At 50.2% G+C, this 57,671-nt stretch carries 39 protein-coding genes and 1 CRISPR repeat array (2 of these 40 cut by a window edge); of the genes, 22 read left to right on the top strand and 17 right to left on the bottom strand.

Annotation, left to right across the window (positions count from 1 at the left end):
• A CRISPR array of direct repeats spans positions 1–501; the repeat unit is 36 nt; unit sequence CCCTACTGATTGGGTTAAATCAGATTAGTTGGAAAC; it begins 271 nt to the left of the window's first position.
• Between the two features lie 30 nt (positions 502–531).
• The 8 genes from AC2215_RS12060 to AC2215_RS12095 all read right to left on the bottom strand — a co-directional run bounded on the left by AC2215_RS12060 (position 532) and on the right by AC2215_RS12095 (position 10,304).
• Positions 532–1,458, bottom strand: a complete 927-nt coding sequence (locus tag AC2215_RS12060; RefSeq protein WP_486810248.1) for a homogentisate phytyltransferase — start codon at positions 1,456–1,458, stop codon at positions 532–534.
• Between the two features lie 378 nt (positions 1,459–1,836).
• Entirely contained in the window at positions 1,837–3,402 is a 1,566-nt protein-coding gene (locus AC2215_RS12065; protein WP_486810249.1) for a choice-of-anchor K domain-containing protein, read from the bottom strand.
• Between the two features lie 1,024 nt (positions 3,403–4,426).
• Positions 4,427–4,999: an anti-sigma factor family protein gene (locus tag AC2215_RS12070; RefSeq protein WP_486810250.1), complete on the bottom strand. Its 573-nt coding sequence runs from the start codon at positions 4,997–4,999 to the stop codon at positions 4,427–4,429.
• 262 nt (positions 5,000–5,261) lie between these two features.
• Entirely contained in the window at positions 5,262–5,918 is a 657-nt protein-coding gene (locus AC2215_RS12075) for a sigma-70 family RNA polymerase sigma factor (RefSeq protein ID WP_486810251.1), read from the bottom strand.
• Positions 5,919–6,176: 258 nt separating this feature from the next.
• Positions 6,177–6,821, bottom strand: coding sequence for a Maf family protein (locus AC2215_RS12080; protein WP_486810252.1), 645 nt, complete (start codon positions 6,819–6,821; stop codon positions 6,177–6,179).
• Between the two features lie 116 nt (positions 6,822–6,937).
• The gene (gene psbP / locus AC2215_RS12085; RefSeq protein ID WP_486810253.1) at positions 6,938–7,489 is read right to left on the bottom strand and encodes a photosystem II reaction center PsbP; all 552 of its coding nucleotides are present in this window, start codon (positions 7,487–7,489) and stop codon (positions 6,938–6,940) included.
• A 151-nt stretch (positions 7,490–7,640) separates the two neighbouring features.
• The gene (ilvB, locus tag AC2215_RS12090; protein ID WP_486810254.1) at positions 7,641–9,476 is read right to left on the bottom strand and encodes a biosynthetic-type acetolactate synthase large subunit; all 1,836 of its coding nucleotides are present in this window, start codon (positions 9,474–9,476) and stop codon (positions 7,641–7,643) included.
• A 666-nt stretch (positions 9,477–10,142) separates the two neighbouring features.
• Positions 10,143–10,304: a hypothetical protein gene (locus AC2215_RS12095; RefSeq protein ID WP_486810255.1), complete on the bottom strand. Its 162-nt coding sequence runs from the start codon at positions 10,302–10,304 to the stop codon at positions 10,143–10,145.
• Positions 10,305–10,427: 123 nt separating this feature from the next.
• Between AC2215_RS12095 and AC2215_RS12100 the strand changes: the two genes are divergently transcribed.
• From AC2215_RS12100 to pgmB, 13 genes are all read left to right on the top strand, one after another.
• Positions 10,428–11,399 (top strand): hypothetical protein, encoded by a 972-nt coding sequence (locus tag AC2215_RS12100; RefSeq protein WP_486810256.1) that lies wholly within the window; start codon positions 10,428–10,430, stop codon positions 11,397–11,399.
• Positions 11,389–11,562 (top strand): hypothetical protein, encoded by a 174-nt coding sequence (locus AC2215_RS12105; RefSeq protein ID WP_486810257.1) that lies wholly within the window; start codon positions 11,389–11,391, stop codon positions 11,560–11,562. The genes AC2215_RS12100 and AC2215_RS12105 overlap by 11 nt, the downstream gene beginning before the upstream one ends.
• Positions 11,563–12,174: 612 nt before the next feature.
• Positions 12,175–15,048 (top strand): two-partner secretion domain-containing protein, encoded by a 2,874-nt coding sequence (locus tag AC2215_RS12110; protein WP_486810258.1) that lies wholly within the window; start codon positions 12,175–12,177, stop codon positions 15,046–15,048.
• A gap of 347 nt (positions 15,049–15,395) precedes the next feature.
• Positions 15,396–18,095: a CHAT domain-containing protein gene (locus tag AC2215_RS12115; RefSeq protein ID WP_486810259.1), complete on the top strand. Its 2,700-nt coding sequence runs from the start codon at positions 15,396–15,398 to the stop codon at positions 18,093–18,095.
• A gap of 67 nt (positions 18,096–18,162) precedes the next feature.
• Positions 18,163–18,630, top strand: coding sequence for a hypothetical protein (locus AC2215_RS12120; RefSeq protein WP_486810260.1), 468 nt, complete (start codon positions 18,163–18,165; stop codon positions 18,628–18,630).
• Positions 18,605–19,093: a hypothetical protein gene (locus AC2215_RS12125; protein WP_486810261.1), complete on the top strand. Its 489-nt coding sequence runs from the start codon at positions 18,605–18,607 to the stop codon at positions 19,091–19,093. The genes AC2215_RS12120 and AC2215_RS12125 overlap by 26 nt, the downstream gene beginning before the upstream one ends.
• A 64-nt stretch (positions 19,094–19,157) precedes the next feature.
• Positions 19,158–19,640, top strand: coding sequence for a hypothetical protein (locus tag AC2215_RS12130; protein WP_486810262.1), 483 nt, complete (start codon positions 19,158–19,160; stop codon positions 19,638–19,640).
• Positions 19,641–19,702: 62 nt separating this feature from the next.
• On the top strand, positions 19,703–20,800 hold the full coding sequence (locus AC2215_RS12135) for a DUF928 domain-containing protein (protein ID WP_486810263.1): 1,098 nt from the start codon (positions 19,703–19,705) through the stop codon (positions 20,798–20,800).
• Positions 20,801–21,379: 579 nt separating this feature from the next.
• The gene (locus AC2215_RS12140; protein WP_486810264.1) at positions 21,380–24,334 is read left to right on the top strand and encodes a CHASE2 domain-containing protein; all 2,955 of its coding nucleotides are present in this window, start codon (positions 21,380–21,382) and stop codon (positions 24,332–24,334) included.
• Between the two features lie 15 nt (positions 24,335–24,349).
• Positions 24,350–24,745: a response regulator gene (locus AC2215_RS12145; protein WP_486810265.1), complete on the top strand. Its 396-nt coding sequence runs from the start codon at positions 24,350–24,352 to the stop codon at positions 24,743–24,745.
• Between the two features lie 50 nt (positions 24,746–24,795).
• Complete coding sequence (locus AC2215_RS12150) at positions 24,796–26,157, top strand: adenylate/guanylate cyclase domain-containing protein (RefSeq protein WP_486810266.1); 1,362 nt, start codon at positions 24,796–24,798, stop codon at positions 26,155–26,157.
• 396 nt (positions 26,158–26,553) lie between these two features.
• Entirely contained in the window at positions 26,554–29,004 is a 2,451-nt protein-coding gene (locus AC2215_RS12155; RefSeq protein ID WP_486810267.1) for a CHASE2 domain-containing protein, read from the top strand.
• Positions 29,005–29,100: 96 nt separating this feature from the next.
• Positions 29,101–29,856 (top strand): beta-phosphoglucomutase, encoded by a 756-nt coding sequence (gene pgmB, locus AC2215_RS12160; RefSeq protein WP_486810268.1) that lies wholly within the window; start codon positions 29,101–29,103, stop codon positions 29,854–29,856.
• A gap of 151 nt (positions 29,857–30,007) precedes the next feature.
• Here the strand turns inward: pgmB and surE are convergent, their stop codons facing one another.
• Both surE and AC2215_RS12170 read right to left on the bottom strand, forming a co-directional pair.
• Positions 30,008–30,697, bottom strand: coding sequence for a 5'/3'-nucleotidase SurE (surE, locus tag AC2215_RS12165; RefSeq protein ID WP_486810269.1), 690 nt, complete (start codon positions 30,695–30,697; stop codon positions 30,008–30,010).
• Between the two features lie 303 nt (positions 30,698–31,000).
• Entirely contained in the window at positions 31,001–32,470 is a 1,470-nt protein-coding gene (locus AC2215_RS12170) for a hypothetical protein (protein ID WP_486810270.1), read from the bottom strand.
• A gap of 691 nt (positions 32,471–33,161) precedes the next feature.
• Here AC2215_RS12170 and AC2215_RS12175 point away from each other — a divergent pair.
• The 3 genes from AC2215_RS12175 (at position 33,162) to AC2215_RS12185 (ending at position 37,134) form a co-directional block, all read left to right on the top strand.
• Entirely contained in the window at positions 33,162–35,123 is a 1,962-nt protein-coding gene (locus AC2215_RS12175; RefSeq protein WP_486810271.1) for a response regulator, read from the top strand.
• 353 nt (positions 35,124–35,476) lie between these two features.
• The gene (locus tag AC2215_RS12180) at positions 35,477–36,550 is read left to right on the top strand and encodes an adenylate/guanylate cyclase domain-containing protein (protein ID WP_486810272.1); all 1,074 of its coding nucleotides are present in this window, start codon (positions 35,477–35,479) and stop codon (positions 36,548–36,550) included.
• Positions 36,551–36,663: 113 nt separating this feature from the next.
• Positions 36,664–37,134 (top strand): M67 family metallopeptidase, encoded by a 471-nt coding sequence (locus AC2215_RS12185; protein ID WP_486810273.1) that lies wholly within the window; start codon positions 36,664–36,666, stop codon positions 37,132–37,134.
• A gap of 204 nt (positions 37,135–37,338) precedes the next feature.
• Here the strand turns inward: AC2215_RS12185 and AC2215_RS12190 are convergent, their stop codons facing one another.
• On the bottom strand, positions 37,339–37,905 hold the full coding sequence (locus tag AC2215_RS12190; protein ID WP_486810274.1) for a sugar O-acetyltransferase: 567 nt from the start codon (positions 37,903–37,905) through the stop codon (positions 37,339–37,341).
• Between the two features lie 305 nt (positions 37,906–38,210).
• Between AC2215_RS12190 and speA the strand changes: the two genes are divergently transcribed.
• The 3 genes from speA to AC2215_RS12205 all read left to right on the top strand — a co-directional run bounded on the left by speA (position 38,211) and on the right by AC2215_RS12205 (position 45,309).
• A complete protein-coding gene (gene speA, locus AC2215_RS12195; protein WP_486810275.1) occupies positions 38,211–40,211 on the top strand; it encodes a biosynthetic arginine decarboxylase in 2,001 nt (666 codons plus the stop codon).
• A 509-nt stretch (positions 40,212–40,720) separates the two neighbouring features.
• Positions 40,721–41,650, top strand: coding sequence for a phosphate/phosphite/phosphonate ABC transporter substrate-binding protein (locus AC2215_RS12200; RefSeq protein ID WP_486810276.1), 930 nt, complete (start codon positions 40,721–40,723; stop codon positions 41,648–41,650).
• Complete coding sequence (locus AC2215_RS12205; RefSeq protein WP_486810277.1) at positions 41,647–45,309, top strand: hybrid sensor histidine kinase/response regulator; 3,663 nt, start codon at positions 41,647–41,649, stop codon at positions 45,307–45,309. The genes AC2215_RS12200 and AC2215_RS12205 overlap by 4 nt, the downstream gene beginning before the upstream one ends.
• Positions 45,310–45,330: 21 nt before the next feature.
• On the opposite strand, the gene AC2215_RS12210 is transcribed toward AC2215_RS12205, so the two are convergent.
• The 3 genes from AC2215_RS12210 to AC2215_RS12220 all read right to left on the bottom strand — a co-directional run bounded on the left by AC2215_RS12210 (position 45,331) and on the right by AC2215_RS12220 (position 48,943).
• Positions 45,331–46,245 carry a thioesterase domain-containing protein gene (locus AC2215_RS12210; RefSeq protein WP_486810278.1) on the bottom strand — a complete coding sequence of 305 codons (915 nt, stop codon included), beginning with the start codon at positions 46,243–46,245 and terminating at the stop codon, positions 45,331–45,333.
• 754 nt (positions 46,246–46,999) lie between these two features.
• The gene (locus AC2215_RS12215) at positions 47,000–48,223 is read right to left on the bottom strand and encodes a 5-(carboxyamino)imidazole ribonucleotide synthase (protein ID WP_486810279.1); all 1,224 of its coding nucleotides are present in this window, start codon (positions 48,221–48,223) and stop codon (positions 47,000–47,002) included.
• Between the two features lie 246 nt (positions 48,224–48,469).
• The gene (locus AC2215_RS12220) at positions 48,470–48,943 is read right to left on the bottom strand and encodes a pentapeptide repeat-containing protein (RefSeq protein WP_486810280.1); all 474 of its coding nucleotides are present in this window, start codon (positions 48,941–48,943) and stop codon (positions 48,470–48,472) included.
• 145 nt (positions 48,944–49,088) lie between these two features.
• On the opposite strand from AC2215_RS12220, the gene AC2215_RS12225 reads away from it, so the two are divergent.
• Together AC2215_RS12225 and tyrA are read left to right on the top strand one after the other, a co-directional pair.
• Entirely contained in the window at positions 49,089–49,445 is a 357-nt protein-coding gene (locus AC2215_RS12225) for a phage holin family protein (protein ID WP_486810281.1), read from the top strand.
• Between the two features lie 58 nt (positions 49,446–49,503).
• A complete protein-coding gene (gene tyrA / locus AC2215_RS12230; RefSeq protein WP_486810282.1) occupies positions 49,504–50,622 on the top strand; it encodes a bifunctional chorismate mutase/prephenate dehydrogenase in 1,119 nt (372 codons plus the stop codon).
• 156 nt (positions 50,623–50,778) lie between these two features.
• Here tyrA and AC2215_RS12235 read toward each other — a convergent pair whose 3' ends face one another.
• Positions 50,779–51,693 carry a hypothetical protein gene (locus tag AC2215_RS12235; RefSeq protein WP_486810283.1) on the bottom strand — a complete coding sequence of 305 codons (915 nt, stop codon included), beginning with the start codon at positions 51,691–51,693 and terminating at the stop codon, positions 50,779–50,781.
• A gap of 61 nt (positions 51,694–51,754) precedes the next feature.
• Positions 51,755–52,858 carry a saccharopine dehydrogenase family protein gene (locus AC2215_RS12240; RefSeq protein ID WP_486810284.1) on the bottom strand — a complete coding sequence of 368 codons (1,104 nt, stop codon included), beginning with the start codon at positions 52,856–52,858 and terminating at the stop codon, positions 51,755–51,757.
• A 575-nt stretch (positions 52,859–53,433) separates the two neighbouring features.
• Here AC2215_RS12240 and AC2215_RS12245 point away from each other — a divergent pair.
• Entirely contained in the window at positions 53,434–54,738 is a 1,305-nt protein-coding gene (locus AC2215_RS12245; protein WP_486810285.1) for a glutamate-5-semialdehyde dehydrogenase, read from the top strand.
• A gap of 603 nt (positions 54,739–55,341) precedes the next feature.
• On the opposite strand, the gene AC2215_RS12250 is transcribed toward AC2215_RS12245, so the two are convergent.
• Positions 55,342–57,671, bottom strand: the 3' portion of a protein-coding gene (locus tag AC2215_RS12250; RefSeq protein WP_486810286.1) for a calcium-binding protein. 166 nt of this gene lie beyond the right edge of the window; 2,330 of the gene's 2,496 nt are visible here — the last part of the coding sequence; the start codon falls outside the window, past its right edge; it ends in the stop codon at positions 55,342–55,344.

The following is a 57,671-nucleotide window of genomic DNA, read 5'->3' on the forward strand; positions in this document are numbered from 1 at the left end:
TTCTTGTGCAACTTCAGATGCCCCCTACTGATTGGGTTAAATCAGATTAGTTGGAAACTTCAGTATTGACTTCTAGAGAGCGGCCAGTTGCACCCCCTACTGATTGGGTTAAATCAGATTAGTTGGAAACTAATCGTACCTCCATATAATATGGTTATGAGCAGAAAAGCCCTACTGATTGGGTTAAATCAGATTAGTTGGAAACCACTGTTGCTACGTTAATCGGCATATTGGTAGGCCCTACTGATTGGGTTAAATCAGATTAGTTGGAAACTGACTGCTGCTCCCTGAAACCAATCGCTTCCGGTGATGGACCCTACTGATTGGGTTAAATCAGATTAGTTGGAAACAAAACTAATCGGTAGCTAATGTAGCTATACAAAAATGAACCCCTACTGATTGGGTTAAATCAGATTAGTTGGAAACATTCGCTTTTTGGTCGATCAACTCGCTAGCCAGGTCGACCCCTACTGATTGGGTTAAATTAGATTAGTTGGAAATCGGAAAGTTATTCCGTCACGATCGACTTTTTTAAAACCAACAACTTGCCGGAAATAGCAAGTATTCCAAGAAAAATAATTTCCAAATAAACTGATAGCAACTAGCAATTTCACTCTTTTGTGCGAGATCGACATTTTGCGATCGCCACCAAAATAAACCCAGTATTCCGAAATGTGTTACGCCAAGAAAAATGGGGTTAATTTGGGGTAGAAAGAATAGTCCGCCGATTGCCATTCCTAAATAGCATCCCGTCAGCACCCATCGTGCTAGCTCAAAAACCGATTGTTTACCTAAGCGAACGGTGAGGGTGGTAATATTATATTGTCGATCGCCCTCGATATCGGGAATATCTTTAAAAATGGCGATCGCGAAGGTAAACACTAACACAAATAAAGTCAGTGCCCAAACTTCAGGAATGACCGGCAAGCCGCGATTAAAGTGCAAAAAAATTCCTAAATTAATCACCACCCCACGCACGGTAAAAATACAAAACGAAGCCCAAAAGGGAAATCGTTTTAAGCGAATGGGGGGTAAAGAATATGCCGTCCCCATCAACAAACTTGTTCCCACCGTTGCCAGCAGCCATATATCTTGAAAACTGGCAACAATCAGAGCAAAAATTCCAGTAATCGCAACAATCGAACGTCCTTCTGTTATCGAAAAATCTCCCGCTGCCAGGGGTAAATGAGGTTTATTGATTTTATCGATGTCGATATCTTCGAGTTGGTTGAGTCCGACGATATAGATATTCCCGCAGATGCAGGCAATCCAGGTGAAGAGAATATCGAGGGCGATCGAAAAACTCGTTGAGGCTTCAAGATTTTGTCCCCGACTGAAGGCGATCGCAAACAATCCGAAAACACTTAAACTCGTGCCGATAATTGTATGGGGACGAGAGAATTTCCACAGGGAATACAGCCAAGGGGTAGGAGACGGACTCGAAGCAGTTTGACTCATAAGAGCGATGCACTTTAAATCAATACGTTGCGATCGAATATAAATTTTTTGTTGTAATTGTAAATTTTACAGACCAACAAAAAAGAGGACGTTTCATATTACGAACGTCCTCAAGAATTTTACCAAAGAAACGATTACAAACTCATGCTTTTAAACAAATTAAAACAAAACTAAAGAGATTCGGATCGTTGAGATTTAAATCTGTCACATTCTTAACGATCGCAATTCGTTCGCTGCCATTGAAGAATTCACTGGCTGAAGTCACAGCAATAGGGTGGGCAGTGTTTTGGGTTGGATTTCACTCGATCTCCTTGCCCAACTGCCCACCAAATCTTTCGTTAGAGTAAGATTGGATTCTCAGGTTATCCAAATCTGGTGCTAGTTAAAAGCAAAATCACCTTCGGGTGCCACAAACATTGACTGCTGAACCTCCGCAACGTTGGTTGTATTGAGGACAACCCCAACCAATAACCCGCTACCCTCGAGCTGAATTCCCACGTCATCGGTACCGTCGGCATTGAAATCCTTGACTTCAAAGGTGACGAGCGTTTCCTTCGCCAGGGCGATTCGATCTTCCCCAAACTGGAAGTCCACAATGAAATCCGTGCTGAAGGATGCCATCACCGTTGTATCAACATCAACATTCAAAACAAATGTATCGCGACCGCCTCCACCTGTAATTACATCCACACCAATATCGCCAAATAAGGCATCGTCGCCGTCGCCACCCATGACGTGGTCGTTGCCTTTACCACCGTGAAGAAGATCGTCGCCATCTTCTCCCATAATCATGTCGTTTCCTTGATTTCCATTGACTATGTCGATGCCAACGCCTCCCGAAACTATATCATCGCCATTGCCGCAGAGAACCACGTCGTTACCGCTATCGGCATCCACCATGTCATTCCCATCGCCACAGCTAATGGCATCGTTGGTTACCGATCCTTCCACCGTATCGTCCCCATCGGAGAAAATCGCGGCAGAGATTCCCAGTGCCGATAAGCTTACCGTCGTCGAACTCGTGGTTGTCAGTTCAAAGGTGGAAGAACTCGTAAAGCTGCGAGATGCGGAAGCGAGGGTACTCCAGACAATGCCGAGTTGCGTCCCGTCGTCGATAATGGCCGAACCGGCAACCGCACCGTTCGTACCGCCAATAAAAACACCACCGGCGACTTGGATGGACGTTACCGTCGTCACGGAGAGGGAAGAATAGAAGCTGAAGGAAACCGAACTGCCTCCAGAACCACTGCCAGAACCACCGCCACCATCGTCGTCGTCATCATCATCTCCATCGGAGACTTGAATCAGGCGGCCGTATAAATTGGCGATATCAAATCCTTCCTCGGGGGAATCGAACCCATTGGCAAAGGTTTGTCCGCCATCCTGGGAAAAGCCGAGCAATTCCAGGGTGAAGGTATCGCCATCGAGTTCAAAGGTTTGTGGGGTCAGACCGCTGCTGGAAAAACGAAGGATGTCGGCATCCTGCACCGGATCGCCGGTGGTATTTTCGGTGTTGAGAATGTCGAACAAGTAAACGAACGGATCGGGATCGTCCTCGACGCCATCGATATCTAACTCGACGCTGAAGGCAAATTCGCCATCAAATCCGGTATCGCTGACAATCGTGCCGTTACGATAAAAAATTTGACCGAGTTTGAAGGGTTGTTCGGGTTTTGCACCGAAGAAGTCGCCACCATCAAATTGAAGCAGGCTGGTAAAGCTATCTTCAACAGCGGTTCCCCATTCAAAGCGATTATTGGTATCTCCGTTGACGCTGGTAATCTCAATAACGGAGTCGGCGGTGATGTCGGCGGGTTGGAAAAACTCTCCGGTGGAAATGCCAATAATGGTATTGTTGGGGTCGCTTCCGGAGTCGTCATCGGTTGCCATATTCTGGGCGGCAATGTCGTCCGAGGAGGTGTCCGTCGGAGGGATCTGCATCATTTCGTCTTCCATAACGGAATCCTTATTGTTTGGATATACAGCCCGAGTTTGGATTAACTGTCTGGTTCGAGTCTTCTCGATCGCTCTAAGATTAAGTCAGCGATTGAATTAGTTGGCGAGCCAATACCAGCGATTGATTGAGTGGGTTGTCATCCCCAATTTTTGGCAACCCATTCGATTTATCGGATTTGGAGTGATTCAAAATAGAGCGAGAGTTTGACTTTAGCGAGTTCTACTCGATCGAGGATCGCAAAATTTACTTTTTGTTTATATTTCCAAACGATTTATTTTTGGAACCTTTGGAATTAAACGAGTTCGATCGAGGTGATAATTTTTGGTCTGTAACAAGAGGTTTGACGACGGTTTTTAAAGATAGTTCCAGGTCGATCTAAACTTTGCGATCGATCGCAAATTTGCGGTTTTATTGAGCAATATTTCAGTCATCCAAAATTATCGATCTCGCTTGAAATTGATTGTAAAAGCAAAAAGTTATATAGTGTTGGTTGAATAAACGAGGTAAAGACAATCCCCCTAATTTCACTTTCAAAAGGGGGACTTGAGATTCAAGCTCGTATCGGACTGACTTGAGAACTGCTGTATCGTGTTTTATTGGAAAACCAGATAACGATCCCGCCCAACCTATTCTATTCTGAGTCACGGTTCGGCATGAGTTTATCAAAGAAAAGCCTTGGCTTGCAAATATTTAGCTATCAGCTATCAGCTATAACAACAAGCGACAAAGATCGAACAAATGACCGGGCACCGCGATATAATTCGTATTTGCTGATGAATAAGCCGATCGCTGAGCGCTAACTTTTATCGCCCAAAAACTTAGATTTTTGCGTTAAAGTCAATTCAATTTTTGACTCCAGAGAAATCGATCGCGTAGCGGTCAATATTTCGATTTCCTAGAGCAATTGACGAGCTCACAATACTAGAATACCGTTAAAAAATCGGAAAATACTCCCTCCAACGAGACCCTGAAACCACAATTCCCAGACCCTCGAACAACCTAGGCATCTCACTATTCCACGAATAAAGCTTTGGATAGTAAAGGAGATTCCGAATCGACTAATGAGGCACCTGGGGTTTGAGCATCCATTCCATCGGGCGAAATCGTCGCCTGAGTATTTGTCGGCTCGATGGAAACTTGTGCGAGTTGAGTATTGTAGGATTGGGTGGAAAATGCAAATCCCGACACGACGGCGAGGAAAAGAGCAGCCACCGCACCGCCACCCCATCGCCATTGTCGCTGGGTTTGGCGATCGATTTGGGCAAAAACGCGATCGACCGTCGGTTCGGCAGGGCGATCGGTTTCCGGAACGGGTAAGGCGCGCAGACCTTGACGCAATGTCAGCATTCGATCGTACAACTGCCGCATTTTCGGATCGCTCGCGAGCAATGCTTCCACTTGGCGGCATTCTTGCGAGTTGGCTTCACCGTCGAGATAAGTACTAATGAGAACGAAACGCTCTTCGGTTTCTTCGTCTAGATCTTCTGAGAATAAGAAATCGTCTTCAAACTGGGATTCGTCACGATCGAGCTTATGAGCAGAAGATGAGTTGGAGTTGAAAAAGTTATGAAATTGAGAGGTCATTTTTCAGAGATCGCTGATGGTGTGAGACTAGGGAAAGCACCCGAAAAGTACGGGTCTAAACCAAATTGCATTTCGGCGAACTTCTCGTTCCTTGGGAATTGCCCGAAGGTTCTGTCATCTGAGGGCAGAGTTTAAGGGGTTTCCTTAAACGTTTTAGCATTAAACGGTATGAAAGTCGCAATTTGGTGTTGGTAGATTTATAGACCGATTCAATCGGTAAAAAGTTCTCCTAGAACCCACAACTCATAAAAAAATTGAGATGTTATTCTTCTAAATAGCCTTGTAATTGTACTTGGAGACGATAGCGCGCGCGGGCGATTCTCGATTTAACCGTTCCCAAAGAGACCTGAGTAATTTCAGCAATCTCTTCATAAGCCATACCTTCGATTTCCCGAAGGACGATCGTCGTGCGGAAGACTTCAGGCAGTTCGGCGATCGCACCTCGGAGGCGATCGTAAAACTCGCGAGTTGCCAGTTCTTCTTGGGGACCGGGTTTGTCCGCTGCAATCTCCCACTCTCGTTCCCCATCTTCGAGGGTATATGAAGCGTCTAGAGAGAGAGGAGGACGGACTCGCTTGCGCTTGCGCAGTTCGTCGTAGAAGAGGTTGGTAGCAATTCGACTGAGCCAACCTTTAAACTTGACGGGTTCGTGAAGCTTTTTGATATTGCGATAAACCCGAATCCAAACTTCTTGAGCCAGATCGGTTCGATCTTGCCAATCAGGAGCGAGATGGTACAAAACCTTCTCGACGTAGGACTGATACCGACGCAACAGCTCTGTAAACGCCGCACGTTCGGGGGTTCGTCCGTCTTGACACCGTAAAACCAAGTCGTAATTAGACAGTTTTTCTGGGGACAGAGCAGTTTGAGAGACGGGGGTCTCAACTGTTGACCAAGAAAAAGGAATCGATTGAGTCATGAGCAAAATCTGAGGATCGGACAAGCCTAGATATTTTAGACGCTACTCCGATTCTAATCGTTCCCATTCTGGGCGATTTCGAGCCTGAGACATTTCGATCGACTGTCACACGGGACCGTCAATGTGTCACACGGGACCGTCAATGGACAATGGACAATTGATAACAAATACTGGGCAAGTGTTCTTCTGCTCATTCCCCCATCGCTGGACTGGGGAGTCTCTTGCCATCAGATTTCGAAGATCGAACAAACTAGAAGTCTAATTCGTCCAAAACTCGCTGGGGTCGTATCCCAAATCCCCCAACATCCGACGAAAAAGGGGCAAACTCAAGCCAATGACGTTCGTGTGGCAACCCTCTATTTTTTCGATAAATAAGCCGCCTTTACCGTCGATGGCAAAGCAACCCGCACAGCGGAGGGGTTCCCCCGTGGCGACATAGCTTTCGATTTGGGCATCGCTGACTTGGGCAAAATACACCCGAGTGACCTGGGCATTCACCAAGGTAATATTTTGCACGGTGTCGATGAGAGCGTGACCGGTATAGAGATCGCCGAACTGACCGCTCATGGTGCGCCACCGGGCGATCGCCTCGGCGTCGTTCTTGGGTTTGCCCATAATTTCCGATCCCACTTGCAACACCGAATCGCAGGCGAGAATCAACATCGATTCATCGGATGGGCGAATATCGGTCGCCCTCGATGAAAAGCTGCCCTGTCGCACCCGTTCGGCAATGCTTTCAGCTTTAAGTTGTGCCAGAGTTTGGACGAGGGCCACTGCATTGGTGAGCTGCACTTGGGATTCGTCTAAATCGCTCGGACACACGATCGGCTCAATGCCTGCACTTTGCAGTAGTTGGCGGCGAGCGGGAGAAGCAGAGGCGAGAATTAACACGGGTACGCTCATCGGCACTCAGGGGCTAAAGTTACCAGACAGTTACCAGGTAGAAGCGAGAATTCCTCTCGATGGGTCGCCGGCTCTCGCTCAAAGGAGTCGATGCCGACGCACTCTGTTGCACCCGATTAATAGACGTGGAAAGAGTTGACCACGGTTTGAAGTTTGTCTTTGGTTTTCTCCCAGCGTTGTTCGGTGGTGGAGATATTAAAGGTAAAGAGTTGACCCCGGCTGACGGAGACGCTGGCGAGATTGTGTCGATCTCGATCGGCTAAATGAACGCTGTATTCGAGGGTATAGTAGGTTTTATCTTTATACTCGTATTGCTCGGCGCTGACGAGTTCGGCGGTACGGTTGGAATCAGGCGGGGCGATCGCGTTTTTCGATAAGGCGTATCCAACTTCTGTTGGCGTACCCAGGTCGGCAAGGGTTTGCTGAGATTCCTCGGGAATGGGACTGATAATCACGCTGACGTTTTCGGTGCGCTCGATTAAATCGCGAAACGCCACATCCGGCTTGATATTTCGGGTGTCAATTTCCACCCAACCGTTCGGATAGAGGAATTCATAGCCGTCGTAGCTGTCTACAAAGCTTTTGAGTCCGCTGGTGGGTAAGTTGGCACAACTGGTGAGGGTGAGTGTTACCAAAACCAGGAGTAGCGCCGAAATTTTTTTGAGCATGATATCTATGGGTTCGTCCGATCGATATATTACCCCGTTGGGGGACGCTCCAGAGGTGGAAATGGAAGAATTGGGGGAAACGGGAGCATCGGGAGAAATGGGAAAATTTAGCTCCCCAGGTCCCCGAAACCTCCCCGACCCTCTTAAACCGTTAGAGTTTCGTACCGCACTCGGGACAGAAGGTGTGAGTGGCGGGATTTTTGGCCCCGCAATTGGGACAGTAGACCAGTTCGGTGGCTTTTTCGAGGGTTTTGCGATCGGGCAAACCGATCATCTGAGCGTTACTCTTACCCGGTGCCACCATCGGATAGCAGTTTTCGTTGCGGGTGACTTGGATATCGAGCACCATCGGCTTATCGGTTGCGAGCATGGTAGCGATCGCCTCTTTCAGGTCTTCCCGACGGGTGACTTTCATGCCTTCGAGTCCGTAGGATTTACACAGCAACTCGATATCGGGCATTCCCACTTCCATATTTGAGGAGGAATAGCGCTCGCCGTAGAAGGCTTCCTGCCACTGGCGAACCATTCCCTGCCAGCCGTTGTTGAGAATAACGGTTTTGACATTAATACCGAACTGGGCGAGGGTTCCCAACTCTTGCAAGTTCATTTGGAAACTACCATCACCGCTGATACAGATGGTTTGGCAATCGGGCAGTGCCACTTTCACCCCCAACGCGGCGGGTAAACCATACCCCATGGTTCCCAAACCGGCGCTGGAAATCCACTGCCTCGGACCGTTGCGCAGAAACTGAGCCGCCCACATTTGGTGTTGACCCACATCGGTGGTGTAGAAGGCATCGGGGGCTTGACGGGCGAGTTCCACGATCGCCTCTTGGGGCGAAATACTATCCTCGGGTTGGGGTACGACGAGGGGGTAATCTTCCCGCCAGCGATCGATCCGATGTCGCCACGCTTCCGTATTCTCTTCGTCGGTGGGAACGGTTGTTTCCTTGAGGCGGTGCAACAGTTGCCCGAGCACCTGGTTCACATCACCCACGATCGGCACGTCCGGGGCGCGGTTTTTGCCCACCTCCGCCGGATCGATATCGATGTGGATCGCCTTGGCGCGGGCCGCAAATTCATCCAGTTTTCCGGTGACTCGATCGTCGAATCGCGCGCCGATGGCCACGAGCAAATCGCACTCGCTCACGGCAAAGTTGGCATAGGCCGTGCCGTGCATCCCCAGCATGCCCACCGATAGGGGGTGATTTTCATCGAAGGATCCTTTTCCCATCAAGGTGGTGGTGACGGGGATTTGGAAGTATTCGGCCAGTTCTCGAATCCGATCGTGGGCGTTCGCAGCGATCGCCCCACCCCCAACGTACATCAACGGTTGCCGCGCTTGGGTCAATAGCTCGATGGCCAGATCGATTTGGCGGGGGTTGCCCTTCACCGTCGGACGATATCCCGGCATCTCGATATCCCCAGGTTCCACGGGGATGTAGTCGAATTCTTCGAGTCCCACATCTTTGGGCACGTCGATCAGCACCGGTCCCGGTCGTCCCGTTGCCGCCAAATGAAAGGCGCGGGCGACGATTTGCGCCATATCTTCGGGCTCGCGGACGACGTAAGAGTGTTTGACGATGGGCAGGGTAATGCCGAAAATATCGGTTTCCTGAAACGCATCAGTCCCAATTGCCGGGCGCGGAACTTGCCCGGTGACCACCACCATCGGAATCGAATCCATGTGCGCCGTGGCAATTCCGGTGACTAAATTCGTCGCTCCGGGTCCCGAGGTTCCGAAGCACACACCCACCTGACCCGTGGCGCGAGCGTAGCCGTCAGCAGCATGAGAGGCTCCCTGTTCGTGGCGGACGAGAATGTGCTGGAGGTCGCCCCGAGCTTCTGCCCGATACAATTCGTCGTAGATGGGAAGTATTGCGCCGCCGGGATAGCCAAAAATATGCCGGACACCGTGACGCTTTAAACTATCGATCAGGGCAAATGCGCCGGTTGCACGCTTTGCCGCCACTCTTTGCAGTTGCACGGCTGGGAACCTCTTGGGAATTAAAGTCAAGCTTTAAGTGAATCGTATTTAAGATTATAGGTCAAGCCGGATCCCTCAATGCAATTGAGTTCTTAACATTTTGGAAAATTTTGTCGCCATTTCAACCGATCCCGAATCCGTACTCACGCGGTGTGCGATCTTTTGGCTCGGCCAACGCCAGTTCGGGTTAAGGATTGTCCCGAGGTGGGGCGGTAATGTGGATTCGCCTCATGTATGGAACGGGATCTCTCCAGATTGTGGAAAATTGGTCAACGGAGGCAGTTCGATGAGATTCCATTCCTCCTACACCCCACACCCCTCGATCGATAGCGCATCAGCTGAATCGGTCACTCATGGGCATTAGGATTACATTCCGCAGCACAGAACCAAGGGGCGATCGGCGAATACTTAATATTTTGTTCCAATTTTGGCGGTTCTGACTCTGGCAAGATCGGAGTCGATTGCCAATCCGCGAATCCTTCTCCCCGATCCGCCCGAGAGCACCTCTTCTTAAACCAGTTGTGAAAGTGTCCTATTTGAGTTTCAACTCAGTTCAAAAAATGCGGTATCGGATTTTTTCGGGTGGGTGACCGGCTCGGAGCTTTTAAAATTTAAATCTATATTCTATTGACAATTTTCTTTCAATACTGTACATATCTTCTAGGATTATTTGAGTTTGGCTTCTCGTACGGCAATCCAAATCTTTTTGGAAGCCGAAATTGATAATGCTTTGAGACCGATATCGATCGCGAGCAGATAAAAGTCGATCGAGACGTGGAGAATATTAGCAAGTATCGTTTTTTTCGTCAAAAATGCCAAGATTCTCATAAGTATGAATTATCAATTTTCAATCCGTTCAAACAACTGAGGATCGCTAAAAATTTGACTTCCACGCTGAAATAAAATAACGTTTGGATTGAAAGGAATAGGGTGTATGGGTACTGGGTTTTGATGTTTGTTTCAAATCAGATTTCAAAGATTGTGATTCCCACGGCCATTATTGCCATTTTGGCAGCATTGACTCAATGGCTGGGTGGAGAGGCACAGAATTTGTCCTCCCGAGTTGAGCGAAAACCTCACGAACGAGCGACTTCTCCAGTCGAAGCGAGAGCTTCAACGCGAAAAACCGATCGCAGCTTGCTGCACGAATTTACATCGGAAAGAGATTGGGAAGCGGCTTCTCGCTGGGCGATCGCCGGGATGGCAGAGCATTTTTATACGTCAGCCGCCCTCGGGGGAACCTCCCGCTCGAGATCGAATCGCAACAATGGAGAAATCTCCATCGATCTGAGAAATTGGAGTCAGTGGGTGGGTCTCGAAAATGAGAGTCAACTCGATCGAGCTTTGTCTCCAGCATTGTTTTACTCCGAGACAAATGAGTCTGACGATAGTTGGCTGAAACTATTTGCCTCCCCAGACTCTGCCGGTTCCGTTGCCATTGGCGTTGCCGAAGGGACTCGCACCTCAGATGGGGGAACCACCAAACGATACGCAGGGCATCTCGACCCCGGTAACGGTGCGTTGAATTTGGGAACCTTCAGCTACCAGCACGGGGCTAAAAATGCCAGACAAGCAGATGTGCGACAGCTAGCCCGCTTGAAAAGACAGATGACGCAAGTGAAGCGTAAAGCGCGCGAGCGCGGGGTCGAACTTTCTATCTTGGATATCGTCGTGGCAGCCGATTTACTCAATCAATCTCCCGAAGCGGGGTATGATTTCCCGGAGAACTTGAAGAAAGCCAGAGAGAACGGTCTCGATGGACTTGATGCGCTGCTGAACGCCAGAATGTACAGTTACGTCAATCCCGAAACCCGAAGTTTGGAAGCTGCAGGTTTTGGCAACAGTTGGGCCAAGCTCAAACACGACCAAAAGCGACGTATCGAAGCCATTCAATATACCTTGAGATCGCAAGGTGCGCTTTAAGGTACTCTCGCCCGTGGCTCGATCGAGTTTTGAGTTGGCCTCGAACGGTCGCCTCTGCGTCGGGCGAGTTGCGATCGCAACTGCCAGGGCGGGCGCGGACAACACCGGACAATTGTGTAATTTGGTCGAGTCCCCCGATCGCCCACAGTCAATTGTGACCTAACCGATATGGCAACTGCTATAGTTTTGACGGTTACCATCGCAGCACGATCGTCAAAATTATTTCCTCGTTTTTATTGAGTTTTTATTGAATAAATCTGGTATTTTTTTCAGGAATCACCCAATTTTTTTGGATTCAATCGACGAAATTCACCCTGAAAAAGGCTCGGAACCACAACAGAAAAGCGACGGGTTCTAAGCCCGTTCGATCGTGCCATGGGATTGGACGATTTACGTAATATTGCTGATGACACTCAGGTGAAGAAGTTGGTATACCTTCAACAGCTTCCGCTCGATCTTGCATCTACCGCTTCACTCAAAAAATTCAAGTCAGTATTTTCTCGATTTCTAGTTTGAATTGATGCTTGGGACGGTGTTCAGTGGTGTAAGCGATCGATCGAATTCATCGGAACCAATGTTTGGGCGATCGTCGTGTCGATGAAATCAATTGCGATTCCATCTTCGGATTCACGATCGAACTTCACGTTCGACACGAACCCACAAAATAAATTTATCAACTTCCTTCGATCGGTTAATTTCTCTGAACTTGACCCACTTTATGAACCTTCTCCTTTGCATTCATCAGTCAACACCACTTGAGATTGGCAACGCATTATTGCCAGTTTCTCTGCTAGCTTCCCTAGTGGGGTTCTGTGCAAACGCCACAGCCCAAATCGTTCCCGACAGCACTCTACCCAACAACTCCACCGTCACTATCGAAGATACCCTGCAACGGATTTCTGGCGGTACGGAAGCAGGCGGCAATCTCTTCCACAGTTTCGAGGAATTTAACGTTTCGACGGTTGGAACCGCTTATTTCGACAATGCCCTCGCCATCGACAACATTATTACTCGGGTGACTGGCGGGAATTTATCCAACATTGATGGGTTAATTCGCGCCAACGGCACGGCGAATCTGTTTTTAATTAACCCAGCCGGAATTGCGTTTGGGGAAAACGCGCAACTCGATATTGGCGGTTCGTTTTTCGGCAGTACGGCAGAGAGTTTGATGTTTGACGATGGCAGTTTTTACAGTGCCAGGGAATCCAATGCATCGCCGTTATTAAGTATTAACGTTCCCATCGGCTTGCAGTTTGGGGAAAACCCCGGCAGTATCACCAATCGATCGAGATCTCCATCAGCTTTCAACTCCCCCGTCCCCGAACTCCCCTTTCCCCTGCCGCCCAATCTCAATTTTGCCCAGGTGGGACTCGAAGTTCGTCCCGGACAGACTTTAGCTTTGATGGGTGGAGAGATTCAGCTCGCGGGAGGCAATTTAACTGCCAGTAGCGGACAAATCTATCTCGGTAGCGTGGCAGGTGAAAGTGCGGTGAGTTTTGCCCCGACTCTCTTGGGATGGCGTTTTGAGGAAAGTAATATCGCCAATGCGGGCAACATCACCTTATCCGATGGCAGCCTCGTGAGTACCAGTGGGGTGGGGGGCGGTCGAGTGGAGATTGCTGGGGGTAACGTGACCCTAAGCAATGGGCGAATTTTTGCCCTCACCCTGGGGAATCTCGACGGCAGAGGGATCGATGTGCGCGCCCGACAGTTACAGGCTGGGGAAGGGTCGCAAATTTCTACCCTGACACTGGGGGAAGGTCGAGGTGGCGATATCCATTTTCAAACGACGGATGGGGTAGAACTCAACGGACTCGGACTTGAGGGCTATCGTCGATTTGTCGGAACCTATCTGACGACGGGAACCCTAAACCCCTTCGACGAGCAAATCGTTTTGAGTACGGGCACCGCAGGAATGGGAGATGCGGGAAATATTTCCATTGAGACGGGAACCCTGCGGCTGGGGAATGGAGCCATCGGGGGTAGTGCCACGGCAGGAGAGGGGAATGCTGGTAATCTGACGGTTCGTGCCAACACCGTCGAACTGGTCGGTTCTTCCATCAACAACGGCACAACTCGGGACAGCACTGGAACTGGAGGAAATATCATCATTGAGACCGAACGGTTAATTCTTGATGATGAAGCGGTTCTGGCGAGCGTTACCCCCAGTAATGGGGATGGGGGAGATATCACCATCACGGCCACGGAGTCTGTTGAACTGTTCGGCTCCTCGCCCGGTGCTGTAATTCACACGGTAATTAGTACGAACGCCTTGGATCTCAATGGCAATGCGGGAAACATTACCATCGAGACCCAACGATTGAGCCTCTCTGGAGGAGCGGAAATCACCTCGGGCAATGGTGTGCTTCTTGGCAACTTGCTACTATCCGATACCGGAGGAGCAGGTGGCGACATTACCATTCGGGCATCGGAGTCGGTGGAAATCGCGGGAATTTCGGAAGAGTTCGTTTTTGGAGGTCGAACTTCCAGTTCGATTACTGCGAATACCCTGAACTCATCGTCGGGAGGAAATATCCGCATTTCCACTCCCATCCTCACGGTACTTGATGGGGGGAATATCTCGACTGCATCTTTGAATGATGGAGATGCGAGAAACATTACCATTGATGCAAATCGCGTTGAAGTGGGTGGCAGTGGGGGAAACGGTCAGATCCCCAGTACGATTGAGGTGTCTGTTGGGACTCTGGGCTTCTCAAGCAATGCCAATGCCACCGGGAATGCCGGGGAGTTGAATCTAGATGCCGATCGATTGGTCGTTCGAGATGGGGCAACGGTGACGGGTCTGGCACTCGGAACCGGAAGTGCGGGCAATCTCAATCTTCGGGCTGGGGAAATGGTTCTGGAGAATCAAGGCAGCATCGACGCTTCCACGAGTTCCGGTTTGGGTGGCAACCTCAATCTCCAAGCACAAGACATCCAATTGCGACAACACAGCCGCATCGAAACCAATGCCGGTAACGCCACGGGGGGAAATATCTCCATCGATACCGAAACTCTCGCCGCATTGGAAAATAGCGACATCTCTGCCAACTCAACCGGGTCTCGGGGTGGGAATATTACCGTAGATGCCATCGGGATTTTCGGGACGGACTTTCGATTGTTTCCGACTCCCGAAAGCGACATCACCGCCACGGGAATAACCCAGCAGGATGCGGGTACGGTGGCGCTCAATACCCCCGATGTGGATACGGCCGCCGGACTGGTGAATTTATCCACGAGCGTCACCGACACGAGCGCTCTTGTCACCAGCAGCTGCGCCGCTTACGCCGGTTCTCAGTTTACCGTTACCGGGCGGGGGGGTTTGACCGAAGAACCGATGTCGATAATTCGCGGGCAAACTCTCTGGGAAGACTGGCGAAATTTTGGGGAAACCTCGGCAACCTTCACCAGCAACGATCCCGTTTCTGTCGCCGTCGAACCCCCGGTCGCCCCACTGGTGGAAACCACCGGTTGGATCACCCATGAAGACGGTCAGGTCGAACTCGTCGCCCACCATTCTCCCAATTTCTCTTTGGAGTCTCCCGAGTGTCGCGATTTGAATTCGGAATTGGGGGTTCGGAGTTTGGAAAGGGGAACTGGGGAACTGGGGAAGACGCGGGGAGGTGGGGATGCACATTTGAGCGATTAATTATGGGTAAAACGAAACTTAAAAATCCAAATGCTATAGCCTACGGCATAGCTAACGCTAACGCCCTCTTTGGGGAGGAGGAGAATAACGACTCACCAATAACGCCATGTGCAACTTATTTATCCAAAACCCGACAGCACGGGGGGAAGGGGGAAGGGGAAAAGGGGGATAAGTCTGCTCGCTCACGATATGGCGAGCGCTGAAAGTTGCACGCCGCGTCAATAGACATCTGGTCATCAAAATAAAATCAATTTTTATCTCGAAATCATAAATTATTTCCCCATTCCCCATTCCCTCCAGATGTCCGTAACTCTCAAAACGTTCAATAAAAGACCCGCATAAATCTGATGAAAAAGTCCCGTTGGCAGCAAATCCTAAAAACACTCAATCTTCGCCGTCGATGGCTGTTGGCCTTCCGAGATGGGAGACTTAGACGATCGCGCCGACTCTGTTCTGGAAAACTTGGTATCGGACGCACGATCGCCCTGGCAGTCGTCACCTTCTGTTGGGTGACGGTAGGAATTCCGGCGATCGCCCAGTTATCCGGGAGTGTCTCCAATCGCCCTAACAGCCCCTTGGAGAGGGGGGAAGTCCTTTTGGGGGTTGCACCCTCCGAGGTGACATTGGAGCCGTTGGGGGGGTCGTTAGGGCGGGGAAAACAGCTCTATCGCGAGGGACGGCTGACGGAAGCCGCCACGCTATGGCAACAAGCCGCTCGGCAGTTCCAAGGGCAAGGGGATATTTTCAACCAAGCCCAAGCCCTCAATTACCTGAGCCTGGTGTCTCAAGATTTGGGGGAATGGGACGATGCCGGTGAGGTCCTCGAGCAAAGCATCGCCCTCTTGCAAAGCCAAGGGGAACTCGATACCCGAGGGGCGGCGATTCTCGCCCAAGCCTATAACAATCGCGGCAGCCTGGAGTTGGCAACGGGACAAACGGAAGCGGCGATCGAAACTTGGATGCAAGCGAGCCAAATGTACGATCGCGCCGGGAACCAAACGGGAGCCATCGGCAGCCAAATCAACCAAGCCACTGCCCTGCAAGCCCTGGGACAGTACCGACGTGCCCGAGGCCTTCTCGAAGCGGTGGGGGAACAATTGCAATCGCAACCGGATTCTCAACTCAAAGCCGACGGCTTGCGCAATTTGGGACGCGCCCTACAAACGGTGGGGGATTTGCTCGACGCTAAAGCCATTTTGGAGCAAAGTTGGGCCATCAGCGAACGGTTGGGGGAGGCTGGTGAAAAAGGGGCAACGCTGCTCGCCATCGGCAATATCGCCCGCGACTTGCGGCAAAACGACGTGGCGCTGGAATACTATCGAGAAGCGGCACGCATTGCCAACACCCCCATCGCCCGCATCCAAGCCCAACTCAACGAACTGAACCTGCTAACGGTCGCGGCCCGATGGGAAGAAGCGATCGCCCTGATTCCCCAGGTTCGACCGGTTTTGAGTGATTTGCCCCCCAGCCGCACCACCCTCTACGCCCAAGTGAATCTGGCGGAAAGTTTGACGAAGCTGCCAGATTTCGAAGCAGAGGAGATTGCCCGATTGCTGGCAACGACAATTGATGGCGCTCGCCAAATCGGAGACGCTCGCGCCGGGGCCTACGCTCTGTCACAATTGGGGAACCTATACGCCGGGCGAGAACAATGGCAAGAGGCCAAACAGCTCAACGAGCAAGCCTTGCAAATCGCCCAACGCCTCAACGCTCAAGAGTTGAGTGCCCGAGCGTCCTGGCAGTTGGGGCGCATCCTCAAACAACAAGGAGACACCTCAGGGGCGATCGCCGCTTACAAAAATGCCTTCGACACCCTACAATCCTTGCGAGGGGACTTGGTGGCGATTTCCTCCGACGTGCAGTACGGTTTTAAAGACAGCATCGAACCGGTGTACCGGGAGTTCGTCAGCTTGCTGTTACAGCCCCAAGCCACTCAAGACCAGCTCGAACAGGCGCGGGACGTGATGGAAGCCCTGCAACTGGCCGAACTCGACAACTTCTTCAACGAAGCCTGTTTAGAAACCCGCCCGGTGCAAATCGACCAAATCGACCCCCACGCCGCTGTTTTGCACCCGGTTATCCTGAGCGATCGCTTTGAGGTCATCCTCTCTCTACCGGACGGAACCTTACGCCACTACAGCACCCCCAAACCCATCCAGGAGGTCGATCGCGTCCTCACGAGCTTGTATTCGGCCCTCTATTTAGGATATTCTGGCGATCGGCGGCTCCAGTATTCAGGACAAATTTACGACTGGTTAATTCGCCCCGTCGAGGCCGAACTAACCCGTTACGACATCGATACCCTTGTTTTCGTACTCGATGGGTTTTTGAGAAGTTTGCCCATGGGTGCGCTCTACGATGGCGAGCGATATTTGCTCGAAAAGTACAGTATCGCTCTGAGTCCGGGCTTACAGCTCTTTCCCGAAGAGCTAGAACGGAGCGAACTGCAAGCTTTAACGGCGGGATTAACGGCAGCTCGTCAGGGCTTCTCGGCACTGCCGGGAGTTGAAGTTGAAGTGGAGCAAATTTCGACCGAGGTAGATTCCCAAGTCTTAATCGATGGGGAATTTACTCGCGAAGCGTTCGGGGAGAAACTCGAAGCCCGAGATTTTGGGGTGGTTCACCTGGCAACTCACGGTCAGTTTAGCTCCAACCCCGAAGAAACATTTTTGTTGACCTGGGATGACAAAATCAAGGTTAACGATTTCGATCGCCTTCTCCAAGGCAAAAGTAGCGGTGCCAACCCAGTTGAATTACTTGTTTTGAGTGCCTGTCAAACGGCATCGGGCGATCGGCGCGCCGCGCTCGGTTTAGCCGGATTTGCATTAAGATCTGGAGCAAGGAGTACCGTGGCGACTCTGTGGTCCGTCAGCGATCGTTCGACGGCCGAACTGATGAGCCAATTTTACAACCGGCTTACCGCCCCCAATGCGACCATCACCAAGGCGGAAGCCCTTCGCCAAGCGCAACTGACGCTTTTAAAAGATCCCCGATATAACCATCCCTACTTCTGGGCACCCTTCGTGCTGGTGGGGAACTGGTTGTGATATCTAGACATGTCTAAATCTTGAAACATTAATTTCAAGCTAACAATTTTAACTGGGAGACTTTGTGATGATGACTCAATTCAAGCAGGCAACGTTCAAGGGGCTGCGATCGATGTTTTTGCTCGGGGCGGTAGCCGGTACGGTTGGATTTGCGGGATTTGCCCGCGCCCAAGTTCAATTTGAAGCACCCGATAGTTCTATCCCCACCAGTTCGATTGGGGGGGGAACCCGAGGGAACTCGGACGATAACAATGCTGTGGCTGGGGCAGATGTCGCCTGCGGGATGGAATTTGAAAGTCCCGAAGAATTTGCCTTCAACCCAACCACCCAAGAAGATGGAAGTGTGGAACTGAGTTTCCTCAACCCAGAGGAAATCTCCAGCGCACTGACACCTGGAACTCCTGATATCGATAACTCTGAGGCGCATACACTAGAAGAAGCACCATCTGACGAGCTGGTTGGTGACCTGGAGCATTTACCTGAAACATGCAAGCAACAAGAGGTGACCGATGATGTCGATAATGCCGAAGAATAATCCGATATCCCGAATGACGATCGCCCTGAGTGTGGCAATCGTGGCGACGATCGCGCCGGGGATCTCCAGCGCGGCCCGAGGGCAGATCGAATTTAACAATCCCGACGATCCCATTCCAGTGGATACCCTCGGGGGGATCGCGAATGAGGCGAGTTTCCAGTTGCCAGAAGACATCGGCGCACCCGACGAAAGTGTGGGTGGCGGCGTTCGAGGCGATATTGAGTTCCAGACTCCAGGAGAGTCAGCACCCGATGAAACGGTCGCTGGCGGCGTTCGGGGTGACGAAGACCGGTTATCGAGTACTGTGGAAGCCGGGATTCTGGGCGACAGCGAACACTTACCAACGCTGGACTTGACCTCACCCGAAACCACCGAAGTGTGGGAAGAGGTTCAATTCTTCACGCCCAATGCCTTGGCTCCTGAAAATTCGCCCGTGGATCGTGCGGACGAATCGAGGGAGTAACGGGTGCGTTGAGTTGTGGGTGCAGCTCTTGAGATGCCTGCAAATCTTAACCAACTCAAGACATATGTTTTTGACTCAATTTAATCGAAGCGTTTTCCGGGGGACGATCGCCATTTTTCTAGGGACTGTGATGGCGATCGGCTCGAACCTCTCGAACCCCGTTCGAGCCGGGATCGAATTTAACGATCCCGAGGAGATTCCCGCCGATACCGTCGGAGACCTCACCAACGAGGCAGATTTTCAGCCCCCAGAGGATGTGGGCGCACCCGACGACACCGTTGCCGGTGGCACTCGGAGCGATATCGAAATCGAGTTGCTAGAAAACGGGACACCCGACGAGCGCTCGTTCGGTGGCGTTCTCGGCAACAACGAGGATGGCTCGGTACGGGACTTAGCCGCACCGGATACCACCCAAATTTTTGACGAGATCGAATTTTCCCTTCCGGATTCTCTAGCTCCGGAAAACCGGTTTGTCGAGAGTACGCAAGAGAGGAATATCAGCCCGGAGAATGCCCATGAGGAGAATGCAGACGAGTCGATGGAATAACCATTGCTTCGAGAGAATCGGTGCATCAGGTGATACTCGAACCGTCAGGAAAGGAGGTCTGTATGGCAACTCAATTTAAATACTTAATATCTCGAAAATCCAGTATTATCTCCGGGGCGATCGCGATGGCGATCGTTGCCGGTTTTTCTAACTCGGCGATCGCCCGCATCCAATTTAACCCACCGGACGATCCGGCACCCACAGATACCACGGGGGGTGGCGTGCGCGGCAGCGTGCGATTTCAAGCTCCGGGCGATTCTGCACCCACAGATACTACCGGTGGGGGCGTGCGCGGTGATGTAGCTTTCCAAGCTCCGGGTGATTCTGCACCCACAGATACTACCGGGGGTGGAGTCCGGGGTGACGTAGCTTTCCAAGCCCCTGGAGAAGCCTCTCCCGAGGATACTACCGGTGGTGGCGTGCGCGGTGACGTTGGCTTCCAAGCCCCTGGAGAAGCCTCTCCCGAGGATACTACCGGTGGTGGCGTGCGTGGTGACGTTGGCTTCCAAGCCCCTGGAGAAGCCTCTCCCGAGGATACTACTGGCGGTGGCGTGCGTGGTGACGTTGGCTTCCAAGCCCCTGGAGAAGCCTCTCCCGAGGATACTACCGGTGGTGGCGTGCGCGGTGACGAACTCGATCGGGTGATTCCGTTGCTGCCGACGACAAAATACGGACGGACTGTAGCCGCTCGTCCGACGATTCTAGTGTACGTGCCACCGACATCTGTCGGACAGCAAGTCTTTTTCAGCTTGCAGGACGAACGGCGAAACCACCATTATCAAACCATGCTCGAACTCCCCGGCCACGGGGGAATCGTCAGCGTTACCCTTCCAGAAGATGCGCCGGAACTGGAATTAGGCAAAACCTACCTCTGGTTTTTCGCCCCCATTCAATCCGGTAGCGTTTTGCAACCAGATAACTATGGCGTTGTGGGCTGGGTGAAGCGAGTGGAATCGTCTGTAGTCATCGATCGCACGGCCAATCCGATTGAAACAGCCATCGAACTGGCTCAATCGGGCATTTGGTACGATACGCTCTCTGTTGTCGCTCAGGCGAAAAACACTCAGCCAGAGAATGCCACCTATAACAGCGAATGGCACGACTTATTAGAACAGGTGGGATTGAACGCTTTGGCAAGTCAACCCATCGGTCATCTGTAGTTCAACCCGAAGAGCCAACCAGAGCTTCGGGTTGTATCCTATCGCTTCTCGAAGGAAAACGAGATCGTTCCTCGAATTGGAGGATATTGTCGAAAAATGTTCGACAGCATTCTCGAGTTCGAGGTTTTTCATCACAGGATGTTTTTCGCGTTCTGAGCCTAGAGCCTTCCCGACAGAAGGACGATTTAGAGCGTCTTTAAATCGGTTATTTCAAATTTAACGAGTGCTATTTTTCGGTTAAAAAAAATGTATATTCAAAAAAAATATGTTTATTTTAAAAAAAATAAAATTAAACGATTATTTGATTTTCGATTTTTGTGTTGTGAGATTTCCATCGAGGAGTTATTTTTCTTCCATTCACAAGATTTATCAATGATTATTTTTGGAGTTATGAGGGGGTAAATATAAAAGTCAATATGATTTCATTATAGTATGATCTGAAATCCTGAAAGCTTCCGGAAATCTTTAAAATCGAGCGAATAATTCATTAGCAAAAAGTTAGCAGTCGTCTCCCCAAGAGTCTTTCGATCGAGATATAGATTTCAAGTTTCATACAAGTAATCTCTCAGACTCAGTGCAATGTGGCAAAAACTCAAACAACGAATTGGCAAATGGCGCGCCGTTGCGATCGTCGCCTCTGTTGTAGCCACTTCAGTGGCCATCGGGACAGAAACGGGAGTCTTGCAATTACTCGAATGGGCGACCCTCGACCAACTTTTTGCCTTGCGTCCGACCGAACCCCGCGACGATCGAATTGCAATTGTCACCGTCGATGAAGCGGATATCACCTATATCGGTCAGTGGCCGATGCCCGACGGCGTGATGGCCCAGTTACTCGATAAGATTCGAGCGCAGCAACCGGCAGCCATCGGTTTGGATATCTATCGCGATTTACCCTTAGAACCGGGTCACCAAAGACTCGTCGAAGTCTTCGAGTCTACGCCGAACCTGATCGGCATTCAAAAAATTGCCGGAGATGCTGTCGCCCCACCGCCAGCTTTAGCTGCCGACGATCGAGTAGCCGCCTCCGATAACGTCACCGATGCCGATGGTAAAGTGCGTCGGGGGGTCGTGGCCATTGGCGACGAAAATCTAGAGGGATTGGGGACTCGGCTAGCTTTAGATTACCTCAAACAGCAGGGCATCGAACTCGAAGTTGCCGACGCGCAAAAAAGTATCTTTCAACTGGGCAAGGCTCAATTTCATCCCGTCCTCGCAACCCATCGCGGTTATGTCGGTCCCAAAGCCGATACGGGTGGCTTTCAAATTCTTCTCAACTATCGGGGGGAAATCGATCGCTTCGACACCATTTCCTTAAAAGATGTCCTCGAAGATCGCATCCCTCCGGGTCTGATGGGCGATCGACTCGTCCTGATCGGTGCGATTACCCCCAGCCTCAAAGACATTTTTCAAACCCCCTACAATAACGTCCTCTGGGGCAACGCCAAGTCAATGCCCGGAATCGTCATCCACGCCAATCTCGCCAGCCAAATTTTGAGCGCGGCCGAGGGTACTCGCCCCATGTTGCGGGCTTGGGGGCGATCGGCGAATTGGGTTTGGATCCTCACCTGGTCTTTTGTCGGGGCGGCTGGGGGTTGGTCTGCGCTGCAAACGCGCCTCTTCAAAAAGAACTTATTCCTCATCGGAACCCTCTGCGTTATTGCCATTGCCGGTAGCCTACTGGTGGTGGGTAGTTATGTGGCTTTTTTAGGGGGTTGGGTGATTCCCGTGGCTTCTCCGCTATTAGCACTGGGTGCTTCGGCGATTTGGATCGCCAACTACCACGACCAATGGCAACTCAGGAGGGCCAATCAAAAACTCGAGGCCACCAACGGACAACTCGCCGTCGCCAACGCCCAACTCGAAGACTATTCCCATACCCTAGAAGCTCGGGTCGAAGAGCGCACCCAAGAACTGCGCCAAGAGGCGATCGAGCGCCGGCGCGCCGAAGAAGAAGCCCGATTGCTCCTCGATATCAGTACGGTCATTAGTGCCGCCCCCAATTTTGAAACGGCCTTGGAACTGGCCCTGCGTCAGGTTTGCCAAACCACCGGCTGGACTTACGGGGAAATTTGGGTACCCAATGCCGATCGAACCCTGCTCGAATGTTTGCCCATTTGGTACGGTCGACCCGATATAGAGGGCGATCGTCACCGCGCCTTGGAGGCGTTTCGCCAACAGACCCAACAGATGACCTTTGCCTTGGGGCAGTGCCTGCCGGGACGGGTTTGGCAGACCAAACAGCCCGAATGGATTCCCACCTTACCCGCCAAATCGAGCGAAATCTTTCTCCGAGCGACCATCGCCCGTATTTGGGGACAGCAAAGTGCATTTGCCGTTCCCATTCTCAGTTCCCCCGAAGAAGACGGAGAGTCGATTCGCGTCCTGGCCATCTTCCTCTTCTTAATTCCCGAATCGCGAACGGAAGATAAGCGGTTGCTAGAGTTGATTGGGGCCGTCGCCGCCCAATCGGGAACCGTCGTTCAACAAAAGCAAGCAGAAGTTGCCCTCAAACAGAAAAATATCGAACTCGCCAATACCCTGCAACAGCTACAAGCCACTCAGCAAGAACTGATTCAATCGGAAAAAATGGCAGCCTTGGGTCAACTGGTGGCTGGGGTCGCCCACGAGGTGAATACACCCTTGGGGGCGATTAACTCTTCAGTGCGCAACATTGCCAACTTCTGGCAGGAGAACTTGCATCAACTCCCGGATTTTTTCGGAAAGCTCTCCCCCGAACGGCAGTCGGACTTCTTGAAGCTACTCGAAAAATCCAGAAGACAAGAAACCTCTCTCTCTACCCGAGAACAGCGTAAAATAAAGCGCAGTTTAACCAGCGAACTCAAAGAAAAATCCATCGAGAATGCCACCTCCATTGCCAATTTATTAGTGGGAATTGGCGCGTACGAAAATCTTGAGAATTATCTGGATTTGTTGCAAGATCCCGACAGTCAAATTATTCTCAAAACAGCGTACCAACTTGCCAACGTCCAAACCAGTACCCGAACCATTGCCACGGCAGCGGAACGAGCGGCAAAAGTCGTTTTTGCTCTTAAAACCTACGCCCGTTACGACCAAACTGGAACCAAAGCCCAAGCGCAAATTCCCGAGAGTATCGAGACCGTTCTCACTCTCTATCAAAATCAACTCAAACACGGTGTAGATGTGATTGAAAATTTCGATCGCACCCTGCCACCGATTTTGTGTTATCCCGACGAACTCAATCAAGTTTGGACGAACTTAATTCACAATGCGTTGCAGGCAATGGATAATAAAGGGTTGCTAAAAATCGATGTCCGACAGCAAGACGAGAAAATTAGAGTGGATATTACCGATAGTGGTAAAGGCATTTCAGAAGAGATTCTTCCCAAGATATTTCAGCCATTTTTCACCACCAAGCCGCCAGGAGAAGGTAGCGGTTTAGGTTTGGATATCGTCCGGAAAATAATTGAGAAGCATCAAGGTACAATTAAAGTCGAGTCTAGACCGGGAGAAACCACCTTTACGGTCTTTCTTCCCCTCGAACTCGCTTAAATTAGGAGTGTAGTTATGTCTGAAGCGGCCATTCTCTGTGTCGATGATGAAGTCACCATCTTGAAAAGTTTAGAAATTGAATTACAAGATGCTTTTGGAGATGATTATCTATATGAATTTGCCGAAAGTGCCGATGAAGCTCTAGAAATTATTGAAGAGTTTGGAGAAGATGAAATTCAAATTCTAATTATTGTCTCCGATTGGTTAATGCCGGGAATGAAAGGCGATGAATTTTTAATTCAGGTTCATGCAATTCGACCGGAAATTATTAAAGTAATGCTCACGGGACAAGCCGATGAAGATGCTGTAGAGCGAGCTAAAGCTCATGCAAATTTATATCGATATCTGCAAAAACCGTGGAAAAACGAAGAGCTAATCAATACCATTCGCTCTGCCTTGTCAACTGTTTAAGGTTCTCGAATTTAAGTTCGAGATGAGATCGCCTAATACTACTCTAACCTATGAGCAAAACTGCCATTTTATGCGTGGATGATGAAGTGACAATTGTGGAAAGCTTGAAAATCGAGCTAGAATCTACATTAGGCGATGAATACCTGATAGAAATTGCACAAGATAGCGAAGAAGCATTAGAAGTTTTAGAAGAGTTAATGGAGGATAACTACGAACTTGCATTAGTCATTTCTGATTGTATTATGCCGGGAATGAAAGGAGATGAATTATTGGTTCGAATCCATGAAATATCTCCAAAAACTATCAAGGTTATGCTAACAGGTCAAGCCGATCTAGAAGCAGTAAAAACGGCAATTAATCATGCAAAGCTATACCGTTATATAGCTAAACCTTGGCAAAGAGATGACTTAAAGCTCACAATCAAAGAAGCAATAAGTTCGTATTCAAAAGATAAAAAACTAACAGAAAAAAATCTTGAACTTACTCAACTTAATGCAGAATTAGAAGCGTTAAATAAAAAACAAGCCATTCTGATTCAGCAACTCAGTGACAAAGAACGAGAATTGGAACAAATCAATAAAGCTTACGAACGATTTGTCCCTCATCAATTCATAAATAAACTAGATAAAGATAGCATTGTTGATGTTCATATAGGAGACCAGGTTCAGCAAGACATGTCCGTTTTATTTTCGGACATTCGCGATTTTACGACCTTGTCTGAAAAAATGAATCCTGAAGATAACTTTAGGTTCATAAATGCATATTTATCTCGCATGGAACCGGCCATTCTCGAACATCATGGTTTTATCGATAAATATATAGGCGATGCAATTATGGCGCTATTTAGCGGTAGTGCGGATGAAGCGGTCAAAGCGGGAATTTCGATGCTGAAAACCCTAGCTCAGTATAATCTCAGTCGAGAGACGGATCGTCGTCCTAAGCTGAGTATTGGAATTGGGATCAATACCGGTTCTTTAATCCTCGGAACTGTGGGTGGAAAATTTCGGATGGATAGTACTGTCATTAGCAATACCGTTAATCTATCCTCTCGTTTGGAAAGTTTAACGAAACAGTACTGCGTCTCTTTTTTGATTGCTCGCGATACATTTTTATCCTTGAAAAATCCCTTTGACTATAATATTCGCTTTATCGATCGTATTCGTCTGGATGAAAAATCGGAATGGGTGACAGTCTTTGAAGTTTTCGATGCCGATCCTCCCGAGGTTCTTGAAGGCAAGAGAAAAACTAAAACCCGATTTGAAAAAGCCTTATGCTTGCGGTATAAGGGAAAGCTTCGAGAAGCCGCTCAACTTTTTATCCAGTGCTGGCAACAAAACCCAGGAGATCGAGCGGCGCAAATTCATGCCAAAATTTGCCACAAAAATTATCAAAATCTTTCGACTGCACACTAGTGCAACACGGCAGAAATCACTGACTCGATCGCAATCGGCAAAGGCGATGTAGACTCGGAATGCTTCATTTTTCCGGCGCGCATTTTTAATGACCCATAACGGCACTCGGATCTTTCGAGATGATGGGAATTTGTCAGCATAAAATGAAAATCATCGGGTTGGGAAAATCTAGCTCAAAAAGTGAAATTTAAATTTTCCCGTTTAAAATAGTTAAAAAAGTTTGATGGTGTCGCTGGATCGATCTTAGAGAATGTTGGGTGGATTGCTTATTCACCCAACATATTTAACTGCTGCAAACATTGCAACCGATCGATCGCCCAAAATCATAATTGCACTCAAACGATCGCACTTGGGGTACATCTTCGACCGTCTGACATCCCAAACGATACGATATCCATGACCCACCCGATCTGGAACAGTCTCAAAAAACGAATCGGTCACTGGCGCGGGGTTTTGACAATTGCCCCAGCGGTGGCAGGACTCGTGGCTTTCGGCGCTCAGGCTGGAACGTTTGCACTACTGGAATGGGCTACCCTCGATCGCTTTTTTCAACTGCGTCCGGCAGAACCCAACGACTCCCGAATCACCATCGTCACCATTAGCGAAGAAGATATTGGCAATCTCGGACAATGGCCGATGAGCGATCGGGTGATGGCCACATTACTTAAGAATATTAAAGCTCGAGAACCGGTGGCCATCGGTGTCGATATTTACCGAGATTTGATTGTCGAACCCGGTCATCAGGAACTGGTGCAGGTTTTCGAGTCGACTCCCACCCTCATCGGCATCGAAAAGGTGGGTGGAGAAAGGGTTCCCCCAGCCCCAAAGTTAGCGGAGTTAGGACAGGTGGGTGCATCGGATCTGGTGCAGGATGCCGATGGAAAAGTGCGTCGGGGATTAGTGTGGGTTGAAGGAGAAGATGGCAACGTCCGAGAGGGTCTCGGTGCTAGGCTGGCGTGGATTTATCTCGATTCTCTGGACCAAGAGGATCTCGAATTCACCAATCCCCGTCCTAACGAGTATCGGGTGGGACAACTGGTACTGAGACAATTACAGGGGAACGAAGGAGGGTATGTCGGCAAGGAGAAGGGCGGATACCAGATTTTACTCAATTTTCGCGGCGGTATCGATCGCTTCGATACCATTTCAATGACCGACGTTCTCGCCAACCGCATCCCCTCGGATTTGATGCGCGATCGTATTGTCTTTGTCGGTGCAACGGCCGATAGCCTCAAAGATATTTTCCTCACACCCTACAATCAAACCCTACTGACCCCCGAACGGGTTCCCGGTGTCGCGATTCACGCCAATTTAACCAGCCAGCTTTTGAGTGCTGCCATCGACGGTCGCCCGATGCTCAAAGTCTGGGGGGCACCGGTTAACTGGTTTTGGATCGGCGTTTGGTCTTTCGTCGGCGCGGCGGGGAGTTGGCGCTTGCTGCAAATGCGCTGGCGAAATCCTTATTTGGCGGGTACGATCGTCCTCATTTTCATCTCTGGCTGCAGTCTGGGAACTGGTAGCTATTTGGCTTTTCTCATGGGTTGGATGATTCCCGTCTTTTCACCTCTACTGGCTTTGAGCACCTCGGCGATTTTGACCGCCAACTATCACGATCGATGGAAACTCAAACAGGCAAATCAGCAGTTAGAGAAAACCAACCAGAAGCTGGAGATTGCCAACGATCGGTTAGAAGAAACCAACGAACAACTCGCAGACGCCAACTTACAGTTAGAGGAATATTCTCAAAACTTAGAAACGAAAGTTGCCCAGCGCACCCAAGAACTCCAAAATACTCTCGAGAGTCTTCAAGAAACACAAGACGAACTCATTCAATCGGAAAAAATGGCAGCTCTCGGACAGCTAATTTCTGGGGTTGCTCATGAGGTGAATACACCTTTAGGCGCGATTCGTGCTTCTGTAGATAATATTAACATTTTCCTGAACCAAAGTCTAGAAAAGTTACCTCATTTTTTTAACGGTCTTCCGTTAGAGTATCAATCTATTTTTATCAAATTATTGCACTATTCTAATGCTGATATCGATAATGTATCGAGTCGAGAACGACGCAAAATTAAACGTGCTTTAACAAAAAAAATTAGAGACTATAATCTGAACTCTGCTGAAACCATCGCAGATATTCTCGTAGATTTAGGCATTTATGAAGAAGAAAAAGTAAACGTGTTTTTACCGCTAATCGAAGACTCGAGAAGTCACAATATATTAAATACTGCTTATAAGTTTGTCGTTTTAAAAAAAAGTACGAGCACCATCATGAATGCGACCGATCGGGCAGCTAAAGTCGTGTTTGCTCTCAAAAGTTATACCCGTTACGAATCTAGCGGCGAAAAAATTAAAGTCCGCATTACCGACGGCATCGAAACCGTTCTGAATTTGTATCAAAATAAACTCCAAAATGGTGTTGAAGTCGTTCGCAACTACCCATCACATATTCCTTTAATTTTCGGGTATCCCGACGAACTCAATCAAATTTGGATGAATCTGGTTCACAATGCCTTGCAAGCGATGGATAATCGAGGAACCCTGAGCCTGGATGTGGCTTGTCAAGAAAACAGCATCCAGGTCGATCTGACCGATAGCGGTCGGGGAATTCCACTAGAAATACAATCGAAAATATTCGATCCGTTTTTTACCACCCAACCCCCAGGAGAAGGCAGTGGTTTGGGCCTCGATATCGTGCGGAAAATTCTCGATCGCCATCAAGGTCAAATTGAATTTGCTAGCATTCCCGGAAAAACAACGTTTACGGTTTATTTACCCATTCCTCATCAAAAGTTAGCCCGAAAAGACCGGAAAAATCGGAAGGAAGAAGCCAGCACAAAGGAATGACCTCACTTCGATCGCGATCGGCGAGGGTACGTCACCGCATCTACCACCACTCTCCACACCTAAACATCAAACTTCCGCATTTTTTTGGTAGGTTAATTGAGTTCCATTCGAGCTGAAGTCGATCGCACCACTGCTATGCCCGCATCCCCATTTCCCATCCCCAATTCCGAACCGATCGTCATTCGGGGGGTTGTCTTTGATATGGACGGGGTGTTAACCGATACGATCGAATTTCACTACCAAACCTGGCAGCGACTCGCCGACGAGGAAGGCATTCCTTTCGATCGCCAAGCTAACGAAGCTTTACGGGGTCTGTCTCGTCGAGACTCGCTGATGGCGATTCTGGGCGATCGCACTTTGGATGAGGCGATCGTTGAAGAAATGCTCGATCGCAAAAATCGCTACTTTCTCGAATTTATCCAAACCATGACCCAAGACCATCTCCTTCCCGGAGTCTTGGATTTGTTGCAAGAACTGCGATCGAACGACATACGGATCGCGATTGCCTCTGCCAGTCGCAATGTCGAACTCGTCACCCGGCAACTTGGTATAACGGACTGGATCGATGCCATTACCAACGTCTACAACGTTCCCAATCCTAAACCCGCTCCCGATGTCTTTCTCTATGCCGCCCAACAAATTGCCTTACCTCCAAACCAATGCATCGCCATCGAAGATGCTCGAGCGGGGGTGAAGGCTGCCCTGGATGCCCGAATGTGGGTCGTCGGACTCGGGCCCTACCAGCGAGTGGGGGCCGCTCACGTCATCTTACCGGATTTAGAGGGAGTGCGCTGGAGCGACATACTCGATAACATTAAATCGGGTCGAGCTCGCACCCATGGAAACCGCTAGAGACATCAATCCCCGCCCTTTGAGCGATTTCGAAGGGCGCTCGGGTCGTTTCTAGGAACGAACCCCTTGCCGGATGGGTATGGTATCCCGTTGCTCGCTCGATCGTCTGCACTACGAAACCTGGAAGTGAGACACCCCACGATTGCTAGACTCAACACAACCGAATTTTCGTGACGGCGATATTGCCCGAAAAACAAACATCAACATCAGTTTCAGGAGTGCGTTCGCGCTGTTGGTAATCCCCAACGTAGTGAAAGCTCTCCCCCTCCATGCGATAGTTGAGCGGCAAGGGTTCGTTACTCGGAGCGCAAAAAACCACCTCCGGTTCCGGTTGCTCCCCATCCAGGTGGGGTAAATTTACGTTCCAAAAGCTGTAAGGTTCGGGTGGATTCTGCATCAATTTGGGGAGAAGATCCGCCGTCCACCGCGCCGCTAACTGCCAGTCGATGGGTTTCGAGCGGTTGCGGTAGTGGGAAATTGCGATGCCGGGAATACCGTGAAAGGAAGCTTCTCGAACGGCGGCGATCGTTCCGGAGATATAACGATCGACCCCCATATTTCCCCCGGCGTTGATACCCGAGAGCACCCACGTCACCTCCGGGCAAAGATGGTACAGTGCCAGTCGGGTACAATCGGCTGGCATGCCGCCAACGGCATACTCGGTGGGCGATCGCTTTTCCACGGGAATGGGATGGTGCGTCGTCACCTGATGCCCGCATCCTGAAAGGGGCGTTTGCGGGGCGACGACGATCGCTTTTTGGGGCAGGGCGCGCACCGCTTCTCGCAGGGCGGCAATTCCCGGCGCGTTGATGCTGTCATCGTTGGTTAAAATCAGGGTCATACTCGGGTTGTAGAGTGGCTGTGAGTGGCTCGATGGCGAACGGTAAAGGGATGGGGAAATATTGGCTTATTATGATGCTTGTTTGGTCTTGGTTCGGGGGATTTAACGATGTTATCTAAATCGGAGATCGGGGTTTGAGATCGAGTTGGGAGGATTCGTGAGAATTGGACGCGCTAACCCGTTCTCCAAGGCTCTTTCCCAGCGACCCTCACGGCAGACTGTCGGTATTGAACCGAACTGGCTCTAAGACCGTCAAATTTCAATCCCCAGGTATCTTATCAAATTCAGTCGATCGCCAACCTCTCAGACCTGTGCGTTCTGAGTCGAGGAATAGTTTTGGAAATCCCCTCGCATATTGACTTGAGAAATCAGTTGCGTTTTGGAAAAAGATTGCAGGGTCGAGTAGCAGCGATTCATCGCATTTTTTTGGGCGTCAAACATCGATGAGATTGCCTTGACGATGGTTTCGATCGTGCCCAGATCGAATTCCCCGAGAAATTCTTTGGCGGAAAGTTTGCGATCGAAAAAGCCTTTAGCTCGCTCGCTCTGATAGCGAATTTCACTAAACCCGAGGGATCTCACCAAAAACGTCGCCAAAGGCGAGTTATCGAGATCGTAATCTTCGTTTTTCCCCCGTCCTTTGCGTCCCTTTTCTAAAAAGTTGAGTACCTGCCATTCAAGCTTGGTGGTTGGGTTATAAGTTTGCCTCGATTGAGGAATGAAGTTTTCCAAGCGAATGCCTCGCGTCCCGAGATTCGGATGGATGCCCATAATCGTGGCCAGGGGAACGTTCAAGCCCAAGGCATAAGAGAGTGATTCGATGGTGGCAATCGTCACGAGCTTGCTGACTAAGTAGAGTTTGGCTACTTCGAGATTTTGTCGTGCTTTCTCTTGAAGAAACTGATATTTTTGCGAGTTGGGTTCTCCCTGAAATTGATTGAAAATTCCTTCGGGTTTGAGATGACTGATGAAGGCTTCCATCCTCTGCAAGGCCGTTCGATAGTCGCGCACGGTATAGGCACTCGATCCCATCAGATTGTGGTTGGTTTCGGGCAGTAAATTCCAGGTATTGGCCAAAAAATGAGCGGTCGAATCGGCAAACCCGAGGACATCGCGATTGCTGACGCGAACTGCTTTTTTAGTGGCTTCGACGAGATCTCGCCCCGTCAAATCCAACTCGAAACGCTTGTTGAGGGCAATTAAGCGCTGGTGCAGGCGCTCGGCAGGGGTTTGATTCTTCGCAGATAATCCGCGAAAGGGAATCGTTAGTTCGATACAGGCGGCGATGCGAACCAGTTGTTCGAAACTTAAAAACGCTTCTAGGGCTTTAGTGGCGACGATCGCACTCAAAAACTCATTTTGACCGCTAAATGTCTCTAAAATTTGACCGGGTTTAAAATCAAATATCCCCAGGAGGACTTCAAAGAGGCGATCGTCTGGGAGTTCGGCGGCTTCGCGAATGGCTAGCTTTTCCCCGACTTCGCGGACGAATGGGGTGAGATAGGCGCTGAGATTGAAGGGAATGCACAAATCGACTTGAACGTAGACGATATCGTGAAATAATGCGGCGAGGATTTCGATCGGATCGTCCTCGCCACCTACTTCAAAAATATGTTGCGGCGTGTGAAAAAATCGCCACTGTCCCGTCATCGGTTGGACGATGAGCATTGTCAGTTGATGCAGTTGAGGAGTCTCAATGGAAATCTCCATACGATTCATTGCCCAGCGGAGTTTTTCCAGGCATTGTTGGCAAATAGTAGATAGACCTTGCATAAAAAACCTTTCGATCGAACAAATGATCTCTTCTTGATGTTTGCTTCGGACTTCAACCCAAGTGATTCGGATTCGAGACGGACCTGCCGATTGGCAAGTCTATCTCGAGTTGAGGTTCTGGTAATATCGAGCCAGAAATGTTTTTTCTCATAGGAACTGGTTATTTCACGTTTTTACTGGATTTTTAAAAAACCTCAATCCCCATTCTTTTGATTTCTCGCTCGATCGAGCTGAATTGATATTCAAAATTTGTATTCAGAGGGATTACAGTTTTTCCCGCGAACGAACCCACTTTGGAATACAGTCTCTCGGCTCGAAATTCGATCGGTCTGTCTACAGCCAGAAAGTATAAATAGCCGACTCATTCGATCGGCGATTCGCAACTTCTACCATTTAAGAATTGTGTCAACTTTGTGGATATTTAAAAATTTGCTTGCTTGGATCTCGGAGTTAAGATCCTGTTAAGTTGACATTAGTTAATAATTAAATATAATAGAAGCTTTAGGAAAAAGTCAACGTATCATTTGTAACGTCGATCGTCTCCGTTATAATAATAGGCTAATATCGATCGATAACATCAGTACAAATACTGAAGGATTGGCAATCTCTGAGGAGACCGACCTTCGAGTCAGCGTGGCGCATCTACGACTTAGCCTATAAAAACCTGTAACTCGATAAGTCCAACCCGATCGTGAACCAACTTTCTCATTTGACTCTGCACTCTACCCTGGCAGATTTGCCCGCCTCCGACTTTAAAGTCGACGAAAACACCTTTGGAGAGGAAATCGAAACCGCCTTTCACCAAAATCCCGATTTACCCGGCGTAATGGTAACGGCACGCGATCGCATCATCGGAATTTTACCCAGAGGACGATTTTTTGAATGGATCGGTCGTCGTTATGGTATCGAGTTATACCTAAAACGTCCGATTCGAGTATTACTTGATGCCACGATTCAAGAGTTAAACGATCGTTTGGAATTGGATGTTTATCCCACTCGCTGCTTGTTATTAAGCCATCAAAGCTCCATCGAACAAGCAGTGGAAATTGCCCTGAGTCGGCCGACGTTTTTGGCTTACGAACCAATTGTGGTGGCCGGGGTCGATCGAGAGTGGCGATTGCTGGATATGTACGTCCTCCTGCGGGCACAATCTCGACTGTTTGAGTTAGCTAAAGATGCGGCTGATGCGGCAAATTTGGCCAAAAGCGATTTCCTGGCGAGCATGAGTCACGAATTGCGCACGCCGCTCAATTCCATCCTCGGTTTTACCCAAATCATGAGTCGCGATACCGCACTCCCTGGGAAGCACCAACAACATCTGGGGATTATTTCTCGGGCGGGGGAACATCTGCTCGACTTAATCGGCGATGTTCTGGATATGTCGAAAATCGAATCCGGGCGAACCACGTTGAACCTGACGAATTACGATTTGTACCGCTTGCTCGACAATCTCCACGAAATGCTCCAACTCAAAGCCGTCACCAAAGGCTTACAACTCATTTTTGAGTGCGGGGAGAAGCTTCCTCAACACGCACGCATCGATGCGGGGAAATTGCGCCAGGTTTTAATCAATCTTCTCGGTAATGCGATTAAGTTTACCGAAACCGGTTGCGTCACCCTGCGAGTCCGGAGGGTGGACGATCTGCTACCCCAAACCCCCACAAGTCGGCTTCATTTTGAGGTGGAAGACACTGGAGCCGGGATTGCCCCCGAAGAAATCGGTCGCTTGTTTACCCCCTTCGGACAAACGGAAACCGGTCGCAATTCCGGGACTGGGACGGGTCTGGGTTTGGCGATCGCGCAAAATTTTGTCGGGTTGATGGGGGGAGAAATTCGCGCCACCAGCACCGTGGGAGAAGGGACGAAATTTACCTTTGATATTGCCATCGAGTCGGTTCCGCCATCGGCCGTTTCCACTCCCCCCCAAATGCGAAGAGCGCTCGCCTTAGCACCGGATCTGCCCCAATACCGGATTTTGGTGGTAGACGATTGCCCGGAAGCTCGTTTGGTGTTGGTGGAATTACTCACGAGTTTGGGGTTTTTGGTGCGCGAAGCCCGAAACGGTCGAGAAGCGGTGGAACTCCATTCGAGTTACAAACCCGATCTCATCATCATGGATATGCAGATGCCGGTGATGGATGGATACGAGGCCACCCAACGGATTAAAGATCGGTCTCAAGAACCGGCGACGGCGATCGTTGCTCTGACTGCCAGTAGCTTCGATGACGAGCGACAAGCCATCCTCGCGGCAGGGTGCGATGATTGTCTCAACAAGCCGTTTCGGGAAGGGGTGCTTTTAGAAACCATCGCCCGACATTTGGGGGTGCGTTATCTCTACGAAGAGGAAACTGAGAAGGGATGCCCCAGCCGGGTCAATTCCCCTGTAATCGAGAGCGATCGCGCCCTACAGACCTCGATGGCTAAAATGCCGCTGGATTGGGTAGAAAAACTGCATCGCGCAGCGCTCAAATGTCGAGACGATCTCATCGTCCAACTTGCGGAGGCCATTCCCGACTCCGATGCCAAATTAGCCGATGGTTTGGTGGATTGGGCGAATAACTTTTTGTTCGATCGCATTATCGAGTTGATACAACCCGAGACTCGACTCGGGGTGCGAAAGATACGATCTTCATCAGCGATCGGGAATAAGTAATAAGTAATAAGTCATCAGTCATCAGTGTGACCTCTAGTTAAGCTAAGATCGTTCTTGCGATGAAAGTTTATTTTGACTTTTTTCCAAGAAAGAGAGTTGAAAAATTTTTCGAGCGATATGCTCTCGAACTGATTAGCGATCGGCGATCGCTGATTACTAATGACTGATTCGCGATCGCTGATTACTGCTGATGACTTACCTCTGAAGGGTATTGGTCATTTTTCAGCGATCGTTCAATTGAGATACGATTTATGGGTGCGGGTGCGAAAGACAAATTGCCCCATAAAACGGAGGCAATCGGATAGGTCTTGAGGTCGATCTTCTGTACGCCACCTCATTCTCATTAATTTTTCATGCCAGCCATTCAAGCCCACGCATTACCGGGGAATATTCTCATCGTGGACGATCTTCCCGATAATTTGCGCTTGCTCTCCACTATTTTGACCGATCGCGGTTACGAAGTTGGTAAAGCCCGCACGGGAGCCATGGCTCTCAATGCCGTTCGCGCTGAGTTACCGGATCTGATATTACTAGATATCAATATGCCGCATATGGACGGCTACGAAGTTTGCCAGCAGCTCAAATCTAATTCTACAACTCAAGAAATTCCCGTTATTTTTATTAGTGCACTCGATGAAGTTTGGGATAAAGTTAAAGCATTCAATGTGGGGGGGATTGATTATATTACTAAACCCTTTCAGGGAGAGGAAGTTTTAGCTCGAGTTGCTAATCAATTACAAATAAAAGCCTTGCAAAAAGCCTTAAAAAACGAGCAAGAAAAATCAGAAAATTTACTGTTAAATATTTTACCCCCGACGATTGTCGAAGAGTTGAAGCAAACACAAAGGGCGACTCCCATGGAGTTTGAAGAAGCTTCCTTTCTCTTTGCCGATATTGTGGGGTTTACTCCCGCCTCGAAAATGATGCCGCCCGATCGGGTTGTCAGTTTGTTAAACGGTGTATTTTCCACCTTCGATCGCCTCACTCAGGAACACGGGGTCGAGAAAATTCGGACGATCGGCGATGCTTATTTTGTGGCCAGTGGGGTTCCCGTCCCCCGTCAAGATCATGCCGAAGCGATCGCCAATATGGCACTGGATATGCACCGAGAAATTCAACACTTTGTTTGGCCGAGTGGAGAACCCCTCCAACTGCGCATCGGCATCAATAGCGGCGGCCCCATCGTCGGTGCGGTCATCGGCACTCAGAAATTCGCTTACGATGTTTGGGGACACGATGTCAATCTCGCCTCGCGGATGCAATCTCAGGGAAAACCGGGACGGATTCAAGTCACTCAGGCAACTTACGATCGTCTAGGCGATCGATATACCGTGGAAAAACGCGGCGACATCGAAGTCAAAGGTAAAGGAGTAATGACGACTTATTGGTTACTTGGGGTTAATGGAGAATTGACAATGGAAAATTGACCATTGACAATGGGGCTTCGGGGGCAGGGGGAGAGTGTAACGGACAATAGACAATTGACAGTGTCAGTTTCGACGCTCTTCTCCCACACCCTACACCCCATCCCCCAATTCCGATGACGATCGACCTCCAAGCGCACCATCTCCAAGCCATTCGCACCCATGCAGAACGGGTTTATCCCAACGAGTGCTGTGGTTTGCTCTTGGGTTGTTTGGGGGAAACGCAAAAAGAGTGCGTCGAGGTGTGGGAAACGCAGAATGCTTGGGAAGTGGATGCCCCCCAAACGCGGGAGTTCGATCGAACTGCAGAGAATCCGGTTACCCAAGAACGTCGGTATACCATCGCCCCAGAAGACATGCTCGCGGCTCAACGTTACTGTCGCGATCGCGATCTAACGCTGATCGGCATTTATCACTCCCATCCCAACCACCCCGCGATTCCTTCAGAGTGCGATCGTCAGTTGGCGTGGCCGGAGTATTCTTACATTATCGTTTCCGCGACCGGTGGGAGTGCCGGCGACTTACGAAGCTGGCAACTCGATGAGGAAGGACAGTTTCAACCCGAAGAGATTCGGTGCGATCGATGATGAGTCAAAACTCGAGTCGTCCACCCTCTAGCAATCAAGAGACCGGTGCCAACGCAATCATCATTTTGACGCTCGACACTCGCTGATATATTGCACTACGCAAATTAGTTAGGACATTTATAAATCCTGAAACTATCTGAGAGTCTACTGTTCCCCGTTCCCCGTTCCCTGTTCCCGCTTCGCGTAGCGCTATACTTTGAGATTTCAACTAGATTTCTCCACTTCACGCAGAACGCGACAGGGATTCCCCACGGCAACGACTCCTTCGGGAATATCTTTCGTCACCACGCTACCGGCACCAATGACCGATCGCGCGCCAATTCGCACTCCCGGACAAACGATCGCACCGCCACCGATCCAAACCTCATCGCCAATGTCGATCGCATTTCCAAGTTCCAAACCCAAACGGCGCACGGAGGCTTGCAAGGGATGGGTGGCGGCATAAATCTGGACGGCCGGACCGAGTAACACCCCCGATCCGATGGTAACCGGTGCCACATCGAGAATCACGCAGTTGAAATTGCAGAAAACCTTATCCCCGAGAACGATGTTGTAGCCGTAGTCGCAATAAAACGGGGGTTCGATCCACACTTCTCGTCCCATGGCGGGAATTAATTCTTTCAGGAGGCGATTTCGCTTGTCGGTTTCGTCATCGCGGGTTTGATTGATTTGTTGCAATAACAGCCGCGCACATCGGCGTTCGGCACTCAGTTGGGGGTCGAGGGGGTCGTACAACTCACCTGCCAACATCTTGTCTTTTTCGCTGTTCATTAAGTCACACTCCACACCCATTGGTGACTGGTTTTGGAAATTGCCGGTTTGTTAAGCTCCATGTGTAGGGGTCAACGGCCGTTGACTAATTTTCGTGCCGGGTAGAGTGTTTGAGATCGTAAACCGACACTCCATGTCCTACACCTGAAACTATTCCCCCTTCCCCTACACCCTACACCCTACACCCCTCGACGTTTTTAGGCGTGGCCGCCGGATCGCTCAACTTTACGATCGAGTCAGATAAGATACACTGTCTAACGAATGCGCGTCCAGCCGAGGCGCGAGCGTGAGGAGTATTCGAGGACATGACCTTAGAACCGACAGCAGCCCAAATCGAAACCCCAACTTTCGCCGAAAACGGTCGTTCCCCAGAAACGACGCCGGAAACAACGAGAAACTGGACGATCGAAGATAGCGAAGAACTGTATCGGATTCGCGGTTGGGGGGAACCTTATTTTTCCATTAACGCCGCCGGTAACATCACCGTCTCTCCCCAGGGCGATCGCGGCGGGTCGTTGGACTTGTACGAACTCGTCAAAGCCCTGAAAAAACGCAACCTGGAACTGCCCCTGCTGCTTCGGTTCCCCGATATTTTAGCCGATCGCATCGAACGGTTGAACTCCTCCTTTGCCAAGGCGATCGCCCGCTATAACTACGAGGGCAGCTATCGCGGCGTTTTCCCAGTCAAATGCAACCAGCAGCGCCACTTAATCGAAGATTTGGTTAAATTCGGTCAACCGTATAAGTTCGGTCTAGAAGCGGGTTCTAAGCCGGAATTAACCATCGCCCTCGCCTGCCTCACCACCCCCGGTGCGCTGCTGATTTGCAACGGTTACAAAGACCGCGAGTATATCGAAATGGCGATGCTGGCCTCTCGGTTGGGACACACGACGATTATCGTCATCGAACAGCCTGAAGAAGTGGATGTGGCGATCGCCGCTAGTCAAAAACTCGGCATTTCTCCGGTCTTGGGGGTGCGGGCGAAACTGAGCTGCCAGGGATGCGGCCGCTGGGGACATTCGAGCGGCGAAGGGGCAAAATTCGGCTTGAGCGTGCCGGAAATCGTCGAAGCCGTCGATCGCCTCGAAGCCGCCGGGATGCTCGATTCCTTGCAACTCCTGCACTTCCACATCGGTTCCCAAATCTCCTCCATTAGCACCATCAAAGATGCCATCCGCGAAGCCGCGCAAACCTACGTGGAGTTGGCAAAGTTGGGGGCAAATATGCAGTATCTCGATGTGGGTGGCGGATTGGCCGTGGATTACGACGGTTCCAAAACCAACTTCCACGCCTCGAAAAACTACAATATGCAAAACTACGCCAACGACATTGTGGCGGAAGTCAAAGAAGCCTGCGAGGAGAAAGACCAACCGGTTCCCATCTTAATTTCCGAAAGCGGTCGGGCAATTTCCGCCCATCAATCGGTACTCATATGCGACGTTCTCGGGACCAGCGAAACCCCAACGACAGCTCCCGAACCCAGTACGGGCAAAGAACACCGGGTTTTGAAGGACTTCTACGAAACCTATCGCTCTATGAGTCCGGAAAACTATCAAGAAGCCTATCACGACGCGATTCAATTTAAAGAAGAGGCAATCAGCTTGTTCAACTTCGGCTACGTCAGCATTCGGGAACGCGCCAAAGCCGAACAGTTGTATTGGGCCTGCTGTCGGAAAGTTCTCGCCATCGCCCGCCAGCAAGAGGACGTACCCCCCGAGTTTACGGAATTGGAGAATACCTTAGCCTCAATTTACTATATCAATCTGTCGATTTTTCAATCCGTTCCCGATAGTTGGGCGATCGAGCAGCTTTTTCCCATCGCCCCCCTGCACCGACTCAACGAAGAACCCACCCAACGGGGAACCTTTGCAGATTTAACCTGCGATAGCGACGGCCGGATCGATCGATTTATCGATCGCTTGGAGGTCAAATCTGCGATCGAACTTCATCCCTTGCGTCCCGACGAACAGTCCAATGCTGGCGGTTGCCAACCCTACTATTTAGGAATGTTCCTCGTCGGGGCCTATCAAGAAATTTTGGGCAGTTTGCACAACCTCTTCGGCGATACCAACGCCGTGCATATCAAACTCACGCCGACGGGATACGAAATCGAACACGTTGTCAAAGGGGATACGATGACCGAAGTTCTCGGTTACGTGCAGTACAACTGGGAAGACTTACTCGAAAGTTTGCGCAAACAAAGCGAACGGGCTTTGAGTGCGGGGCAAATTGACTTTGCCGATTCCCAACTGTTACTCGGGAACTACGAACGCAGCCTCCGCAGCTATACCTATTTGAGCGATTGATTGGGTCGCTTTTCCTCGACCCAGAAACTTGACCCCAATCCTGCCGATTTTTGTCAAAGTCCCACGAATGGGTCGGGCGACGGCTATAGCCGTCGCCACTCCAGTTAGGACACTCCTGCATTTTCTTCGGGGTCTTTCTCCCCCAGCTCCCCCCGCTTCCCCAGCTTCCCCAGCTCACCCTCACGATGTCCTAATTGGAAGGCGCGGTTGCTATAGATCTGGGACTCGATCGAGGGGGTCCCTCGCTGATGGCTGAAAATTGCCCGATGTTTTCCCTCAAGCCGTTAAGACCTTGGCGAAAACTTGAAGTGGAGCGGCCACCGGATATCTCAAGCACGGGACATTTGACTTTCGAAGGGATACGTCATTTTTGGACTGAGTTAGACTACGATCGGATCGAACTTGGGATCGAAAGGGAGGGTCCAAACAAACCCTCGATCGCTCCCAACTTTCCCTGCGTACTGACCGATCGCCCTTGGCGAACTTGGAAATCGTCTCCTGAGAGTACCATGCTACGTCAAATGTTCCCCCGAACTGTCTTGGTGGCTGCACTATTGGCTTTGGGCACCGCCTGCGCCGAAGAACCAACCTCCACTCCCCCTCCAGAACCATCAGTCACCAATGCGATCGTTATCGGCGATATCTCCGACGAACCCGTAGAGGCGATTGCCGAAACTCAACCCTTTGCCGATTACGTCGCCGGCGAGTTAGAAGCATTTGGCATTAATGGGGGAGAAGTGAAAATTGCGCCGGATATGGAAACGATGGCCGAGTGGCTAGAAACCGGGGCAGTGGATATTTACATCGATAGCCCCTATCCCGCGTCGATCGTCAGCGAGCGATCGGGAGCGCAACCCACTCTCCGACGTTGGAAAGATGGGATCGCCCAATACAATACCGTAATTTTTGCCCGTGCCGACAGCGGATTCACCTCCTTGAGTGATTTACAAGGTCGCGCCATCGGATTTGATGAAGAATTTTCCACCTCCGGGTATCTTCTCCCCCTGGGACATATCTTGAAATCTGGATTTAAAGCCATCGAAATTGACAACGCCGAAGCCACCGTTCCCCCCGATCGCATCGGATATATTTTCACCCGAGAAGATGAAAATACCATCCAATGGACGATTAGTGGGAAAGTGGCTGCCGGTGCCATCGATGCGCCCAATTTTGAAGACATTCCCGAGGCCACTCGGACTCAACTCACAGCGATCGCCGAAACCGAAACCGTCCCCCGGCACGTCGTATTATTTGAACCCAATATGGCCGAACAACTTCAAGCCGCAATTTCTGACGTTCTCGTTAGCATGGAAGAAACTCCAACGGGTCGGTCTATTTTGAGGCAGTTTGGCGAAACCTCTCAGTTCGATCGGGTTCCCGGTCAAAGCGATCCCCTCGAACAGGTGCGCGAGTTATCTAAAATCGTTCAGAACCCATGAATAGGATGCGACATCTGAGTTGGAAGCGATGGTCGATCGCCGCCAAACTGACCGTGACGATAACCCTTTCGGTGGTGGTTGCCGTGGGTGGCGTGACTTGGCTGTCTTTACGTCGCGAACGGCAAAATTTTCGCCGCGAACTGCAAGATCGAGCCGAATCGATACTAGATTTAGTCTCGGCCACCTCAGCCGATGCCCTCTATCTGTTAGAGATCAAGGTGTTATCTCACCTGTTCGCCCAACTCGGGGACCAAGATGTTGTCGTGTCCGGAACGATTTACGATGCCCAAGGACAGGCGATCGTCGATACCGATCGCGTCGTTCCCACCTACAGTTTGGTTTCCGATCCTTTGGGAGAAGCTTTGCTCGAAAACACCGAGACGGTTTTTCTGTGGTACGACGATCGATTAGTGGCAGGCAAAGCCATGCGAGTGGGAACTCAAACCATCGGTGCCATCAGCATCGGTTTATCGACCGACCCGCTAGAGCAAAAAATGGCGATCGTCCGCCAGCGAGGTTTGTGGGTGGCTTTGTGTTCGGCGGGTGGAGGGGTTTTGCTGGCTTTATTCGTCAGCCGTTCCATCACTCGAACTCTCAAGCGCATGGTGACCTTGACGGGGGAGATTGCCGCCGGAGACCTCGATCGAACCCTAACGGTGGAAGGAGAAGACGAATTCGCCCAGTTGGCCGGTGCCTTCAACAGCATGACGGCCCAAGTTCGCAACATGGTGACTTATCTCGAGCATCGGGCCGAAGAACTCCAGAAAAGCGAAGAGAAAAACCAGGCACTCCTCGAAGCCATTCCCGATCTGATGTTTCGCGTGCGTCGAGATGGAATGTATTTGGACGTGCAAATGTCTCCCGAACAGCGAGGGCAATTGCTCCTTTCCACCAGCGGTCTTCTGGGCAAACATTTAAAGGAAGTGTTACCCGTTCCCATTGCCGATCGGATCATGTACTATGCCAAACGGGCGCGGGAAACCCGAAGAGTGCAAATTTTCGAGTACCAGCTCGAAGTTCCCGGTTCTGGGGAAGAATCGAAGCCGGCACTGCACGATTTCGAAGCGCGACTGACCATCAGCGGAGAAGATGAAGTACTCGCCATCGTCCGGGATATTACCGAGCGCAAACGCTACGAAGCGCAAATGGAAACCGAACGTCGCCAATTGCAGCAAATTATCACCCACGCACCGGTGGCGATTGCCATGTTCGATACTCAGATGCGGTATCTCGCCTACAGCGAGCGGTGGCTTCTCGAACACGAACTCGGCGATCGCGTCTCGATCGGCGATCGCTATTACGAGGACGTGCCGGATTTACCCGATACTTGGAAAGTTGCCCACCAACAGGCCCTGATGGGAGAAGCCCTCTCTTGCCCGGAAGATTGCTGGGAACGCAGCGACGGTCGGAAAATTTACCTGCGCTGGGCCCTCCATCCCTGGTATGCGAACGGGGGCGAAATTGGTGGGGTTGCCATTGCCATCGATCCCATTAACGAATTGGTGGAGGCGCGGGAAGCCGCCATCGAAACCGCTCGCGTCAAGTCCGAGTTTTTAGCGAACATGAGCCACGAAATTCGCACCCCCATGAACGGCGTGTTGGGGATGACGGAGTTACTCCTGGCCACCGATCTCGACCCCGGACAGCTTGAATTTACTCGAGCCCTCAAAACCAGCGGCGAACATTTACTGCGAGTCCTCGACGATATTTTGACCTTCTCCAAACTCGAAGCGGGTCAAATGCAACTCGACGCGATCGAATTCGTTCTCGATCGCTGTTTGGAAGATATTGCCGATATTTTTGCCCTGCCCGCTCACAGTCGAGGATTGGAGTTGGTCTTGCAAGTGGCCGATGACGTGCCCCACTCCCTGGTTGGCGATCCGAGTCGCCTGCGTCAAGTCCTGATTCATTTGGTGGGGAATGCCCTCAAGTTCACCCAATCCGGCGAAGTGGTGGTCGAGGTCGCCTTGGTTCCACCATTGGAGGTCGTCGATACTGATGCAGACTGGCACCAGGAAGCGGCAGAAATTTCCCTGAACTTTGCCATTCGAGATACGGGCATCGGCATTTCCCAAGAGAAGCAGCAAGAGTTGTTTCAAGCCTTTACTCAAGGAGATTCTTCGAGTACCCGCCAATATGGGGGAACGGGTTTGGGCTTGGCGATCTGTCAGCAGTTAGTTCAACTGATGGGAGGAGAGATTGCTGTCAAAAGCGCCCCAGGCGAGGGTTCGACCTTTGCATTTACCGCTCGTTTTCAAACCGCTCGACCGCGACCGTCAGAGCCGATCGAAGCCATTCGATATACGAATGCGGTTCCGGTTCGATCGAGCAAGCTCCAAGGGCGTCGCCTATTGGTGGTAGACGATAATGCCACCACCCGTCAAATCGTTCGCTATCGCGCCACAGCTTGGGGGATGGTGGTGGAGGAAGCCACCGATGGGATCGAAGCGATTGAGATGTTGCGAGAGGCCGCTCGCACCGAAGATGCCTTTGATATGGCTCTGGTGGATTTGGGGATGCCGAAAATGGATGGGGAAGCCTTGGGGCAGCTCATTCGCCTCGAACCGACCGTTACCGGTCTCCAACTCCTGCTCGTCACCGATCTCAAAGAAAGTCATCGCGCCCGATCGCTTCTGGGTCGCGAGTTTGTGGATTACCTGATCAAACCCATCGAAGAATCCCGCCTCTTGGCTGCTTTGCTCAAAGCCCTCGATCGGCAAACCGTTGACGCCATCGATCGAGCGCCCCCTGCGGAAATGACCCCCTCCCCTGTGGGGCTAATTGAGAACACAGAGAACACATCCCCAGCAAAAGGAACCGTCCTCGTGGTTGAAGACACCCGCATCAATCAAAAAGTCGTCCTCAACCAGCTCAAACTGCTCGGATACGAAAGCGATTGCGTCCAGAACGGTCAAGAAGCCCTCGATCGCCTCGTCGAGTCGGACGTGGATATCGTGCTGATGGATTGTCAGATGCCCGTCCTCGACGGCTATCAAGCCACACTCGCCCTGCGAGAGCGAGAGAAAAGCCTTGGGGAGCATACCGTGGTCATCGGACTGACGGCTTATGCGATGGCTGGCGATCGGGAAAAATGTCTGGAGGCCGGGATGGATGATTATTTGGCAAAACCCGTCTCCGTCGAGCGGTTGGGAGCGGTTTTAGAGCAATGGCTTCAAGCGAGTCGCCGCGAGGAATCTGCCGTGGTTGAAGATTCGACCCCAAGCACCGAAGCATCTGAGGACCGGCCAGAGGAGATTTCCGAGAAGTCCTCGATCGAAGATGTAGATATTGGGAAAGCACCATCGGAGGAAGCACCATCGATTATGGGTGTCGTGGACTGGGAGCGACTGCATCTGGTGTCTGGAGACGATCGAGAATTTGAAGTGGAGCTACTCGAAGCATTTATCGAATCGGCTTGGGAATATCTCGAACAGATGGAGTGCTCTTTAGCCGAGAACGACGCCCAAACGTTCTGCCGTATCGCCCATCAACTCAAAGGCGCCAGTGGTAATGTGGGCATTCCGGGAATGATGGCGATCTCCACCGAGATGAACGATCGGGCTAAGGAAAACCGTTTGACGGGTTTATCGGAGCGCTTCGGGGAACTCCGTCAAATTCTCAGTCAAGTGCAAGCCATTCTATCCGAACTTCAGCCCTGAGAGAGACGCCACACTCGTTTGTTATCCCCTTTTGGACGATGTAAATTCGTCGGGAAGTGCCGACGTCAGGCTCGCTTGAAGTTTCCGCACTAAAATTCGAACGTTGGGTTCTTGCAGCATACTCACGTGACCGCCAGGGATATCGTGCAACTCGATACCCAGAGTGGCGGACTGTTCCCAGCCGAGTAAGGGGTCTTCCGTTCGCTCCCGTGCGGGTCGATCGAAGCCAACCCCTTGTTTGGCTCGAAAGAGGAGGATGCTGCCGTGAAACACCTGCGATCGATATTCTTGCCACGCCACGTTCAAAATGGTGGAGATGGAAAGGTGGTGCAGATACTCGGGCAGGGGTCGGTTGCGCTCCAGGTAAGATCGATAGAGACCCACTTGCCATCGATTCCACATCTGCTCGATGAATTTTACCCAGGGGGTGCGGCTTTGGGATTGAAGGTGGGTGGGTCTTTCTGCGGAAGGGGAAGGAGATGACTCGATCGTCTGATGAGATGGGAGGGGGTTTTTCCCAGGAGTTGCGAGTTGGACGGCGTGGTGATTGAGAGAGTCGAACAGGGCCACCATTGCCACCCAATGTCCCCGAGCGTATAGCTCTTGACCGATTTCCACGGCCAGAGCACCGCCGAAGCCCGAGCCTCCAATGAGATAAGGACCAATGGGTTGGACTGCCTGAATCGCGTTACAGTATTCGGCGATCGAATCTACCATGCGAGGGTAGAGGACTGAAAATTCGTTTTTTCGGTGGGGCCGCAATCCATAAACCGGCCGTTCGGCTCCAAGATAACGAGCTAAATCTCCGTAGAGATCGGTTTTTCCCAAAGCATCGTGAACCAGGAAAAAAGGTCGTTTAGAACCGCCAGGGGCAAGGGTGACCAGAGGTCGATCGTCTCGGTTCAGAGCTGATAATTTAATGGAGTCAATAGACATTGAAGGATTCATAAAAGCTAGAGATAGAACGTTTTGTCGACGATAAAGAGTCTCTGTATTTATGCGGATTAATATCAGTCTCGGGTTAAGAGTGGAAATACTTATTGTTTATAAATCGAACATTCTTGGGTTGTGTAAAACCACATAATTTGATGAATTTAATCGAGTTTAAATTGCTAAATACGCATAGATAGTATCAAAAAAAATCGGACAATTGTTGTTCAATTGTTTGTGCTAATCTCACTCACAAACACTCCAATCAAAAACACTCAAATCTAAGCTCGTTAGAGCTAGCAATTCTCAAACTTAGAGTCACTTTTAGAAAGATGAACCTCTAGATTTGGGAAATGAGAGAACTGGGCAACATCAAGTTTTTGCCGTTGCCGATCGAACTTCAGCCATCAAGCCATAAGCACTGGGCACTTCGGCATGAGAGCCGAACGAGCAACTCCCTTCAATACCACGTTCGGTAGAATATGGAGAATTCCTGGTCGCGCGAGCATTGGGGAGATCGAAGTTCAGACAAATTAAACGGTTTGAAGCGTCCAATCTGACAACCTGAGCTTCAAGAATCGGCAGAGGACTGACAACTCAAACAACTGACCCGCTCGGGGTTTGAACCTTCTCAATGAATTGTTCGAGCCAATGAACCTACCTCGACTCTCATTTATATCCACTGCAATAGAGTTGGCGACTTCTTTCCCCAAAGTCTCCAAAATTTTTCGGATTTACTCGCTACAATCTACTCCGCGTACTAAATCTGGCGATTGTTTGGATACCAAACGGATTCGATCGCCTTTGCCGTTTCCATCCCCAACGCGCGTAAATCCGTTTTATCTCCCTCTAATAATACCGTGATGTGTCCAAGTTTGCGCCCCGGACGTGATGCAGTTTTGCCGTACCAATACACTTTGGCATTGGGAATTTGTGCCAGTTGCTGCCGTTTTTCGATGTAGTCGCACTCTGAATCTTCATATCCGAGTAAATTCACCATCACGGCTCCAGGGCAGGTCATGGCCGTACTTCCTAAAGGGCGATCGCAAACTGCCCGTAGATGCTGCTCGAATTGGGAGGTTTCGCAAGCATCGATGGAGAAATGACCGGAATTGTGGGTGCGCGGTGCGATTTCGTTGGCCAACACCTTGCCATCGCGGGTCAGAAATAGCTCGATCGCAAACAGTCCCACCACTTGTAACTTATCTAAAATCGTCCGGGCAATGGTTTCGCTTTGTTCGACGACTGCGGGTGACACGTCCGCCGGCACCAACACCCGCCGACAGACTTGATTTTCCTGCTGCGTCTCGACAATCGGATAAATGGCGATTTCCCCCGATGCGTTCCGCGCCGCGATCGCGGCCAACTCGCGCTCGAAGGGGATAAATTCTTCGAGCAGTAACGAGGGTTGTTTCGATTTCTCCCAATTGGCTTTGAGCCAGTCTTGCCATGTGGTTTTCAAGCTATCCCAATCTTGTAAAATCGCCGTTCCGCGCCCATCGTAACCGTGGCGGCGCGCTTTCATCACGACGGGAAATTGCAACTCGGGAAGGGGTTTGTTCGGCATGAGAGTAAAAAACTTCGGTACGGGAACTCCCAAATCTTCCAGGAAGCTGCGCTGGTGGTACTTATCGAGTAAGGGGGCGAGGGATTCGAGGGCGGGACGGAAACACACCCCCTGCCGTGCCAGTTCCGACAGGGCTTCGAGATCGACAAATTCGTTCTCAAAGGTAATAACATCGCAATGCCCGGCTAGTTGTGCCGTAGCGGTGGCATCGTCAACCGCAGCCAGGACGGTATCTGTGGCGGTGGTGGCGGCCGGATCGCTCTGGCTGGGGGTTTGAACGATCGCATTGAGACCCAGCTTCTGAGCTGGGGGACACATCATCCAAGCCAACTGTCCGCCGCCAATAATGCCGACGCGGTTGATGGTTTGGGTGGGGCGTTGTTGGGTTGAATTGCGATCGGAGGTAGATGTGTTCACGGTCGGTACGGGGGTAACGGTGTCGGGGTGTTGGGGGCTTCGGGAGATTTGGAGGCTTTGGAGGCTTTGGAGGCTTTGGAGGCTTCGGAGGCTTCGGGGGCTTCGGAGGCTCTCGGGAGATTTTACAGTGGGAGCATCTTGCTCCCGTGTCTCCCCTAGCTCCCGTGTCTTCCCCAGTTCCCATATCTTCCCCAGTTCCCATATCTTCCCCAGCTCTCGTGTTTCCCCCAGCTCCCGTGTTTCCCATCACGGGCAGAATAAAGAATCGCGGGTGGAGACTCCAGTTTCAGGATTTACCCCGGTAGCATGGGCGCACAATTGCCGCACTTGAGCACCATCGAGGAGGGCATCGGTGAAGTCGGCCCCGGCAATCTCGGTATTATTGAGGGTCGATCCGAGTAAAATCGCATCGACGAGAATGGCGTCGGTTAAGTTTACCCCATCGAGGGTGGCTTGATCGACAAAAGCATTGGTTAAATTGGCCCCATGCAGGTCGGCGTTTTCCATGCGAGAGGTACTGAAAACCACACCCTGCAAGTCCGACTCAGAAAAGTTGGCGTGCATCAGGTTGCAGCCGGAAAACTCCGCAGAACGCAGCACTTGACCGGAAAAATCTCGCCCCATGAGTTCGGCATAGGTGTAGGAGAGTGGCGGTGGATAGAGAACAGCTTGGGCGAGGGGAGAAACACTGCCCGGCCACAACCATAGGAGCGAGGTCAATATCCAGGCAAAAAGTGGCGGTATTAGCATAGATCGCGATTTTTGGGAGTACCAATCTATAGATTACTGTAGACGGGGAACCGCTCGATCGAGAAAATCGCGCTTTATAATATCGTTAATATTCGAGCAAACCCGTTTTAAATCGATGTGGAATTTTTTATTAACTTGGTTGGTGGCAGCAGTTTCTCTTGTGATTACGGCGAAAATCGTTCCCGGCCTGACGATTAGTAGTTTTAGCGTGGCCGCCGTTGCCGCGATCGTCATGGGATTGATGAACGCGATCGTCCGACCGATTCTCGTGGTTTTAACGCTACCTTTTACCATTCTCAGTTTGGGTCTATTTTTGCTGGTGGTGAATGCGATCGTCTTTTCTTTGGTGGGATATTTTTCTCCTGCGGGTTTCGAGGTCGCTGGGTTTTGGGCGGCATTTTTTGGCGCGATTGTCTTGTCGATGGTCTCGAGTATTTTAGGAGGGTTGGTTAAGCCTCAAGAGGAGTCCTGAGGTTTCCTCAATTTTTTATTTTTAAAGACGATCGCGCTCTAGAAATAGTTAATTTTAAATGAGTCAAGATAGTTTTACGGCTAACGCCAAAGAGAGCTTAAAAGAAATTGACGAACAGCTCGTTCGACTCCTCGGAAAACGGATCGAGATTTTGGGGAAATGCCAGGGAATCGCGACAGAGATGAAAGATGAGGGGCGATCGCACCTGCAACCTCTCCTCGACGAAGCGGGGGTTCCCAGTTTTATGTGGGAAAAGATAGAAACCTGCTGTACGGCAGCCCTGGCAACCTCAGATTTAGCGACTCTAAAAGCACCGCCCCAAAAAATTGCGATCGTCGGTGGAAAAGGAATGATGGGGCAGTTTTTTGGCTCTCGTTTTTTAGCAGCGGGACATCAGGTGATAACCGTAGGTCGACAAGATTGGTCCCGTGCCGATACCCTGCTTGCCGATATCGATTTAGCTTTGATTTGCGTCCCCATCGATCGCACGTTAGACATTATTCAACAGACGGCAAAATACCTTCCTCCCACCGCAATTTTGGCGGATATTACCAGTATCAAAGCACCGATGGTGGAGGCGATGCTGACCCATCATTCCGGACCGGTTGTAGGTTTGCACCCAATGTTCGGTCCCGGCGTGAAATCATTTTTATCCCAGAAAGTGGTGATTTGTCCGGGACGGCAGGATGAAGCCTATCAATGGTTAATTGAATTGATGGAAAAAGATGGGGGAGATTTAGTTTTTTGCTCTGGTGAAGAACACGATCGAATGACGATTGCCGTTCAAGCCTTGCGCCATTTTTCCACCTATAGTTTGGGGGTATTTTTGGCGGAAGAAGGGGTGGATATCGGTCGCAGTTTAGAACTCTCGAGTCCCATTTACCGCATGGGGGTGAATCTCGTCAGTCGACTCTTTGCTCAAGATGCCGAGTTGTACGCCGATATTATGTTGGCAACGGAAGAAAGACGAGAAGCGATCGCCCGTTTGGCGGGTACGTTTAGTCGATTGGCAACGGCGATCGAACATCAAGATCGATCGACGTTAATTGAGGAATTCGATCGCACGGCAAAAACCTTGGGAACTGAAACCGATCGGGCTTTACATGAAAGCGATAAACTCATCGATTCTTTGAGTATTTTACTCGCAGCAAATCGAGTTCGATCGAGTTTCGGATGAAAAATGCGATCGGGATTTTGGGGACTTGCAAAAAAATAAAGTAGGGGTCAACGGCTGTTGACCCCTACTGCTGTTTATATGAGGTTGTGGATATACGACTTTCCCACACATCCTTTGAGTGTTGTTTCAGTATTATCAAACTCCCTCACCCATCTTTCAATTTAAATTCAACGGAATCACTGCTTTCCCTTGCCCCACTGGAGAAACAACAAGGTTCAAATCGTTCGATTTCAGGCAATATTCGGGGACCAAAAATGCATCGGCAACCAGCCCTTTGCCACCCGGTGGAATTTCCGAGGATATCTTAATATTGCGATTGGAACGATAAACTCGCGCCACATCAGCAGCATTTTCGATAAGACTCCCCTCACACTCTAGAGTATAGAGGACGGAATCCCAGATGGTTTCGTCGCTGTTATTTTTGAGATCTAACTCGACAAATAAATAGGATGAAGGTTCGTCGGCATTCTCCGTACTCAAACGCTTGTTACTCGCCCGATCGATAATTTCAGTTTCTAAAGAAGTTTCGCGCAGTTGAAAGTCAAATGTACCCACATCGATAGAGGGTTTTTCGGAAATCGATCGCGATACAGTTTTCTCCAGGTTTCTGGATTCTTCGATGATTTCTGGTTGCGTTTCTTCTACTTCCAACTCTGCCAATATTGCCGACTCAATTTCTTCTACTTCTTCTAAATCTGCTGAGGGTTCATCTTCAAAATCTGGCAATTCTACGATTTCAGCTTCCTCGCTAAAATCATCTTCCACCGTGAGATTTTCTGCTAAATCTTCAGCCGGATTTTCAACTTCATTGCCCACTTCATTTTCGGCTGTATTTTCTGCGGCTGTATCTTCGGGATTTATTGTTGGCGAAGACTCCGATTCCACCTCCTCGGAATTCGTCGGTTGAGTTGTGGTACTTGTCGTTGCCGATTGACTTACTTGAGTTTCAGCGGACTCCGGAGTTGAAGCGTCCGGTTTCGATCGATTGCAACTACCCAGAAATAGGGCAACGGCAGCCATTGCCATGAGACTTTGTAAACGGATGAGAGAAGCGATACTTACAGCTTTCATAGGATTTTAAAGAGTGAAAGTGTATGAAAGAGTTTGGAAGAAATTGAAAAAATCTCTAGTATTATTTCGTGGATTCGATCGCCTTGACCTGTTGAGTGACGTGCATTCCTCGACTCGACATTGCCATTTCAAATAAATCTGTGGAGAGGGCTTGTTCTACGGGAAAAATGCCGGATTTATTTAACTGTCCGTCGAGCATGAGTTGGGCGATACTTCCAGTTCCCGCACCGGCAGCTACCGCCGTATCTGGGTGGGTGAGGGTTAAGCAAACTTCCGTAGGTTGACCGGCTTGAGTGCCTTCAATTTTAGCGCGAATAGCAACCCCAATTCCCGTCCATTTATCGGTAATTTGCGTCATCCGATAGCTGGCTTGAGATAAAAACTCAATGGTGGCGGGATTTTTGAGAATTTTTGAGGGGATAAACCGGGCAACTCCCCAGGTTAAGCGATTGTAATAATCGGGAATCGAACCGAATTTTGCGATCGCCGTTTTCACGGGAAAGGATTCGGGCAGGGTGAGGATTTCGGGCACGTCAAACCAATAGACGCCGACTTTTCCGTAAGGTTCGGGAAACTCGATGATTTCACGATCGCTGTAAGGTTGAACGGTTTGCCATCGTCCGTCAATCCAGGCGCGAAATGGCTCTAACAAGCCCAGGAAGGTGGTTCGCATAATCGTAACCCCCGCCCCCCCAGAACCGCCCACCACGTAGCTTAAATGGACGGTATCGGCGCGATCGAGTTGTTCGATGCCCTGACGCACCATACTATTAGAAATCCCCGGAAAAATTCCGCTGTTGAGAATTGCCGTGACTCCGGCTTTTTTTGCCGCATCTCGATAGGTTAACGCTTTGCGAACGAATGCCGGACTATCGCTCACATCGAGATAATCCACCCCCAATTCGATGCAAGTTTCTAGAACCCGGCAATCGCGATCGAGAAACGGTCCGGCACAGTGAACGACGAGGTTTGATTCCGCAATGGTAGCTTTGAGAGTCGTGCGATCGGCTAAATCTAATTTCACATAAGAATAGGGAGAAACCTTCGGGGAATTGCTGCGTCCGGTAACGGTAATTTTTGCTTGGGTGCGATCGGCTAAATCTCGGGCGACGCTGTTCCCAATTCGTCCGCTTCCACCAATCACGAGCACCCGATCGTTTATCATGAGCTTTTAAAGAGAATTTTATAGAGCAATCTATAGAGTGATTCGGTGTCAGCATTTAGCCGTCAGCCATTAGCAATCGGCTGTTAAAAACAACAGGTAAGTATTCGTGACAATTGAAGTTTTTGCGACACAGAGAATCGATTGTCTTGGGTCTAGGAATCTGTTTAGATTTTGTCAGCACTTCGGTATTAGTCGTCAGCCTCAAATTCCGATCGAGCTTATAACTTTAGCCTCTTCTAAACAAAAACTCCTGAAATTCTGGTTTTCTCTTAAAGTTTTAAGCTGACCGCTGATAGCTGACGGCTGAATGCTTACTAGATTTTAGCGCTTCGAGCTGGTTTGCAGTGGATCGCTGAGTGCAAATTTCGTCCCTTGAATTTCAGAATTTCAATCGAAAGATCGATCGATGGCTTATTGTAGAGCAGTCGCCATAAAGAGTACGGACAGTCTTATTTCACACCAGTATCCCCTGCTTCCCCAGCCTCCCCCGACATCCTAAGCGGTATGGCAACTGCTATATCAACTCCTCAAAAATTGATAAGATATAGAGTTCAAATCTGTTGAAACTAAAATCCATGAGCGTTTCCCAGCTTGCCTCTCTGAGTTCGATCGCCCGCCAAACCCGCAATGCCGCCCGCCAATTGGGGGTACTCTCCACCCCGGCAAAGAACGAAGCCATCGAAGCGATCGCCCTGGCACTCGAAGCGGCCGCCCCGGAAATTTTAGCGGCAAATGAGGCAGACTGCGAACGATCGCTCGCCGAAGGAATCGCAAAACCCCTCTACAATCGCCTGAAGCTCGACGAAACCAAACTCAAAGGGGCGATCGCCGGCGTGCGAGATGTGGGTAAATTAGACGATCCGGTGGGTGCGGTGCAAATCGATCGCGAACTCGATCGGGGATTAGTTCTCAAACGGGTCGCCTGTCCCCTGGGGGTTCTGGGGGTGATTTTCGAGGCCCGACCCGATGCGGTGATTCAAATTTCGAGTTTGGCAATCAAATCGGGAAACGGGGTGATTCTCAAAGGGGGAAAAGAGGCGATCGAATCCTGTAAGGCGATCGTCAAAGCGATTCACCAAGGTTTGGCTAACACCGAAATTTATCCTGATGCGGTGCAACTTCTCACCACCCGCGAAGAAATCCTCGAATTGCTCAAACTCGATGAATACGTGGATTTAATTATTCCTCGGGGCTCTAATTCCTTCGTTCGCTTCGTTCAGGAAAACACCCGCATTCCCGTCCTCGGACATGCCGATGGTATCTGCCACGTTTACGTCGATGCGGCCGCTGACTTCGAGAAAGCCACCGATATCGTCGTCGATGCCAAGATTCAGTATCCGGCCGCGTGCAATGCCACGGAGACGCTACTGGTGCATCGGGCGATCGCTGCTGACTTTCTGCCCCGAGTGACGGCGGCCCTGGCTGCGGAAAACGTGCAACTGTGCGGCGACGAAATGACGCGGGAAGTGGTAGATGTTGCCCCCGCCACGGAAGAAGATTGGTCGACTGAATACAACGATTTGATGCTGTCGATTAAAGTGGTGGATTCTCTCGAAGCGGCGATCGACCATATCAGTACCTACGGGTCTCGCCATACCGATGCGATCGTCACTGAAGATGCCGCCGCTGCCGAAACCTTTCTCGCCCAGGTGGATGCGGCCGGGGTATTTCACAACTGTTCCACCCGCTTTTCCGATGGCTTCCGGTACGGCTTCGGGGCGGAAGTGGGCATCAGCACCCAGAAAATGCCCCCTCGCGGTCCGGTGGGATTGGAAGGGCTGGTGACGTACAAGTATAAGGTGGTTGGAGACGGTCACATCGCAGCCACTTACGCTGGGAAGGATGCCAAACCCTTCACCCATCGGGATTTGTCGTCGTGAGTGCGAAATCCGCGAAATCTATTCGGTTCTGTCGAGATTTCATACTCGAAGCAAGTTTCGTAAGGGTAAACGGCAGTTTACCCCTACAAGATTTTTGCAGACTCAATCTGAATCTCGGTTCTAACTGCGATGCGGTCAGCTATATTTGCGTAACGTCAGTACGGGTTAAGGATCATTGGTGACAGGTTAAGCAATTTTGTCAAATGTCAAGTGCAACTCTTCGACCTCCATTAAATCCATGATTCCTCGCGACTTCACTCTTTTACGCAGGGGGCGCAGGGGGAGGCGTTCGTCCCCCAACGGGGGGATTGGGGGGAGACCCCCCAAGGGCCGGGTTGGCGACAACTTATTGGAAGGTTGACAAAGTGAATATAGCCTTAACCTTTCACCAATGGTTAAGGATGTTTGAAAGTCGAGCAAGGTGATGTGGATGGGAGTTATGGGGAGAAGAACCTCTCCCCCAACTCGGTCTGAGGGACTATAAGTATAAGGGGTTACCGGAAACTCTCTTCCCCACACCCGACACCCGACACCCGACACCCCACCCTCACCCGATACTTTTTATCCCGAACTGACGTTTGCGTAAGTCCTGAATCGTTAAACTCAGACGAACTCGATGTCGGAACGAGACAGGATCTGGTCTGGCAAAATCGCGAGAGTTCCACTGCCCAAAGTAATCTGGGTGTTGCCATCTACCGTTGTGACCGATACGTCCGCAATGGTTAAACCCTCCTTCAAACTAATGAAGTCTTCCCCAACGGTAAAGTCTGCGATCGTGTCCGTTCCGTGGTTCGGGGCAAAGACAAACGTATCGCGTCCGGAACCCCCAGAAATTGAGTCGTTGCCTTGTCCTCCCCGAAGCCAGTCGTTGCCTTCTCCGCCCAGGAGCGTATCGTCATCCCGCTGACCGGCTAAGCGATCGTCTCCGGCGTCCCCAATAAGCAGGTCATTTTGAGGACCGCCTCTGAGTAAATCGTCGTCATCGCCGCCTTCGAGGGTGTCTTCTCCGAAACCGCCATTTAGAGTGTCACCTCCGGCATCCCCAAAAAGCAGATCGTTGTCACGACCGCCTCTGAGGAGATCATCATCATCACCGCCTTCAAGGGTATCTTGTCCAAAATCCCCATTTAGAGTGTCGCGTCCAAGACCACCTATGAGTTTATCGTCACCGGCATTACCACGGAGAAAATCGTTACCGGCATTGCCATTAAGAACATCGTTGTCACGATTGCTACCATAAAAACCTAATTCGTTATAAATACTGCCATAGAGAAAGTCGTCATCATCGCCCCCTTCAAGAGTATCTTTTCCATCATTTCCATAGAGAGTGTCACTTCCATTTGAGCCTATTAATTGATCGTCACCAGCATTACCACGGAGAAAGTCGTCACCGGCATTACCATTAAGAAAATCATTGCCACGATTGCCTTTAAGTAAATCGTTTCCATCGCCGCCTTCGAGAGTGTCTTCTCCGAAACCACCATTTAGGGTATCGTTTCCATCCTCGCCTTCGAGAGTGTCTTCTCCAAAACCACCTTCGAGAATATCATTATCTGGACCTCCTAAAAGTCGATCGTTTCCAGCATTACCATAGAGTCGATCGTTACCGCCAAGACCCTCAACAATGTCGTCTCCTGCGAGTGCGCGAATTGAATCATTTCCGGGGGTACCCATTAGAGTATCGTTTCCAGGGGTTGGAGTCGAAGAGGGAGGTGCCTGACCGACAAAGAAATTGTAAGCACCACTCCAATACGAACCCGTCGCAAACCCATTCGTATCGCTCCCTCCAATGACAAAGTGATATTCTCCAGGAGTGTCGAGGATCTGATTCCATTGGTCTTGAGTCGGTGTCCACTGTGTCACATCATTGATGTCATTCACCACCAATTCACGAGTGGAAAAGTCTTCGTTAAAGACAATGATTTGAAACTCATCGTTCGCATTATTGTTGCCTGCATTCCACTCGAAGGTGGGAATAGCATCTCCGGAGTTAAACGTTTGCCCAATTAAGTCTGTCGAAGAGACTGGCGATGGAGAGACGCTGTACTCTTCAAAAATGGCTCCGTATTGGGTGCGAGTTTCATCGTTGGAATTATTAAAAAAGTAATCCCAAACGTCATCGAGTCGATCGAGATCGGCAATCTGGTTATTGAGAATGTTGTATAAGCCCTGGTGGCCTAACGAAATAACATCTTTCAACCCATTGCTGAAAGTATCTTGGACATCATCTGCAATGTCCCATAAAATTCGCAGGACTGAGGCTTCATCGCCTTCTCCTGCATTCTCTGAACCCTCATTAGTTTCGAGGTCGATCGTAAATGAGGCATCAAGCGTATCTGTATAGGATGTATCGCCGACTCCTGGAACATTGGGTAGAGTGCTAATACCGTTTGCAATTTGCTGAATTGCAGTTCCCACATAGGTAGCGAGACCCTCTCCCCATGCCAATCGGACCCCGTCAAGTTTGCCGACAGTCGGGATATTGCTGACTCCAAAAGAATGATCTCCTCCAGGACTTCGATCCAAGTCATCCAAATGAGCTAAATAGTGAGCGTACTCGTGGTGGATGACATCCCAATCCCATCGATCGTCTGACAACATACCGATCGATTCATCAGAAGGACTAAAAAACGATGAATTACCGCTGACCGGAAACTCAGCTTTTAATTTTGGAGGAGTTCCTCGCAAGAGGGTGGCAGCGGTTCCCGCAGTATAAAGCGCATCACCAACAGAGAAAGCGTGTCCGATCTCGGTACTATTAGGAATCGTGATATTTAAAGAATTATCGCCATCAGGAATTTCCGCTAAAACCTGACTACTGAAGACGATGTCTTCACCAGCTTCTCGTGCCACAAAGTGAAATTCACTATCTGCAAAAACTCGTAAGACAACATCTCGGTTTCCTTGAGATAGACCGTCGTCATTGTTGAAAG

It is taken from the genome of Zarconia sp. (genome assembly GCF_057467645.1).

Coding starts and splice junctions, on each gene's coding strand:
- AC2215_RS12155 (WP_486810267.1), top strand. CDS start 26,554: ATGACCCACCCGATCTGGAACAGTCTCAAAAAACGAATCGGTCACTGG.
- AC2215_RS12120 (WP_486810260.1), top strand. CDS start 18,163: ATGATGACTCAATTCAAGCAGGCAACGTTCAAGGGGCTGCGATCGATG.
- AC2215_RS12145 (WP_486810265.1), top strand. CDS start 24,350: ATGTCTGAAGCGGCCATTCTCTGTGTCGATGATGAAGTCACCATCTTG.
- AC2215_RS12210 (WP_486810278.1), bottom strand. CDS start 46,245: ATGTCTATTGACTCCATTAAATTATCAGCTCTGAACCGAGACGATCGA.
- AC2215_RS12095 (WP_486810255.1), bottom strand. CDS start 10,304: ATGAGAATCTTGGCATTTTTGACGAAAAAAACGATACTTGCTAATATT.
- AC2215_RS12115 (WP_486810259.1), top strand. CDS start 15,396: ATGAAAAAGTCCCGTTGGCAGCAAATCCTAAAAACACTCAATCTTCGC.
- AC2215_RS12065 (WP_486810249.1), bottom strand. CDS start 3,402: ATGATGCAGATCCCTCCGACGGACACCTCCTCGGACGACATTGCCGCC.
- AC2215_RS12190 (WP_486810274.1), bottom strand. CDS start 37,905: ATGAACAGCGAAAAAGACAAGATGTTGGCAGGTGAGTTGTACGACCCC.
- AC2215_RS12140 (WP_486810264.1), top strand. CDS start 21,380: ATGTGGCAAAAACTCAAACAACGAATTGGCAAATGGCGCGCCGTTGCG.
- surE (WP_486810269.1), bottom strand. CDS start 30,697: ATGACCCTGATTTTAACCAACGATGACAGCATCAACGCGCCGGGAATT.
- AC2215_RS12130 (WP_486810262.1), top strand. CDS start 19,158: ATGTTTTTGACTCAATTTAATCGAAGCGTTTTCCGGGGGACGATCGCC.
- AC2215_RS12060 (WP_486810248.1), bottom strand. CDS start 1,458: ATGAGTCAAACTGCTTCGAGTCCGTCTCCTACCCCTTGGCTGTATTCC.
- AC2215_RS12080 (WP_486810252.1), bottom strand. CDS start 6,821: ATGAGCGTACCCGTGTTAATTCTCGCCTCTGCTTCTCCCGCTCGCCGC.
- AC2215_RS12185 (WP_486810273.1), top strand. CDS start 36,664: ATGACGATCGACCTCCAAGCGCACCATCTCCAAGCCATTCGCACCCAT.
- tyrA (WP_486810282.1), top strand. CDS start 49,504: ATGAGTCAAGATAGTTTTACGGCTAACGCCAAAGAGAGCTTAAAAGAA.
- AC2215_RS12125 (WP_486810261.1), top strand. CDS start 18,605: ATGATGTCGATAATGCCGAAGAATAATCCGATATCCCGAATGACGATC.
- AC2215_RS12135 (WP_486810263.1), top strand. CDS start 19,703: ATGGCAACTCAATTTAAATACTTAATATCTCGAAAATCCAGTATTATC.
- AC2215_RS12235 (WP_486810283.1), bottom strand. CDS start 51,693: ATGAAAGCTGTAAGTATCGCTTCTCTCATCCGTTTACAAAGTCTCATG.
- AC2215_RS12100 (WP_486810256.1), top strand. CDS start 10,428: ATGTTTGTTTCAAATCAGATTTCAAAGATTGTGATTCCCACGGCCATT.
- AC2215_RS12200 (WP_486810276.1), top strand. CDS start 40,721: ATGCTACGTCAAATGTTCCCCCGAACTGTCTTGGTGGCTGCACTATTG.
- AC2215_RS12070 (WP_486810250.1), bottom strand. CDS start 4,999: ATGACCTCTCAATTTCATAACTTTTTCAACTCCAACTCATCTTCTGCT.
- AC2215_RS12150 (WP_486810266.1), top strand. CDS start 24,796: ATGAGCAAAACTGCCATTTTATGCGTGGATGATGAAGTGACAATTGTG.
- AC2215_RS12180 (WP_486810272.1), top strand. CDS start 35,477: ATGCCAGCCATTCAAGCCCACGCATTACCGGGGAATATTCTCATCGTG.
- AC2215_RS12245 (WP_486810285.1), top strand. CDS start 53,434: ATGAGCGTTTCCCAGCTTGCCTCTCTGAGTTCGATCGCCCGCCAAACC.
- psbP (WP_486810253.1), bottom strand. CDS start 7,489: ATGCTCAAAAAAATTTCGGCGCTACTCCTGGTTTTGGTAACACTCACC.
- AC2215_RS12170 (WP_486810270.1), bottom strand. CDS start 32,470: ATGCAAGGTCTATCTACTATTTGCCAACAATGCCTGGAAAAACTCCGC.
- AC2215_RS12240 (WP_486810284.1), bottom strand. CDS start 52,858: ATGATAAACGATCGGGTGCTCGTGATTGGTGGAAGCGGACGAATTGGG.
- AC2215_RS12075 (WP_486810251.1), bottom strand. CDS start 5,918: ATGACTCAATCGATTCCTTTTTCTTGGTCAACAGTTGAGACCCCCGTC.
- speA (WP_486810275.1), top strand. CDS start 38,211: ATGACCTTAGAACCGACAGCAGCCCAAATCGAAACCCCAACTTTCGCC.
- AC2215_RS12225 (WP_486810281.1), top strand. CDS start 49,089: ATGTGGAATTTTTTATTAACTTGGTTGGTGGCAGCAGTTTCTCTTGTG.
- AC2215_RS12205 (WP_486810277.1), top strand. CDS start 41,647: ATGAATAGGATGCGACATCTGAGTTGGAAGCGATGGTCGATCGCCGCC.